Source organism: Neisseria sp. P0021.S006 (assembly GCF_051956895.1).
Genome location: NZ_JBQCWZ010000008.1, coordinates 1 through 57,671, shown reverse-complemented (window position 1 = coordinate 57,671; position 57,671 = coordinate 1). Strand labels below are relative to the sequence as shown.

53 protein-coding genes (1 of these 53 running past the window's edge) are annotated in these 57,671 nt (G+C 51.6%); 19 read left to right on the top strand and 34 right to left on the bottom strand.

Annotated features, from left to right (window positions below):
* From nuoL to truC, 15 genes are all read right to left on the bottom strand, one after another.
* Positions 1–37 carry the 5' portion of an NADH-quinone oxidoreductase subunit L gene (gene nuoL / locus ACTHUM_RS03255; RefSeq protein ID WP_070504145.1) on the bottom strand. It extends 1,988 nt beyond the left edge of the window, so 37 of the gene's 2,025 nt are visible here — the first part of the coding sequence; the start codon lies at positions 35–37; the stop codon falls past the left edge of the window.
* Between the two features lie 2 nt (positions 38–39).
* Positions 40–345, bottom strand: coding sequence for an NADH-quinone oxidoreductase subunit NuoK (gene nuoK, locus ACTHUM_RS03250; RefSeq protein WP_004519135.1), 306 nt, complete (start codon positions 343–345; stop codon positions 40–42).
* Positions 342–1,013 carry an NADH-quinone oxidoreductase subunit J gene (locus ACTHUM_RS03245; protein WP_004519136.1) on the bottom strand — a complete coding sequence of 224 codons (672 nt, stop codon included), beginning with the start codon at positions 1,011–1,013 and terminating at the stop codon, positions 342–344. Before ACTHUM_RS03245 ends, nuoK begins: the two co-directional genes overlap by 4 nt.
* 11 nt (positions 1,014–1,024) lie before the next feature.
* Positions 1,025–1,504, bottom strand: a complete 480-nt coding sequence (gene nuoI, locus ACTHUM_RS03240) for an NADH-quinone oxidoreductase subunit NuoI (protein ID WP_002218650.1) — start codon at positions 1,502–1,504, stop codon at positions 1,025–1,027.
* A gap of 80 nt (positions 1,505–1,584) precedes the next feature.
* On the bottom strand, positions 1,585–2,661 hold the full coding sequence (nuoH, locus tag ACTHUM_RS03235; protein WP_002216340.1) for an NADH-quinone oxidoreductase subunit NuoH: 1,077 nt from the start codon (positions 2,659–2,661) through the stop codon (positions 1,585–1,587).
* 2 nt (positions 2,662–2,663) lie between these two features.
* Positions 2,664–4,925, bottom strand: coding sequence for an NADH-quinone oxidoreductase subunit NuoG (nuoG, locus tag ACTHUM_RS03230; protein ID WP_150540565.1), 2,262 nt, complete (start codon positions 4,923–4,925; stop codon positions 2,664–2,666).
* 58 nt (positions 4,926–4,983) lie between these two features.
* Positions 4,984–6,279 (bottom strand): NADH-quinone oxidoreductase subunit NuoF, encoded by a 1,296-nt coding sequence (gene nuoF / locus ACTHUM_RS03225; RefSeq protein ID WP_003686543.1) that lies wholly within the window; start codon positions 6,277–6,279, stop codon positions 4,984–4,986.
* A gap of 57 nt (positions 6,280–6,336) precedes the next feature.
* Positions 6,337–6,810: an NADH-quinone oxidoreductase subunit NuoE gene (gene nuoE / locus ACTHUM_RS03220; RefSeq protein ID WP_004519138.1), complete on the bottom strand. Its 474-nt coding sequence runs from the start codon at positions 6,808–6,810 to the stop codon at positions 6,337–6,339.
* Complete coding sequence (nuoD, locus tag ACTHUM_RS03215; protein WP_004519139.1) at positions 6,810–8,066, bottom strand: NADH dehydrogenase (quinone) subunit D; 1,257 nt, start codon at positions 8,064–8,066, stop codon at positions 6,810–6,812. The genes nuoE and nuoD overlap by 1 nt, the downstream gene beginning before the upstream one ends.
* A complete protein-coding gene (locus tag ACTHUM_RS03210) occupies positions 8,056–8,649 on the bottom strand; it encodes an NADH-quinone oxidoreductase subunit C (RefSeq protein ID WP_002216335.1) in 594 nt (197 codons plus the stop codon). Before ACTHUM_RS03210 ends, nuoD begins: the two co-directional genes overlap by 11 nt.
* Positions 8,650–8,661: 12 nt before the next feature.
* Positions 8,662–9,144 carry a NuoB/complex I 20 kDa subunit family protein gene (locus tag ACTHUM_RS03205; protein ID WP_002215610.1) on the bottom strand — a complete coding sequence of 161 codons (483 nt, stop codon included), beginning with the start codon at positions 9,142–9,144 and terminating at the stop codon, positions 8,662–8,664.
* Positions 9,135–9,491 (bottom strand): NADH-quinone oxidoreductase subunit A, encoded by a 357-nt coding sequence (locus ACTHUM_RS03200; RefSeq protein WP_003686600.1) that lies wholly within the window; start codon positions 9,489–9,491, stop codon positions 9,135–9,137. The genes ACTHUM_RS03205 and ACTHUM_RS03200 overlap by 10 nt, the downstream gene beginning before the upstream one ends.
* Before the next feature lie 325 nt (positions 9,492–9,816).
* Complete coding sequence (locus tag ACTHUM_RS03195) at positions 9,817–11,274, bottom strand: oligopeptide:H+ symporter (protein ID WP_004519140.1); 1,458 nt, start codon at positions 11,272–11,274, stop codon at positions 9,817–9,819.
* A gap of 199 nt (positions 11,275–11,473) precedes the next feature.
* Entirely contained in the window at positions 11,474–12,577 is a 1,104-nt protein-coding gene (prfB, locus tag ACTHUM_RS03190; protein WP_003681666.1) for a peptide chain release factor 2, read from the bottom strand.
* 97 nt (positions 12,578–12,674) lie between these two features.
* A complete protein-coding gene (gene truC / locus ACTHUM_RS03185; RefSeq protein WP_004519141.1) occupies positions 12,675–13,391 on the bottom strand; it encodes a tRNA pseudouridine(65) synthase TruC in 717 nt (238 codons plus the stop codon).
* 140 nt (positions 13,392–13,531) lie between these two features.
* Here truC and ACTHUM_RS03180 point away from each other — a divergent pair, with 140 nt between their 5' ends.
* Positions 13,532–14,260, top strand: coding sequence for a TIGR00730 family Rossman fold protein (locus ACTHUM_RS03180; RefSeq protein WP_039861893.1), 729 nt, complete (start codon positions 13,532–13,534; stop codon positions 14,258–14,260).
* Between the two features lie 111 nt (positions 14,261–14,371).
* On the opposite strand, the gene ACTHUM_RS03175 is transcribed toward ACTHUM_RS03180, so the two are convergent.
* Positions 14,372–16,228 carry an ABC transporter ATP-binding protein gene (locus ACTHUM_RS03175; RefSeq protein ID WP_004519144.1) on the bottom strand — a complete coding sequence of 619 codons (1,857 nt, stop codon included), beginning with the start codon at positions 16,226–16,228 and terminating at the stop codon, positions 14,372–14,374.
* 227 nt (positions 16,229–16,455) lie between these two features.
* Complete coding sequence (gene sstT, locus ACTHUM_RS03170) at positions 16,456–17,679, bottom strand: serine/threonine transporter SstT (protein ID WP_004519145.1); 1,224 nt, start codon at positions 17,677–17,679, stop codon at positions 16,456–16,458.
* 448 nt (positions 17,680–18,127) lie between these two features.
* On the opposite strand from sstT, the gene ACTHUM_RS03165 reads away from it, so the two are divergent.
* Both ACTHUM_RS03165 and ACTHUM_RS03160 read left to right on the top strand, forming a co-directional pair.
* Entirely contained in the window at positions 18,128–19,969 is a 1,842-nt protein-coding gene (locus ACTHUM_RS03165) for an autotransporter assembly complex protein TamA (RefSeq protein ID WP_108699912.1), read from the top strand.
* An 81-nt stretch (positions 19,970–20,050) separates the two neighbouring features.
* Entirely contained in the window at positions 20,051–24,199 is a 4,149-nt protein-coding gene (locus ACTHUM_RS03160; protein ID WP_108699913.1) for a translocation/assembly module TamB domain-containing protein, read from the top strand.
* 238 nt (positions 24,200–24,437) lie between these two features.
* On the opposite strand, the gene ACTHUM_RS03155 is transcribed toward ACTHUM_RS03160, so the two are convergent.
* The 9 genes from ACTHUM_RS03155 to ACTHUM_RS03115 form a co-directional block, all read right to left on the bottom strand.
* Positions 24,438–24,611, bottom strand: coding sequence for a hypothetical protein (locus ACTHUM_RS03155; RefSeq protein WP_004519151.1), 174 nt, complete (start codon positions 24,609–24,611; stop codon positions 24,438–24,440).
* Positions 24,612–24,623: 12 nt separating this feature from the next.
* On the bottom strand, positions 24,624–25,202 hold the full coding sequence (locus tag ACTHUM_RS03150) for a sigma-70 family RNA polymerase sigma factor (protein ID WP_004519152.1): 579 nt from the start codon (positions 25,200–25,202) through the stop codon (positions 24,624–24,626).
* A gap of 142 nt (positions 25,203–25,344) precedes the next feature.
* Positions 25,345–26,031, bottom strand: a complete 687-nt coding sequence (locus tag ACTHUM_RS03145) for an HvfC family RiPP maturation protein (RefSeq protein WP_004519153.1) — start codon at positions 26,029–26,031, stop codon at positions 25,345–25,347.
* Complete coding sequence (locus tag ACTHUM_RS03140) at positions 26,021–26,863, bottom strand: HvfB family MNIO-type RiPP peptide maturase (protein WP_004519154.1); 843 nt, start codon at positions 26,861–26,863, stop codon at positions 26,021–26,023. The genes ACTHUM_RS03145 and ACTHUM_RS03140 overlap by 11 nt, the downstream gene beginning before the upstream one ends.
* Positions 26,864–26,949: 86 nt before the next feature.
* Positions 26,950–27,267 carry an HvfA family oxazolone/thioamide-modified RiPP metallophore gene (locus tag ACTHUM_RS03135; protein ID WP_003686668.1) on the bottom strand — a complete coding sequence of 106 codons (318 nt, stop codon included), beginning with the start codon at positions 27,265–27,267 and terminating at the stop codon, positions 26,950–26,952.
* A gap of 83 nt (positions 27,268–27,350) precedes the next feature.
* Complete coding sequence (locus tag ACTHUM_RS03130; protein WP_004519155.1) at positions 27,351–27,800, bottom strand: HvfX family Cu-binding RiPP maturation protein; 450 nt, start codon at positions 27,798–27,800, stop codon at positions 27,351–27,353.
* A gap of 222 nt (positions 27,801–28,022) precedes the next feature.
* Complete coding sequence (recQ, locus tag ACTHUM_RS03125) at positions 28,023–30,332, bottom strand: DNA helicase RecQ (RefSeq protein WP_004519156.1); 2,310 nt, start codon at positions 30,330–30,332, stop codon at positions 28,023–28,025.
* Between the two features lie 216 nt (positions 30,333–30,548).
* Positions 30,549–30,884: a zinc ribbon domain-containing protein YjdM gene (locus tag ACTHUM_RS03120; protein WP_004519157.1), complete on the bottom strand. Its 336-nt coding sequence runs from the start codon at positions 30,882–30,884 to the stop codon at positions 30,549–30,551.
* A gap of 59 nt (positions 30,885–30,943) precedes the next feature.
* Complete coding sequence (locus ACTHUM_RS03115; RefSeq protein ID WP_004519158.1) at positions 30,944–31,282, bottom strand: hypothetical protein; 339 nt, start codon at positions 31,280–31,282, stop codon at positions 30,944–30,946.
* A gap of 444 nt (positions 31,283–31,726) precedes the next feature.
* Between ACTHUM_RS03115 and ACTHUM_RS03110 the strand changes: the two genes are divergently transcribed.
* Entirely contained in the window at positions 31,727–32,683 is a 957-nt protein-coding gene (locus tag ACTHUM_RS03110) for a DUF2167 domain-containing protein (RefSeq protein ID WP_004519160.1), read from the top strand.
* Between the two features lie 79 nt (positions 32,684–32,762).
* On the opposite strand, the gene gltX is transcribed toward ACTHUM_RS03110, so the two are convergent.
* The gene (gene gltX / locus ACTHUM_RS03105; protein WP_004519161.1) at positions 32,763–34,157 is read right to left on the bottom strand and encodes a glutamate--tRNA ligase; all 1,395 of its coding nucleotides are present in this window, start codon (positions 34,155–34,157) and stop codon (positions 32,763–32,765) included.
* A gap of 159 nt (positions 34,158–34,316) precedes the next feature.
* Between gltX and ACTHUM_RS03100 the strand changes: the two genes are divergently transcribed.
* Positions 34,317–35,411: an ABC transporter substrate-binding protein gene (locus tag ACTHUM_RS03100; RefSeq protein ID WP_070461002.1), complete on the top strand. Its 1,095-nt coding sequence runs from the start codon at positions 34,317–34,319 to the stop codon at positions 35,409–35,411.
* A 118-nt stretch (positions 35,412–35,529) separates the two neighbouring features.
* Positions 35,530–35,787, top strand: coding sequence for a hypothetical protein (locus ACTHUM_RS03095; RefSeq protein WP_070837238.1), 258 nt, complete (start codon positions 35,530–35,532; stop codon positions 35,785–35,787).
* 70 nt (positions 35,788–35,857) lie between these two features.
* On the opposite strand, the gene ACTHUM_RS03090 is transcribed toward ACTHUM_RS03095, so the two are convergent.
* Both ACTHUM_RS03090 and arsC read right to left on the bottom strand, forming a co-directional pair.
* Positions 35,858–36,514 carry a YdcF family protein gene (locus ACTHUM_RS03090; RefSeq protein ID WP_070837240.1) on the bottom strand — a complete coding sequence of 219 codons (657 nt, stop codon included), beginning with the start codon at positions 36,512–36,514 and terminating at the stop codon, positions 35,858–35,860.
* Positions 36,515–36,539: 25 nt separating this feature from the next.
* The gene (gene arsC, locus ACTHUM_RS03085) at positions 36,540–36,899 is read right to left on the bottom strand and encodes an arsenate reductase (glutaredoxin) (RefSeq protein WP_004519164.1); all 360 of its coding nucleotides are present in this window, start codon (positions 36,897–36,899) and stop codon (positions 36,540–36,542) included.
* 169 nt (positions 36,900–37,068) lie between these two features.
* Here arsC and ACTHUM_RS03080 point away from each other — a divergent pair, with 169 nt between their 5' ends.
* The 6 genes from ACTHUM_RS03080 (at position 37,069) to ACTHUM_RS03055 (ending at position 43,222) form a co-directional block, all read left to right on the top strand.
* Positions 37,069–37,551, top strand: coding sequence for a TlpA disulfide reductase family protein (locus ACTHUM_RS03080; protein ID WP_070837242.1), 483 nt, complete (start codon positions 37,069–37,071; stop codon positions 37,549–37,551).
* 249 nt (positions 37,552–37,800) lie between these two features.
* Positions 37,801–38,451: a cell division ATP-binding protein FtsE gene (gene ftsE / locus ACTHUM_RS03075; RefSeq protein WP_004519169.1), complete on the top strand. Its 651-nt coding sequence runs from the start codon at positions 37,801–37,803 to the stop codon at positions 38,449–38,451.
* A complete protein-coding gene (ftsX, locus tag ACTHUM_RS03070) occupies positions 38,448–39,365 on the top strand; it encodes a permease-like cell division protein FtsX (protein ID WP_003747810.1) in 918 nt (305 codons plus the stop codon). Before ftsE ends, ftsX begins: the two co-directional genes overlap by 4 nt.
* A gap of 196 nt (positions 39,366–39,561) precedes the next feature.
* Complete coding sequence (murA, locus tag ACTHUM_RS03065) at positions 39,562–40,815, top strand: UDP-N-acetylglucosamine 1-carboxyvinyltransferase (RefSeq protein WP_049335701.1); 1,254 nt, start codon at positions 39,562–39,564, stop codon at positions 40,813–40,815.
* 127 nt (positions 40,816–40,942) lie between these two features.
* Complete coding sequence (gene metG / locus ACTHUM_RS03060; RefSeq protein ID WP_440361248.1) at positions 40,943–43,000, top strand: methionine--tRNA ligase; 2,058 nt, start codon at positions 40,943–40,945, stop codon at positions 42,998–43,000.
* A 27-nt stretch (positions 43,001–43,027) separates the two neighbouring features.
* Positions 43,028–43,222, top strand: coding sequence for a virulence regulator (locus ACTHUM_RS03055; RefSeq protein WP_371508841.1), 195 nt, complete (start codon positions 43,028–43,030; stop codon positions 43,220–43,222).
* A 108-nt stretch (positions 43,223–43,330) separates the two neighbouring features.
* Here the strand turns inward: ACTHUM_RS03055 and rsgA are convergent, their stop codons facing one another.
* Positions 43,331–44,197, bottom strand: coding sequence for a ribosome small subunit-dependent GTPase A (gene rsgA / locus ACTHUM_RS03050; protein ID WP_440361247.1), 867 nt, complete (start codon positions 44,195–44,197; stop codon positions 43,331–43,333).
* A 151-nt stretch (positions 44,198–44,348) separates the two neighbouring features.
* Here rsgA and ACTHUM_RS03045 point away from each other — a divergent pair, with 151 nt between their 5' ends.
* From ACTHUM_RS03045 to ACTHUM_RS03025, 5 genes are all read left to right on the top strand, one after another.
* Positions 44,349–44,966 (top strand): tellurite resistance TerB family protein, encoded by a 618-nt coding sequence (locus tag ACTHUM_RS03045; RefSeq protein ID WP_049349212.1) that lies wholly within the window; start codon positions 44,349–44,351, stop codon positions 44,964–44,966.
* A gap of 99 nt (positions 44,967–45,065) precedes the next feature.
* Entirely contained in the window at positions 45,066–45,986 is a 921-nt protein-coding gene (locus ACTHUM_RS03040) for a patatin-like phospholipase family protein (RefSeq protein WP_440361246.1), read from the top strand.
* A gap of 108 nt (positions 45,987–46,094) precedes the next feature.
* On the top strand, positions 46,095–47,951 hold the full coding sequence (locus tag ACTHUM_RS03035; RefSeq protein ID WP_440361245.1) for a ribonuclease catalytic domain-containing protein: 1,857 nt from the start codon (positions 46,095–46,097) through the stop codon (positions 47,949–47,951).
* A gap of 135 nt (positions 47,952–48,086) precedes the next feature.
* Complete coding sequence (locus ACTHUM_RS03030; RefSeq protein WP_003681131.1) at positions 48,087–48,314, top strand: exodeoxyribonuclease VII small subunit; 228 nt, start codon at positions 48,087–48,089, stop codon at positions 48,312–48,314.
* Complete coding sequence (locus ACTHUM_RS03025; RefSeq protein WP_004519176.1) at positions 48,298–49,194, top strand: polyprenyl synthetase family protein; 897 nt, start codon at positions 48,298–48,300, stop codon at positions 49,192–49,194. The genes ACTHUM_RS03030 and ACTHUM_RS03025 overlap by 17 nt, the downstream gene beginning before the upstream one ends.
* Before the next feature lie 158 nt (positions 49,195–49,352).
* On the opposite strand, the gene ftsY is transcribed toward ACTHUM_RS03025, so the two are convergent.
* On the bottom strand, positions 49,353–50,885 hold the full coding sequence (gene ftsY / locus ACTHUM_RS03020; protein WP_191620588.1) for a signal recognition particle-docking protein FtsY: 1,533 nt from the start codon (positions 50,883–50,885) through the stop codon (positions 49,353–49,355).
* A gap of 144 nt (positions 50,886–51,029) precedes the next feature.
* Between ftsY and msrAB the strand changes: the two genes are divergently transcribed.
* Complete coding sequence (gene msrAB / locus ACTHUM_RS03015; protein ID WP_150540556.1) at positions 51,030–52,598, top strand: bifunctional peptide-methionine (S)-S-oxide reductase MsrA/peptide-methionine (R)-S-oxide reductase MsrB; 1,569 nt, start codon at positions 51,030–51,032, stop codon at positions 52,596–52,598.
* Between the two features lie 622 nt (positions 52,599–53,220).
* On the opposite strand, the gene purB is transcribed toward msrAB, so the two are convergent.
* Entirely contained in the window at positions 53,221–54,591 is a 1,371-nt protein-coding gene (gene purB, locus ACTHUM_RS03010) for an adenylosuccinate lyase (protein ID WP_150540555.1), read from the bottom strand.
* A 210-nt stretch (positions 54,592–54,801) separates the two neighbouring features.
* Here purB and ACTHUM_RS03005 point away from each other — a divergent pair, with 210 nt between their 5' ends.
* A complete protein-coding gene (locus ACTHUM_RS03005) occupies positions 54,802–55,242 on the top strand; it encodes a surface-adhesin E family protein (protein ID WP_004519182.1) in 441 nt (146 codons plus the stop codon).
* A 385-nt stretch (positions 55,243–55,627) separates the two neighbouring features.
* Here ACTHUM_RS03005 and ACTHUM_RS03000 read toward each other — a convergent pair whose 3' ends face one another.
* Complete coding sequence (locus tag ACTHUM_RS03000) at positions 55,628–56,197, bottom strand: L-threonylcarbamoyladenylate synthase (protein WP_440361265.1); 570 nt, start codon at positions 56,195–56,197, stop codon at positions 55,628–55,630.
* A gap of 71 nt (positions 56,198–56,268) precedes the next feature.
* Positions 56,269–57,540: a phosphoribosylamine--glycine ligase gene (purD, locus tag ACTHUM_RS02995; protein ID WP_440361244.1), complete on the bottom strand. Its 1,272-nt coding sequence runs from the start codon at positions 57,538–57,540 to the stop codon at positions 56,269–56,271.
* Positions 57,541–57,671 lie beyond the last annotated feature (131 nt).

The following is a 57,671-nucleotide window of genomic DNA, read 5'->3' as shown; positions in this document are numbered from 1 at the left end:
CAAGGGCAATTATCAAATATAAAGTCATATCGTTCATGATTACCCTTTCAACTCATCCAAATCGGCAACGTTGATTGTTTGTCGGTTGCGGTACACCAATACCATAATCGCCAAACCGATGGCAGATTCGGCAGCGGCAACGGTCAGTACGAAGAATACGAAAATCTGTCCGGCAGTATCGCCCAAATATTGCGAGAAGGCGATAAAGTTGAAGTTCACCGCCAAAAGCATCAGCTCGATGGACATCAGCAATACCAGCACGTTTTTGCGGTTCATGAAGATACCCATTGCGCTGATACCGAACAGGAGCGCACCCAATACCAGATAATGCGTCAAGGTAATCATGCTTTGCCCTCCCCTTCCGGCTTAAGGCCGTCTGAAACTTCGCTTTCTTCGGCAGATTCGACTTGCGGTTTGACCGCTTCCATTTTCACCAGACGCATACGGCCTTGGTCGGCGCGTACTTTAACTTGGTCGGCAGGATCCATACGTTTCGGATTGGTGGTTTTACGGTGAACCAGCGCAATCGCGGCCACCATACCCAACAGCAGCAATACCGCCGCCAATTCAAACGGCAACAGGTAGTCAGTATAAATACGGCTGCCCAAATCACGGATATTGTTGTAATCGGCCGGAATGTCTTTCATTAGACCAAATGCGTCAAGGTCGGTTTTCGGGTTGACCAGAATCAGAATCAGCGCAACCGCCAACAATGTGCCGACCACACCGGCAACAGGCGCATGACGCCAGAAACCGGCGCGCATTTCTTCAATGTCGATGTTCAACATCATCACGACGAACAGGAACAACACCATCACGGCGCCGACGTAAACCACCACCAGCGTAACGCCCAAAAACTCAGCCTGCATCAGCATCCAAATCATCGCGCTCACGCAGAAGGTCAGCACCAGATGCAAAGCGGCGTGAACAGGGTTTTTAGCGGTAACGGTACGAACCGCACCGTACAAAACGATGGCGGCAAGAATATAGAACAGAATCGCGGAAAAAGTCATTCGTCTGCTCCTTAACGATACGGCGCGTCAGCGGCTTTGCGTTTGGCGATTTCAGCTTCGTATTTGTCGCCAATGGCCAAAAGAATCGGCTTGGTCATGTGCAAGTCGCCTTTTTTCTCGCCGTGGTATTCAAAAATATGGGTTTCCACAATCGCATCGGTCGGGCAAGCCTCTTCGCAGAAACCGCAGAAGATGCACTTGGTCAGGTCGATGTCGTAACGCTTGGTGCGGCGGGTGCCGTCTTCGCGTTCTTCCGATTCGATGTTAATCGCCATTGCCGGACAAACTGCCTCGCACAATTTACACGCAATACAGCGCTCTTCGCCGTTCGGATAACGGCGTTGCGCGTGCAGGCCGCGGAAACGCACGGATTGCGGCGTTTTCTCTTCTGGGAAATAAATTGTGTCTTTGCGGGCAAAAAAGTTTTTGAGCGTTACGCCCAAGCCTTTTACCAATTCGCCAAGCAGAAAGGTTTTTACTAAGTTAGCCATATTATGTTCCCTCAAAACAGGGATTTCGTTAGGTATTCAAAATCGCTTTGTTCAGACGGCCTCAAGATGCCGTCTGAAACTTATTTCCACAAATTCAGCGGTGAAATCATCCACACGCCCAAAATCACGATGTAGGCGAAGCCGATCGGAATCAGCACTTTCCAGCCCAAACGCATGATTTGGTCGTAACGGTAGCGTGGGAAAGTTGCACGGATCCACAGGTACCAGTACAGCACCGCCGCCATTTTCACGAACATCCAAAATGCGGAAGGCGTACCGATAAAGCCCCAGCTTTGCGGGAACGGAGACAACCAGCCGCCGAGGAACATCAGCGATGTCAGCGCGGCAATCAGAATCATGAAAATGTATTCGGCAAGGAAGAACAGCGCGAATGCGAAGCCGGAATATTCAACGTGGTGACCGGCAACGATTTCGGATTCGCCCTCTGCTACGTCAAACGGTGCGCGGTTGGTTTCGGCAACGGCGGAAATCAGATAGACGATGAAGATGGGGAAGAGCGGCAGCCAGTTCCAAGAGAATACCGAACCGCCGGCAATACCTTTGGCTTGCGCGGCAACGATATCGGAGAAGTTCATGCTGCCCGATACCATCACGACGCACACCAACGCGGCACTCATGGCAATCTCGTAGGAAATGCTTTGCGCGGAAGCACGCATTGCGCCCAAGAACGAATATTTGGAGTTGGAAGCCCAGCCCGCGATGATCACGCCGTAAACCGACAGCGAGGTAATCATCAGGATATACAAAAGGCCGATATTGATGTTGGTCAGCACCCATTCTTCGTTGAACGGAATCACTGCCCATGCCGCAAAAGACGGGGCTAGCGACATAATCGGACCAATATAGAACAGGGCTTTATTTGACAGCTTCGGACGGGTTACCTCTTTAAACAAGAGTTTGAACACGTCGGCAAACGGCTGAATCAGACCCCACGGGCCGGTTACGTTTGGGCCAACGCGAAGCTGCATAAAGCCGATGACTTTACGTTCGAAATACGTCAGGTAGGCAACGGTCAGAATCAGCGGAATCAGGATAATCACGATTTTGACGATGACGGATACCACCAAGCCTACGGTAATACCCAAATCGCCCAGACCGAGCGTTGCGGCAAAGAGGTTTTGGAACCATTCTTGCATGATCAAGCTCCCGCCAGTTCAATAGTGTCCATCAACGCACCCAGCGCGGCATTTTCGGTATGCAGCGGCAGATGCACCACGTTTTCAGGCAAACCGGCATCAGCTTTGACGGCAACCGATACGCTTGCGCCGTTTTGTTTGGCAACAACAGTTTGTCCGTCTTGCAGGCCCAAGCGTGCCAATGTGTTTGGATTTACACGCGCGGCAGGCACGGCGGCATGGCTGGTTTCTTGCAACGGTGCGGAACGGCGCACGATAGGATCAGTGTGATAAATACCGACGCCGCCGACACGGACGAGACGGTCTGAGGCCGTCTGAACGCCCTCCCCTGTCCATGTGCTGCAGTTATCCAGTTTGGACGGCAGACTTTCTGCATCCAGCGCATCTTTCAGAATCGCAGCGGTATCGTGATATTCAAAACCTTTCAGGTCAAACAGGTTGCCCAATACGCGCAACACTTTCCACATCGGACGCGAATCGCCGAAGCCTTGTACCACGCCGTGGAAAGATTGCAGACGGCCTTCCATATTGATGAAGCTGCCTGATGTTTCGGTAAACGGCGCAATCGGCAACAATACGTCGCACACGTCCAACAGCATTTCGCTGACAAACGGTGTAAACGCCATCACACTTTTCGCCTGTTTCAACGCGGCTACGGCTTTTGCGCCGTCCGCCGTATCGATTTCAGGCTCGACGTTGAGCAACAAGACTGCCTGTTTCGGCGCATTTGCCATTTCGGCAACGCTCTCGCCGGAGTTCACGCCCAAAACATCCGCACCAACGCTGTTGGCAGCTTGCGGCAAAATACCCAGCACTGCGCCGGTCGCGTCTGCCAGCTCTTGCGCGGCAGCATAAATGGCGGCGTAATCGGGATGGTTTTGCACTTCCGCACCCAAAATCACCGCTGCTTTTTCAGCATTTTTCAGGCTGGCGGTAACGGCGTGTTCCGCATTGGCAGACAGGTTTTTCAGACGGCCTGCCCACTCATCGGGATGTGCAGCTTCTTGAGACAGAAGCGGCATAAACAATTCTTCTTTACTGCTGGCCAATACGCTCAAGGCCATACGGTCTTTGGCGGCGCGGCGCAGGCGGGCGGTCAGGAGCGGCTGTTCTTTGCGCAAGTTCGCGCCGACTACCAATACGGCATCGTTGTCAGCCAAAGATTCAATGCTTTGTCCCAACCATTGCGCACCTTTAAGGCCGTCTGAAAGACGTTTGTCTTGTTGGCGCAAACGGGTGGCAAAGTTTTTAACACCCAAGCCGTCGGCAAGTTTTTTGGCCAGATACAGCTCTTCAACCGTATTCATCGGGTTCGCCCAAATGCCGACTTGGTTTTGGTTGCCGTCTTTGGCGATACATTCAATCGCGCTGCGGACATATTCCAACGCGGTTTTCCAATCCACGTCCATCCACTCGCCGCCCTGTTTGATTTTCGGGTTTTTCAGACGGCTTTCGTGATACAGGCCTTCGTAGGCGAAACGGTCGCGGTCAGACAGCCAGCATTCGTTGATGGCTTCGTTTTCCAGCGGCAACACGCGGCGGACGGTATGGTCTTTGGTTTGTACAATCAGATTGCTGCCCAAAGCGTCATGGGCGGAAACGGATTTGCGGCGGTTCAATTCCCAAGTACGCGCGTTGAAGCGGAACGGTTTGCTGGTCAATGCGCCGACAGGACACAAATCGATGACGTTGCCTGACAATTCGGTTTCCACTGCTTTGCCGATAAAAGGCATAATTTCGGAGTATTCGCCGCGGTTGGCCATAGCGATTTCTTGCACGCCGGCGATTTCTTCAGTGAAACGAACGCAACGGGTACAGTGGATACAACGGCTCATTTCCTCGGCGGAAACCAAAGGACCCATATCCTTGCCGACGACGGAACGTTTTTCTTCGGTATAACGGCTGGTGGTTTTGCCGTAGCCCATCGCCAAATCCTGCAACTGGCATTCGCCGCCTTGGTCGCAGGTCGGACAATCAAGCGGATGGTTGATGAGCAGGAACTCCATCACGCCTTCTTGCGCCTCTCGGGCTTTTGCCGAATGCGTACGCACAATCATGCCGTCTGTAACCGGCGTGGCACAGGCGGGCAGGGGTTTGGGGGCTTTTTCCACGTCCACCAAACACATACGGCAGTTGGCGGCGATGGAAAGTTTTTTGTGGTAACAGAAATGCGGGATATAAGTACCGAGCTTGTGCGCGGCTTCAATCACCGTCGCGCCCTGCTCCACAGATACCTGTTTGCCGTCGATTTCGATTTGTAACATGGTTCGTTCCTAGTTACGGGTATTTAATAAATAATTCTTTTAGAGGCCGTCTGAAAACTTAGCACCACTTATTCGGTTTCATCGGTCCGCCGTGTTCGATGTAATGCACAAACTCATCACGGAAATGCTTGGTAAAGCTGCGGACAGGGAAGACGGCGGCATCGGCAAGGGCGCAGATAGTGCGGCCTGCCATTTGGTTGCCGACGGAATCCAGCAAATCCAAGTCTTCCATGCGGCCTTTGCCTTCTACGATGCGGTGGACGATGCGGTAAAGCCAGCCAGTACCTTCACGACAAGGCGTACATTGGCCGCAAGACTCGTCGTAGTAGAAGTAGCTCAGGCGTTCAAGGGCTTTCACCATGCACACGTCTTCGTCCATGACGATAATCGCGCCGGAACCCAACATCGAGCCTGCTTTGGAAATCGAGTCATAGTCCATATTGGTCTGCATCATGATATCGGCAGGCAACACGGGCGCGGACGAACCGCCGGGAATGACGGCTTTAAGTTTTTTACCGCCGCGCATACCGCCCGCCATTTTCAGGACTTCGGCAAACGGCGTGCCCAACGGCACTTCATAGTTGCCTGGACGCTCGACATGACCGGAAATACAGAACAATTTGGTACCGCCTGCATTCGGAATACCTTTATCGGCAAATGCCTGTCCGCCGTCACGGATAATGAAGGGGACGGAGGAGAACGTTTCGGTATTGTTGATGGTAGTCGGTTTGCCGTACAGGCCGAACGAAGCAGGGAATGGTGGTTTAAAGCGAGGCTGGCCTTTTTTGCCTTCCAGCGATTCGAGCAATGCGGTTTCTTCGCCGCAAATATATGCGCCGTAGCCGTGGTGGGCGAAGAGTTCAAATTCAAAATCCGAACCCAAAATATTTTTACCCAAAAAGCCTGCGGCACGCGCCTGCTCCAAAGCGGCTTCAAAACGTTGGTAGCCTTCGAAAATTTCGCCGTGGATGTAGTTGTAGCCGGCTTTCGCACCCATCGCGTAACCGGCGATAATCATGCCTTCAATCAGGGCATGAGGATTGAACATGATGATGTCGCGGTCTTTAAATGTACCCGGCTCGCCTTCGTCGGTGTTACAAACCACATATTTTTCGCCCGGGAAGGAACGGGGCATAAAGCTCCATTTTAAACCGGTCGGGAAGCCCGCACCGCCACGACCGCGCAAGCCAGAGGTTTTGACTTCGTCAATCACATCGGTTTGCGAGATGTTTTCGGACAGGATTTTACGCAGGGCGGTATAACCGCCACGTTTGACGTATTCGTCCAATGTCCAGCAATCGGGATTGGCGGTATCCACTTGGTCAAAAATCACGCCTGATTGGTAAATAGCCATTTTTGGTGTGCCTGTTCGTTTTCGTATCGGTTGCAGCCGTTGTTTTCAGACGGCCTTTTATTTCAGTTCGGCAAGTTTCTTGTCAATCGCTTCTGCGGTCATAAAGCTGCACATGCTGTGGTTGTTGACCAGCATGACCGGAGCGTCGCCACATGCGCCCATGCATTCGCCTTCGACAAGGGTAAATTTGCCGTCGGGCGTGGTTTCGCCGTAGCCGATACCGAGTTTTTGTTTGAGGTATTCGCCGGTTGCCATACCGCCGCGCAGGGCGCAGGGCAGGTTGGTACAAACGGTCAGTTTGTATTTGCCGACAGGCTCAAGGTCGTACATATTGTAGAAAGTAGCGACTTCGTAGGCTTGTGCAGGCGAGATGCCGATATAGTCTGCGACAAAAGCGATGGTCTCAGGAGCAAGCCAGCCTTTTTCGGTTTGGGCAATACGCAATGCGCCCATGATGGCGGAGCGACGTTGGTCGGCAGGATATTTTGCCAACTCGATGTCAATTTGTTTTAAAGATTCTGCGGATAACATTATCGGTCAACCTCCCCGAATACGATGTCCTGCGTACCGATGATGGCAACAACGTCGGCCAGCATGTGGCCTTTTGCCATTTCGTCCATGCCTTGCAGGTGGGCGAAGCCGGGTGCGCGGATTTTCAGGCGGTAGGGTTTGTTTGCGCCGTCTGAAATGATGTAAACGCCGAACTCGCCTTTCGGATGTTCGACAGCGGTGTAGGTCTCGCCCTCGGGAACGTGCATACCCTCGGTAAAGAGTTTGAAATGGTGAATCAGGTCTTCTATACCTGTTTTCATTTCGGTACGTTTGGGCGGAGCGAATTTGTGGTTTGTGGTAATGACCGGACCCGGATTGACACGCAACCACTCGGAACATTGTTTGATGATGCGTACGGATTGACGCATTTCTTCCATACGGCAGAGGTAACGGTCGTAGCAGTCGCCGTTGACGCCGACGGGGATGTCGAAATCCATTTTGTCGTACACTTCGTAAGGTTGTGTCTTACGCACGTCCCATTCCACGCCGGAACCGCGCAACATAACGCCGGTAAAGCCTTTTTGCATGGCGCGCTCAGGAGTGACAACACCGATGCCGACGGTACGCTGTTTCCAAATACGGTTGTCGGTCAGGAGGGTTTCGAGTGTGTCGATGTTTTTCGGGAAACGCTCGCAGAAGGCGTCGATAAAGTCGAGCATGGTACCTTCGCGGGATTCGTTGAGCTGCTTCAATACTTTGGCGTTGCGGAATTTGCTGCTCTCGTATTTAGGCATGAAGTCGGGCAGGTCGCGGTAAACGCCGCCGGGACGGAAGTAGGCCGCGTGCATACGCGCGCCGGAAACGGCTTCGTACAAGTCCATCAGCTCTTCGCGGTCGCGGAAGGCGTAAAGAATGGCGGTCATCGCGCCGATGTCGAAAGCGTGCGAACCGATGCCCATTAAGTGATTGAGGATGCGCGTTACTTCGGCAAACATCACGCGAATATACTGGGCGCGGATAGGTACATCGATACCGGCAAGTTTTTCTACCGCCAAGCAATACGCCTGCTCGTTGACCATCATGGAAACGTAGTCCAAACGGTCCATATAGGGCAGGGCTTGCAGATAGGTTTTGGTTTCAGCCAGTTTTTCAGTACCGCGGTGCAGGAGGCCGATGTGCGGATCGGCACGGACGATGGTTTCGCCCTCCAACTCCAAAATCATACGCAATACGCCGTGCGCCGCAGGGTGTTGCGGGCCGAAGTTGATGGTGTAGTTTCTTAATTTATTGGCCACCGTAGTTCTCCTCACGGACGATACGCGGCGTGATCTCGCGCGGCTCAATGGTAACAGGTTGGTAAATCACGCGTTTTTGCTCTTCATCGTAACGCATTTCCACATAGCCGGAAATCGGGAAGTCTTTGCGGAACGGATGTCCGACAAAACCGTAATCGGTCAGGATGCGGCGCAAGTCCGGGTGGTTGTTGAACATGATGCCGTACATATCGAAGGCTTCGCGTTCGTACCAATCCGCGCTGTTGTAAATATCGACGACGGATTCGACTACTGGGAAGTCGTCGTCTGAAACCCAGACGCGTACGCGGATGCGTTGATTGTTTTTAACGGAAAGCAGCTGACTGACGACGGCAAAGCGTTTGCCCTGCCATACTTCGTTTTTGTAAGTGCTGTAATCGACACCGCACAAGTCAACCAGAAGCTCGAAATGCAGCTCTTCATGGTCGCGCAATGCGGTCATGACTGAAATATAGTGTTCGGGCAGACACTCGACGGTAATCTCGCCCAAAGCTGAAATGACTTTGCTTGCCTGATCGCCAAGCACGCCGACGACGGTCTCGTATAAGTTTTGAATGCTTGCCATATCGTCCTCTCCTTACTCGTCACGCGCAATGGTGGAAGTGCGCTTGATTTTTTGTTGGAGCTGAATCAGGCCGTAAATCAGGGCTTCCGCAGTCGGCGGACAACCCGGCACATAAACGTCTACCGGCACGACGCGGTCGGCACCGCGCACAACGGAATAAGAATAGTGGTAATAGCCGCCGCCGTTGGCACACGAGCCCATAGACAATACCCAGCGCGGCTCGGCGAGCTGGTCATACACGCGGCGCAGTGCAGGTGCCATTTTGTTGGTCAACGTACCTGCCACAATCATCAGGTCGGCCTGACGTGGGGACGGACGGAAAATGATGCCGAAACGGTCAAGGTCATAACGCGCCATACCCGCATGCATCATTTCCACGGCGCAGCAGGCCAAGCCGAAAGTAACCGGCCACAATGAACCGGTACGCATATAGTTCAACACCGTATCCGCGCTGGTGGTGATGAAACCTTTTTTCAAAACGCCTTCTATTCCCATTCCAGCGCACCTTTTTTCCATTCGTAAATAAAGCCTACCGTCAGAACGACGATAAACACTAGCATAGACCAAAAGCCGTACGCGCCCAAATCTTTGAACACAACTGCCCATGGCAACATGAACGCGACCTCCAAATCAAACAGGATGAAGAGGATGGCGACGAGGTAATAGCGCACGTCGAACTTCATCCTTGCGTTCTCAAAGGCTTCAAAACCGCATTCGTAAGCCGCGTCTTTTTCGGCATAGTGACGTTTCGGGCCTAAAATTGTGCCGAGCAAAATAAACAGCACGCCGGCCGCAAGGCCGACGAGGATGAATACGAGGACGGGAAAGTAACTGGCCAACATGGTCGTACCTAACTGGTTGACAGACAAATCTTAAAAATAGATTACCATTTTATCGAATTTCAAAAGCCATTTAAAGGTAAATATCAGCAAATCAGCAAAAAAACCTCAATAAATTCAATAAAGTTATGAGAACAATTCTTATTTGTATTTAATATTTCCAAATTTTAATTTCGGTTTAATTATGTATCATTTAATTTAAATTTTCCGCCTATTCAATTTATGCCCCGAATCCTCCCTCTTTCCGATTCCCAATAAAACATGAGGCCGTCTGAAATAGATTATTTTCAGACGGCCTGCGTACATCACATCCATTTAAATGGAAAAATCAATCGACACCTTTGAGCATGCGGTTCAATACCGGGGCGAGTACCAACAGGATACCGCAGGTTACCGCGCCGATGGTGGCCAGCATCCAGTAGAAATCCAATGGCGACTGAGCATTGTAGTAGTCTTTAAACAACACTCCGCCCAAGGTAAAGCCGATGGACAATGCCAAGAAATTCAAAGCAACCATTTGTGTTTTGAACATGCTCGGTGCGATTTTGGTAGAAAACGACAGCGAAATCGGCGACAGCATCAGCTCGCCTATCGTAATCGCCAGCAACACCAGCATAAACACGATAATCGGCATCGGGGTTCCGGATGAAATATACGGAATAAAACTCAAATAAGAGACGCCGGTTACCAACATGGCCAGTGCAAACTTCAACGGCGTTTTAGGTTGGCGTTTGCCCATTTTCGTCCACACCGCCGCCATCACGCCGGAAAAGAGGACCACCCACATGGCCTGTATCGAATCTTTCCATGAAACAGGCACGGTAAAGCCGAAGAAAGTACGGTCCACCGTTTCGTCAAAATAAACCGTTGCAACGGTGTACACCTGAAACCAAACCGCCCAGAACATACAAATGGTCAAAAACAGCGGAATATAGGCCACAATATAGCGTTTATTGGCCGCTTCAACCTGGCTGCTGCCCAGCAGGCGTGCAAAATAAGCGATAACGGTAATAATGACCACGCCTAAAAGCCAGCGTGAAAAGTTCTCAAGATTGAGCGCGCCGGAAGCAATCACGCTGCTCAACACCAAAACCAGCAACACACCGACAGCTATTGCAGTCTGTACCTTTTCAGGGCGCAACGGATTGGGAGCCGGCGTATGCGGCAGGTTTTTACGGCCGCGCGAATACCACAGCAGGCCAAATGCCATACCGACGGCCGCCGCGGCGAAACCGTAATGGAATCCCATTCTGTCTTGCAAAATACCGGTCAACAAAGGGCCTAAGAAACCGCCGATATTGATGGAAATATAGAAAATAGAGAAACCGGCATCGCGCAATTCGCGCAGGTCGTCCCGTTCATACAAAGAGCCGACCATCGAACCGGCAGACGATTTCACGCCGCCGCTGCCCAGCGCGATAAACACCAAGCCCAGCAGCAATCCCATCAAACCCGGCACAATCGCCAATAAAATATGGCCGGTCATCACGACGATGCCGGCGATAAACAGGGTACGCTCCGCGCCCCAAATGCGGTCGGCCAACCATGCGCCGAGAATCGTGGACAGGTAAACGCTGCCGCCGTACGCGCCGACAATGCCACCGGCCAAGGCTTTATCCATACCCAAACCGCCTTGATTCGCGGCGTAATATAGATAAATCAGCAGGATGCCCTGCATACCGTAGAAGGAAAAACGCTCCCACAGCTCAATATGGAATAGGGTGGATAATTGCAAAGGATGGCCGAAGAAAGTTTTCTCGGCAGAAGACAGCTTTTGACCGGACATTTAATAAGTTCTCCTAATATATCGGACAGGATCAGGCTTCAGACGGCCTATTGCACCTACCAATCATTTTTATAGAAACTATATATTACCGCCAATCTTTGCATTTGCAAAACATGTTTTAATATTTGCAAAATAATGTTTCTTTCAAACTGAAAAATGCCGTCTGAAATCTTTCAGACGGCATTTTATGTTTTACGGTTTATACGCCTTGTTTCAGGCTGGCTTCGATGAAGCCGTCCAAGTCGCCGTCCAATACGGCTTTGGTGTTGCCGACTTCGTAGCCTGTACGCAAGTCTTTGATGCGTGAGGAGTCCAAAACGTATGATCGGATTTGGCTGCCCCAACCCACATCGGATTTGCCTTCTTCCAACGCCTGTTTCTCTTCGTTGCGTTTGCGCATTTCCAATTCGTACAGTTTGGATTTCAACATTTCCATCGCAGCAGCTTTGTTGGCGTGTTGCGAGCGGTCGTTTTGACATTGCACTACAATCCCTGTCGGCTCGTGGGTAATACGCACGGCGGAGTCGGTTTTGTTAATGTGCTGACCGCCGGCACCCGATGCGCGGTAAGTGTCGATGCGCAAATCGGCAGGGTTGATTTCGATTTCGATGGAATCGTCGATTTCGGGGTAAACAAACACGGATGAAAAAGACGTATGGCGTTTGTTGTTGGAGTCAAACGGTGAGTAACGAACCAAGCGGTGAACGCCGGTTTCGGTACGCAGTAGGCCGTAGGCGTATTCGCCTTCCACGCGGATGGTGGCGCGGTTGATGCCTGCGATTTCGCCGTCGTCTTCTTCAAGGATTTCGATTTTGAAGCCTTTGCGCTCGGCGTAGCGGCTGTACATGCGGAACAGCATGCCCGCCCAGTCTTCGGCTTCAGTACCGCCTGCGCCTGCGGTGATGTCGATAAAGCAGTTGTTCGGGTCGGCAGGCTGGTTGAACATTCGTTTGAATTCGAGGTCGGCCATTTGTTTTTCCAAACCGGCCACATCTTCCTGTACGGCGGCGAAACCTTCTTCGTCATTTTCTTCGACGGCCATTTCAATCAGCATGCGGTTGTCTTCGATGCCTGTGGCGATGTTGTCGAGGGTTACCACGATGCCTTCGAGGATCTTGCGCTCTTTGCCGATTTCTTGGGCGCGTTTGGGGTCGTTCCAAAGTTCCGGATCTTCGGAGAGGCCGACGACTTCTTCAAGGCGGTCTTTTTTGCCTTGATAGTCCATATAGACGCGGATGTCTTCGCTGCGCTTCTCCAAGTCGTTTAGGGTGTTGTTAAGCTGGTTGATTACTTCGGCTTCCATGATTCTTGTGTTCTTTCAAAATTTTAGGGGCGTATTGTAAGGGATTTGCCTGTTTTTTTCCATGACCGGGCCGTCTGAAAATGTACGGTTCGGGTTTTCAGACGGCCTCGGTTTTAAATTTTTCCATCCAAAGCTGCCAGTCGTTGTCTATCGGCGCTTGTACGGTCATCCGACTACCGTCTTCTATGCTTTGAAAACTGAGGCTCTGCGCGTGCAACATTAAGCGTTGCGTGCCGATATGTTCGGCAACGGCATGGTTTTGGCGCAAATCGCCGTAGTTGGTGTCGCCGACGATGGGGTGGAAAATGTGTTTCATATGGCGGCGGAGTTGGTGTTTGCGGCCGGTGTGCGGCGTGAGTTCGGCCCACGAATAACGCGAAGTCGGATAACGCAGGGCGGATTGGAACGGCAACTCGGTTTGTGCCAGACAACGGTAGGTGGTTTGCGCTTCCTGCAATGTGGCTTCGGTCTGCGCTTCGGCGATTTTGTCGGGCATATATTTGAGGGCGTAATCAATCAGGCCGTCTGAAGGTAGATGACCGCGAACAATCGCCCAATAGGTTTTTTCGATGGTTTTGTTTTCAAACTGCTGCGTCAGTAACCGTGCGGCTTCCGTATCGAGGGCAAACAGCAAGACGCCGGAAGTCGGGCGGTCGAGGCGGTGGACGGGATAGACGTGCTGCCCGATTTGGTCGCGCAGGGTTTGCACGGCAAAACGGGTTTCGTGTTTGTCTAACCAGCTTCGGTGCACCAGCATTCCGGCAGGTTTGTTGACGGCAACGGTGCGGCTGTCGCGGTGGATAATATCGAGCATGGCGGAGCAGTTGAATAAAAGCAGATATTGTAACGGGCTTTTGAAGATGTGGCAGGCACACTTGCCGCCGAAACCCAACTTTCAGACGGCCCGCCTCTTTCGGGTTACAATACTGCACATAAAAACACGAAGGAAAAGCTGTGAGCCTGCTCAAAAAACTGCCCAAACCCATGCTGCCCGACGAAACACGCCGCGATATTCAGGCGCGCGAGTCGTATCATGTATTGAAGATTATTTCCGAATTTGTCGAAGCCGGCGAAGAATTGCGCGCCATTCAGCCAGCCGTCAGCATTTACGGCAGCGCGCGCACGCCCGAAAACCATCCCGACTACGCGTTCACATTGCGCTTGGCGCGCAAACTGTCGGATGCCGGATTCTCCGTCATTTCCGGCGGCGGTCCGGGCATTATGGAAGCGGCCAACAAAGGCGCGTTTGCAGGCGCAAGTCCGGCGGTGGGGCTGAATATCGTGTTGCCGCACGAACAAAAAGCCAATCCGTATCAGGATTTGTCTATTAAATTCCAACACTTCTTCCCGCGCAAAGTCATGTTCGTCAAACACGCCGTGGCGTATGTCGTCATGCCCGGCGGTTTCGGCACATTGGACGAATTGTTTGAAAGCCTGACTTTGGTGCAAACCGGCAAAACGCCCGACCGCCCGATTATCTTAGTGGGCAAAGCATTTTGGGCAGGGCTGTTGGACTGGATACGCGAGCAGTTGCTGGGCAGAAACCTGATTTTGGAAGAGGATTTGAACTTGATCCGCACCATCGACGACGAAGACGAAATCATCGAAGAAATCTTCGCCCATTACGAAAACCGCTTGGAAGACTTGTTCGAACACCAAAATGCTTGGTCGCTGGGACTGTAAACAACTAAGGTTTCAACTGAAAAAAGGCGGTTATCCCACCTGCCCTTTGCTTCATTAATAAAGGCCGTCTGAAAATGTTTTCAGACGGCCTTTTATCTTCTTTCAAAGCGTTTAATTGTTTTCCCACTCGACATGCTCACTCAAGAAGCCGCCGCTTTGGTGCGCCCAAAGTTTGGCATACAGGCCTTGTTTCTCGAGCAACTCGGTGTGGCTGCCTTCTTCGATGATGCGGCCTTTGTCCAAGACGATGAGGCGGTCCATCGCGGCGATGGTGGAGAGGCGGTGGGCGATGGCAATCACGGTTTTGCCTTCCATCATTTTGTCGAGGCTTTCTTGGATGGCGGCTTCGACTTCGGAGTCAAGCGCGCTGGTGGCTTCGTCAAGCAATAGAATCGGCGCGTCTTTAAGCATAACGCGGGCGATGGCGATGCGTTGGCGTTGGCCGCCGGAAAGTTTCACGCCGCGTTCGCCAACGTGCGCATCATAGCCGCGTCGGCCTTTGGCATCGCTTAAGTTAGGAATAAAACCGGTGGCCTCGGCGCGTTCGGCGGCAGAAATCATTTCGGCTTCGGTCGCATCGGGACGACCGTAGATAATGTTGTCGCGCACGGAGCGGTGCAGCAGGGAGGTATCTTGCGTCACCAAACCGATTTGGGCGCGCAGACTTTCTTGGGTAACGCTGTCCACGTTTTGGCCGTCGATCGAAATCGTGCCGCTTTGCGGTTCGTAAAAGCGCAGGAGCAGGTTGACGATGGTGGATTTGCCCGCGCCGCTGCGGCCGATCAAGCCGACTTTTTCGCCGGGTTTGATGTTCAGATTAAAGCCGTTGAGGAGCGGTTTGCCTGCTTCGTAGGAGAAATCGACGTGATCAAACTTGATTTCGCCTCGGGTGACTTTAAGCGGCAGGGCTTGCGGTTTGTCGAGGATGGTGTGGGGTTTGGACAGGGTAGCCATGCCGTCGTTGACGGTACCGATGTTTTCAAACAATCGGGCGGATTCCCACATGATGTATTGCGACAAACCGTTCACACGCAATGCCATGGCCGTGGCGGTGGCTACCGCGCCTACGCCGACTTGGCCGTGATACCAAAGCCAAATACCCAAGGCGGTCGTACCGACGGTCAGCGAGCTGTTGACGATAAAACTGCAGGTATGCAGCAGCGTTGCCAAACGCATTTGGGCATGGACGGTTACCATAAACTCTTCCATCGACTGCTTGGCATAAGCGGCCTCGCGTGCGCCGTGGGAGAAGAGTTTGACAGTAGCGATATTGGAATAGGCGTCTGTAATGCGGCCGGTCATCAACGAGCGCGCATCGGCCTGACGCGCAGCGGTTTTGCCGAGTTTGGGAATCAGGAAGCGCATAATCATCGCGAATCCAATCATCCAGCAGATAAACGGCACGATAAGCCAGGCATCGAATGAGGACAGAATCACGCCGGAAGTGATGAAGTACACCAGCACATACACAACCATATCGGCGACGGTCATCACGACATCGCGCAGCGCCAGCGCGGTTTGCATCACTTTGGCGGACACGCGTCCTGCAAATTCGTCCTGATAAAAGCCCAGGCTTTGACCCAGCATCAGGCGGTGGAAATTCCAGCGCAGGCGCATGGGGAACACGCCTTGCAGGGTTTGCAGGCGCACACTGGACGCGAAAAAGGTCCAAACGGCAAAAAATGCCACCATGGCCATCATGCCGATTAAAGCATGGCCTTTTTCAACAAAAAGCGTTTGCGGCGTATAAGTGCCGAGCCAGTCGACCACCTTGCCCATAAATTGGAACATCAAGGCTTCCATGATGCCGACACCGACCGTAAATACGGCCAACACGGCAATCCATTTGCGCACGCCTTCAATGTTGCTCCAAATAAACCGCCACAACCCTTTTTCTGGCGTTTTCGGCGCGGCTTCTGGATAAGGGTCGATGCGGGACTCGAACCATGAGAATATTTTTTTAATCATTGTTTTTACAAATGTGATAAGACGGTCAGGCCGTCTGAAAAGAGGTGTTCAAATACATTCAAGACTGTATTTTACGGGAAAAATCCGACTGATGACAGCGGATACCGTCAGTCCGATCAAACCAATCTATCGGCTTGACCATCTAAAAATCCATTTTCTTTGCATAAAACAAAGGCCGTCTGAAAGTTTTCAGACGGCCTTTGCTGAATTTAGGTTGCCCTTAAAAATCACTCTTTACGTTGACGGCCCAAATCGGCAGCGGCAGTAAACAAAACGTCGGTGGAAGAGTTCAACGCAGTTTCTGCAGAGTCTTGAATCACGCCGATGATGAAGCCGACGGCAACCACCTGCATGGCCACATCGTTATCGATACCGAACAGGCTGCACGCCAAAGGAATCAGCAGCAACGAGCCACCGGCCACACCGGATGCACCGCACGCGCTGACAGTTGCCACCAGGCTCAGCAGCAGGGCAGTGGCGAAGTCAACCGTAATGCCTTGCGTGTACGCCGCAGCCATCGCCAAAACGGTAATGGTGATTGCCGCACCGGCCATATTGATGGTCGCACCCAATGGAATGGAGATGGAGTAAGTGTCTTCGTGCAAACCCAGTTTTTTCGCCAATGCCATATTCACAGGGATATTGGCGGCGGAAGAACGGGTAAAGAAGGCATACACGCCACTTTCACGCAGGCAGGTAAACACCAGCGGGAAAGGGTTGCGGCGGATTTGCGTCCACACAATAATCGGGTTGACCACCAAAGCGATAAACAGCATACAGCCGAGCAATACGGCCAACAGCTGCATATAACCGGCAAGCGCTTCAAAACCGGTTTCCGCAATGGTAGAAGACACCAAGCCGAAAATACCCAGCGGCGCAAAACGGATAATCCATTTCACAACGGTCGAAACGGTATCGGCCAAATCGGCCGCCACTTGGCGGGTCGTATCCGAACCGTGATGGCGCAAAGCCGCGCCCAATACCAAAGCCCAAGCCAAAATGCCGATATAGTTGGCATTGGCCAGCGCGTTAATCGGGTTGGCCACCAAATTCATCAGCAGCGTTTTCAACACTTCGATAATGCCGGAAGGCGGCGCAACGGACACATCGCCGGCCGTACGCAGAATCAGCGTGGTCGGGAATGCCATGCTGGCGACAACCGCCACCACAGCGGCTGCAAACGTACCAAAAATATACAAAATCAAAATCGGTTTGATGTGGGCCTGATTGCCTTTTTGGTGTTGCGCAATGGCGGCAGTCACCAAAACGAATACCAAAATCGGCGCGATAGCCTTAAGCGCACCGACAAACAGGCTGCCCAGCAGTCCTGCGCTGATACCGACTTGCGGCGCAACTGCGCCCACAAGAATACCTAAAACCAAGCCGATGGCGATTTGTACCACCAGGCTGACGCTGTTGATCGCGTTTAAAAGCGGATTGCCACTTGCCATATCCGTTCCTTCAATTTAAAGATATGTTAAAAAAGTCTTACATTCTAAAATAAAAAATCATTTGTCGGCGAGGTTTTCATGCACACCTCACAAAAACAGCATTAAAGTTTAGCATTTATGACACAGTTGGCACTTTATGCCAAAAATATGGTCAAACCCGCTCAAACCCTACTTTCAAAGTATGCCCATACCGTTGCCTTATCCCTCTGTATCTTGATTTCAGACGGCCTGAAATCTGCGCCATAAGGCCGAATATAAAGGCAACTTCATCAGTCAAAACACAAAAACATAAATATTACAATCAGATAGAAACAAACCAAAATCCGCCCTTAAGCCGCATTTTGCAACGTTATCGCGCTAAATTTCCGTTTATATCCATAGCCTGAAAGCTTGCAGAAATAATGTTAAAATCCCCAAACTGAAGAATTGTCGCTGTCGAACACACATCATGACCAAACTGACCTACCCTGTTTTATTTGCATCATTGGCGCTCGCCTACGGACACGCGTTGGCAGTAGATACTTCCGTTCCCAAAGCGGAAGACTACGAGGCCGTTCCCGAATCCGAAATGCCCAAGCAGCCCAAAGACGACCAAACAGGCAAACTCAAGCCCAAATTCCCCGTCAAAATCGACACCCAAGACAGCGAAGTCAAAGAAATGCTTGAAGAATACCTGCCGCTGATTACCCAGCAGCAGGAAGAAGAGCTGGACAAAGAGCAGGTCGGCTTCCTCGCCGAAGAGGCACCCGACAACGTCAAAACCATGCTCCGAACCAAAGGCTACTTCAACAGCAACGTCAATATTCAAGACCATGGCGAGAGCTATACCGTCAACGTCACCCCCGGCCCGCGCACCAAAGTCGACAACGTCAGCGTGGCCATCCTCGGCGACGTATTGAATGACGACAACTTGGCCGAATACTACCAAAATGCAATGGAAAACTGGCAACAGCCCGTTGGCGAAAACTTCGACCAAGACGGCTGGAGTGCGAGTAAAACCTCCGTCCTCAGCGCGGTAACACGCAAAAAATATCCTTTGGCGAAACTCACCACCACCCAAGCCACCATCAATCCCAATACCCAAAAAGCCGACTTGAACGTCATCGTGGAGAGCAACCGCCCCATTTACTTCGGCGATTTCCAAATCACCGGCACACGCCGCTACCCTGAGAGCGTGGTTTCCGGCATGGCGCGTTTCCAACCCGGTTCGCCTTACGACTTGGACAAAATCCTCGATCTGCAACAGGCGCTCGAGCAAAACGGCCACTACTCCGGCGCGTCCGTACAGGCTGACTTCGATCAACTGCAAGGCGACCGCGTTCCCGTCAAAATCAACGTGACCGAAGTCAAACGCCACAAACTGGAAACCGGTATCCGCTACGACTCCGAATACGGAATCGGCGGCCGCATCGCCTACGACTATTACAACCTCTTTAACAAGGGCTACATCGGCTCGGTCGTTTGGGACATGGACAAATACGAGACCACGCTGGCCGCCGGTATCAGCCAACCGCGCAACAACCGCGGCAACTACTGGACAAGCAACGTTTCCTACAACCGCTCGACCACGCAAAACCTTGAAAAACGCGCCCTGACCAGCGGCATTTGGTATGTCCGCGACCGCAACAATATCGATGCCCGCTTCGGCCTAGAATTTATTACCGAAGACCGCAAAGTCCCCGACACCAGCTACGATTTGGGCCGAAGCCATGCCACCATGCTGACCGCCTCATGGAAACGGCAAAGCATCGAAACCGAGCTGCATCCTCAAAACGGCTACTACCTCGACGGCAAAATCGGTACAACTTTGGGCAAACTCCTCTCCTCCACCCAAATGGCACGCGCCACGGCACGGGCAGGCTATTTCTTCACGCCTGAAAACAAAAAACTCGGTACGTTCATCGTACGCGGACAGGCAGGCTACGTTTATGCCCGCGAAGGCGAAGAAGTGCCGTCCAGCCTGATGTTCCGCACCGGCGGCGCGACTTCTGTACGTGGTTACGAACTCGACAGCATCGGCTTGGCCGGCCCCAACGGCTCCGTCCTGCCGCAACGCGCCTTGGTGGTCGGCAGCCTCGAATATCAATTCCCGGTTACCAAAAGCTTCTCCGGCGCCATCTTCCACGATGTCGGCGATGCAGCAAGCAACTTCAAACACATGACCTTAAAACACGGTACCGGCTTGGGCGTGCGCTGGTTCAGCCCGGTTGCGCCGTTCTCCTTCGATATTGCCTACGGCCATCACGACAAAAAAATCCGCTGGCACATCAGCTTAGGCACAAGGTTTTAAAAAAACATACTCACCATCCATTCTTTCAGACGGCCTCAGCCATTTCAGGCCGTCTGAACAACAGACAAACAGAAAAATATCATGACCGATACTGCAAACACTTCCACGCCGTCTGAACAACAGCCCGCCCCGCCAAAGCGCAAAAAACGCCTGTTGCGCGGCTTTGTCCTGTCCGCCTTGGGCGTATTGACCGTTTCCGCCGGCGCGATCGGCTGGCTGGTCGGTACGGAATCGGGTTTGCGTTTCGGTTTGTACAAAATCCCGTCATGGTTCGGCGTCAAAATCTCGTCGGATACGCTGAAAGGCACGCTGATTGAAGGCTTTGAAGGCGACAAATGGTTGATTGAAACAGAAGGTGCGGACATTAAAATCAGCAGCTTCCGCTTTGATTGGAAACCGTCCGAGCTGACCCGTCCTTCCTTGCACATCACCGAAGTCGTGGCCGGCGACATCGCCATCGTGACCAAACGCACGCCGCCTAAAGAAGAAGAGCCATCAAAAGGCCTGCCCGACAGCATAGACCTGCCCGTTACCGCCTATCTCGACCGTTTGGAAACCGGCAAAATCAGCGTGGGCAAGCGTTTTGACAAGCAGACCGTCTATCTCGACCATCTGCACGCGGCCTATCATTACGACAAAAAAGAACACCGCCTCTACATCAAAACCGCCGATACGCCATGGAGCAGCTCGACAGGTGCGGTGGTGATCGGTTTGGACAAACCCTACGTTCTCAATACCGCCATCTACACCAAAGGCCAGCTTGAGGGCGAAACCCTACATGGTACGGTGCGCCTGTGGGGCAGCCTGCAAGACGTATCCACCGACCTGCTGCTCGATAGCGACAACGTTCATTTGTCGGCAAAATCCACCATTCACCCATTCGCCGACAGCCTCAATGAAACCATCGGCGAAATCCTGATTAAAGGTTCCAACATCAATCCGCAGGCCTTCCTGCCCAGCCTGCCCAAAGCGCGCCTGAATTTCGACGCTACCACCATTCCGTCGTTTACCGACGGCGTTGCGTTGGAAGGCTCGATTGACTTGGAAAACGACCAAGCCGGTTTTGCCGATGAAAATCATATCCCCGTCAAACGCATCCTCGGCGAATTCATCGTCGACGACAAAGGTACGGTCAAAATCGAAGACATCGGCGTCGGCCTGCTCAAAGACGGCAGCATCGATGTATCCGGTTCTATCGATACCGCCCAAGACCAGCTCAAACTCGCACTGGGCATCAACAATACCGGCGCAGACGACTTTGTCCGTCAAAACATCGCAGGCCGTCTGAACGGCAGTATCGATGTCAAAGGCGAAACCTCCTCCCCCGTCGTCAACTGGAATCTCGACAGCGGATTTGCACGTACAGACGGCATGCTGTTTTTCCAAACCGACAAACAGCTCGGCCAGCGCACGCTCAAGCTCGACAAAGTCCGTCTGGTTCCGCAAAACGGCGGCGAACTCAACGCCAAAGGCTCGCTCGAACTCTTCAAAGACCGCAAACTACAACTGGACATCGTCAGCAAAGCCTTCAACCCTGCGCGTATCGATCCGCAGCTTCCGCAAGGCAGCGTCAACGGCAACATCAACTTGACCGGCATACTGGCGCAAGAAAAATTCGCCGGCAAAATGCAGTTTGCACCGAGTACGCTCAACGGCGTTCCGCTCAGCGGCAAAGCCGACGTCGCCTATGAAAACAAACACCTCGCGCGCGCCCTGACCGACCTGACCCTCGGCAGCAACATCGTCAAAACCAACGGCAGCTTTGGTAAAAAAGGCGACCGCCTCAGCCTCAACATTACCGCCCCCGATTTGTCGCGTTTCGGCTTCGGCTTGGGCGGCCTGCTCAACGCGCGCGGCTACATCTCCGGCAGTTTTTCAGACGGCCTCAAAACCCTTGAAGCCGATTTGAACGGCGAAGCACGCAACTTCAAAGTCGCCGATGCCGTCAATATCCGCACCCTCGACTTCAAGCTTAAGGGTTCGCCCGACACCAACCGTCCGTTGAGTGCCGATATTAAAGGCGAACACATCGCCATATCCGGCGGCGCGGCCCTGATCGACAACGTCAACCTGCTCATCAGCGGCACAGGCTCGCGCCACCACATCCGCGGCAACAGCAGCATGGCGGTGGACAGCAAACGCTACAAGCTCGACCTCGATGCCACCGGCGGCCTCAACAAAGACCAAACCCAATGGAAAGGCACGGTTGATACGCTCGACATCAACGGTGCGTTCAACCTCAAACTGCAAAACCGCCTCAACCTCGAAGCCGGCAGCGAACGCGTTTCCCTCAGCAGCGCGCGTTGGGCGGCTATGGGCGGCAGCCTCAACCTGCAAAATTTCGTTTGGGACAAGAAAGCCGGCATTACCAGTAAAGGCAGCGCACAAAATCTGCACATTACCGAATTGCACAACTTCTACACTCCGCCTATCGAACACAACCTCGTCTTGGGTGGCGACTGGGATTTGGCGTACAGTCAAAACGCGCGCGGCTTCCTCAACATCAGCCGTCAAAGCGGCGACATCATCCTGCCGGGCAAAGACCCGAAAAACAAACAGCCTTTGGGACTTTCCGCGCTTGCCCTGCGCACCCGTTTCCAAAACGGCCGCATCGACAGCACGCTGGACGGCAACACCCGCTTCGGCAAAGTTAACGGCACGCTCGGCATCGCGCAACAGTTCGGCAACAACATCAACAACGCCCCTGTTAGCGGCAAGGTCAATATCAGCGTTCCCGATTTGGGCTCGCTCAAATCCTTTATGCCGGCGACAGCCCAAGGCATTGCAGGCCGTCTGAACGCGACCGCCACCATCGGCGGCCGACTCGGTTCGCCTACTATCAACAGCAACCTCGACCTCCAAACCAATTACGGCCGTGCCGACGGTACCGTCAACATCGGTCAAGGCACCAGCTTCGATACCGCCCCTCTGAGCGGCAAGCTTAACCTGAACGTTGCCAACCTCGAAGTCTTCCGCAACTTCCTGCCCGTCGGCCAAACCCTCAAAGGCCGTCTGAACGCCGCCGTCAACTTGGCAGGCCGTCTGAACGATCCGCAACTGAGCGGCCTGATTAATGGCGACAACCTCTATTACCGCCATCAAACCCAAGGCCTGATTCTCGACAACGGCGTATTGCGTTCGCGCCTGCAGGGTCAAAAATGGGTCATCGACAGCCTTAAATTCCACCGTGGCGGCACGATTGAGCTCAAAGGTGCGGTCAACCTTGCCAACGCCAACCCCGATGTCGACGTGGACATCGTCTTCGACAAATACCGCACCCTCTCGCGTCCAAACCGCCAACTGCAGCTCTCCGGCGCGGCCAAAGTCCTCTACAATCCGGAAAAAGGCGTATCGCTCAACGGCACGCTCAACACCGACTACGGCAGGTTTGGTTCGCAAAAATCCTCCATGCCGACCCTCGACGACGACGTGGTCGTACTGGGCGAAACCAAAAAAGAAGCAACGGCCACCACGCCGATTAATATGAACCTTGTCTTGAACATCAACGACAATGTCCGTTTTGTCGGCTACGGCGCAGACGTTACCATCGGCGGCAAACTGTCCATCACATCACGTCCGGGCGAAGCCGTCCAAGGCGTCGGCACCGTGCGCGTTGTCAAAGGCCGCTACAAAGCCTACGGCCAAGACCTCGACATCACCAAAGGATCGGTTTCCTTTGTCGGCCCGCTGACCAATCCAAATCTTAACATCCGTGCCGAACGCCGCCTCTCCCCGGTCGGCGCTGGCGTCGAAGTCCTCGGCAGCCTCAACAATCCGCGCGTGACCTTGGTTGCCAAGGAAGCCATGAGCGAAAAAGACAAACTCTCCTGGCTCATCCTCAACCGTGCCAGCAGCGGCAGCGACGGCGATAACGCCACGCTCTCCGCGGCCGCCAGCGCACTGCTTGCCGGCCAAGTCAACGACCGCATCGGCCTTGTGGATGATTTGGGCTTTACCAGCAAACGCAGCCGCAACGCCCAAACAGGCGAGCTCAACCCTGCCGAACAAGTCCTGACCGTCGGCAAACAGCTCACCAACAACCTCTACGCAGGTTACGAATATGGCATTTCCAGCGCCGAACAATCCGTCAAACTCGTGTACCAACTGACCCGCGCCATCCAAGCCGTTGCCCGCATCGGCACGCGCTCCTCCGGCGGCGAGTTGAAATACACCATCCGCTTTGACAACTGGTTCGGCAAAGACGAACCCGAGCCGGAAGAACAACACTAAAAGCCGTGAAAAAGGCCGTCTGAAATTCATCTTTCAGACGGCCTTTATCTTGTTCTACCGTATTAGAATCTTCAGCCATGCCTCAAAAAACAAAGGCCAACGGCGCAAGTTTAAAAATAAATGCAGCTAAAAAAGTGAACGGCAAACCATGGCTTATTCCAAGTTAGCAATAAATAAAGCAGATGCAAAAAGGCCGTCTGAAACTGACAGGGGTAGGTTTCAGACGGCTTTTTTTGAATCATCGAAACAACTTATGCATGGCATTGCTAATTAATTCGAGCTGTTTCTTATATTCGCGGCAACGGGGGCAGAGCGACAGGTGGACGGCAAGGGCAATGCGGTTAAAAAGACTGAGATGCACTTGGTCTTGCTGTTTGGAAATCAGATCGGTTATTTTGCGGCATTTTTTCATGGCGTTTTCCTGTCAGGCATGGGAGAACCATTTGATTTGCAGGCACTGGCGCAAGGTTTCGCGCGCACGGTGCATGATGGTGTAATAGTTGGCATGGCTGATGCCGCATTGTTCGCGGATTTCATCGCTTGAAAAGCCGAGAATCTCTTTCATGGTAAACACGCGGGCGGTGTTTTCCGGCAGATGGTAGAGGCAGGTCTGCAAAACTTGGTAGAACTCTTTATTGTTCAAACTGGCTTCGGGCGAGTCCCAACCCTGAGGCTGTCCTTCGTCCGTCCAATGCCCGTCGGCGGCAAAATGTCCTTCAAAGGCTTCATCCAAGGCTTCCTCGTCGCGCGTGATGAAAACTTGGCGTTGCCGTCCGATTTGGCGCAGGCAGTCGGTAATTTTGTTTTTTAAGATTGCAAACAGCCAGCTGCTCACTTGGGCGTCGCCTTTGAAACCCTCGGCCGCACGGTAGGCAGAAAGCATGGTTTCCTGTACGAGGTCTTCCGCCAAATCGGGGCGGTCGGGCAGCTGGATATGGGCAAAGCGCAGCAGCAGTTTGCGGGATTCGGCAAGCTCGGCATCGGTCAGTTCGGGTAGGGCCATAATGTATCAGTATGAAATGAATGATCAATATACTTTTGATTTTACGCTGATACGGCAAGAGCATGCGATTGAATCTATAAACGATTTCAGTAGTATTTTTGTTTCGCCGAAACCGACTGCACCCGTTTCAGACGGCCTTGATTTATGCCGCAACCAAAATGCCCTGTTCCAACCATTCCGTCCATTTTTGCCTTAATGCGTCCTGCCAAGCGTTTTCAGACGGCATGAACTCTGCCAGCATGGTCTGCAGGCCGTTTAGGGAAGTGGGCGTTTCTGCCAGCGTTTCCAGCAATAAGGCATCGAAATCGTCGAGCGTTTGGTACATCACGTCATCTTCCTTATCGCGCCACACCAAAACAGCAGTTTCCGCCTCCTGCAATTCGTCCGTCACGTCATACTGATAACGGCGCACAAAGGCGGCGGGAGAAAGGGTGTAAGCCAAATCGTCTGAATCGGCATGGGTTGTTTGGCTATCGGTCTGAGCGGTTTCGGCGAGCAGCTGGGTGTGTTCAAAGTCCATCAATGCCAAGAGGTCATCTGAAAGCGGCAGGCTTTGGCAATATTGGAGGAACTCGCCGGGGATTTCTTGAAAATAGGGCGTTTGAGCGCGCGCGTTGCGGACGAAACCTTCTTTCAGACGGCCCCATTCTTCGCTGTCAAAGTATTGCAGCGTTTCGGTATAGCAGCGGTCGATAAAGCTGTGAATATTGTTGCGTATCAGGCGGATATAGACATTCAACCGCTCTTGCGGCAATCCGTCTGCGGCTTTGCCTTCGCGTATGGCTTGGGCAAAGCGGTGTTGGTATTGGGCGGAGGTTTCAGGCTGCATGACGGTATTCCTTTCCGGCACGCATTTGATAGTCGGCGATTTTAGCGACTTCGGCTTCGAGTTCGGCAAAAGGCGGAAAATTGAAATCGCGTTCCAACAGGGTGGGCGGAATCGTCGGCAGTTTGGCATAGGCCAGTTCGAGCAAATCCCAAACAGTCGGCAATACTGCGGCGCCGTGGGTATCAATCAACAATTCGGGCGTTTCCACGTCATGTCCGGCAATATGGATATAGCACACGCGCTCTGCGTCCACATTTTCTAAAAAGGCTTCAGGCGACAACAGGCCGTGATTGACGGCGTTAACGTAAATATTGTTCACGTCCAAATGAATGCCGCAGTCGGCTTCACGGGCAACCGCGTTGAGGAACTCGACTTCGTTCATCTCGGCAAGCGGAGAATGCAGGTAGTAGGAGGTGTTTTCCACGGCAATACGGCAGCCCAACCGATCCTGCACTTCGCGGATACGGCGCGCGGTATGTTGTACCATTTCTTCAGTGAAAGGCAGCGGCAACAAATCGTAAAGATGACCGCCGTCGTGGCAGTAGCTCAAATGGTCGGAGAAAAACGTGCAATCGTAACGGCGCATCATTTCTTTGATTCCGTCTATCAAATCGGTATCCAACGGGGCTTGTCCGCCCAACGACATGGATAATCCGTGCAACGCCAGCGGCAGCCGTTCCGCCACGCGGTCAAACTGTTTGCGCGCCCTGCCACCCATTTTCAGCCAGTTTTCGGGAGCGGCTTCGATAAAGCGTATCGGGCTGTCGTCTGAAAGCGAGAGGAAGTCTTCCGCCAAGTCGCGGCGGTAGCCCAAGCCTGCGTGTTGAATCATGGTGATGTCCTGTTATGGTGCCGTATGAACGACAAAGTCGCATTTTCGTTTATAAAATGCGACTTTGTTAAAGGTATGTTGCAGGATTATTTAGAACCGCATTTACCTTCGCCGCATTTGCCTTCTACTACTTTGGCAGCTTTGGCTTTAGATGCTTTGCCTTTTTTAGCGTGAGTTTTTTCCACGGTTGAACCGCATTTGCCTTCGCCACATTTGCCTTCGCTTGCTTTAGAAACAGCGCTTGCACCGCATGAACCTTCACCGGCTTTAACCGCACCGCAAGAGCCTTGAGCAGATTTCTGAACACCTGCTTTGCTGCTTAACGGTTTATCAGCGGCAACAACGCCGGCAGCCAGAGACAGGGACAGCGCACCGGCCAAAGCAGCAGCTACATTTTTTTTCATTTTAACTTCCTTTTTAGAATACGAGTTTAAATAAATCAAGGGATAATATCGGGCATTTAAAGTCGGCCCGCGACCGTTAATCCTTAAAGAAAATGCTTGATACGACAACAGCGTTTCTTCAGCAGGGCATCCAAAGACAGACGGCCTGCGCCCTGCAATAGGACAGGAAATAAAACCACCAAATAAATCAGTGCTATTTTATAACCGTTGTCGCACACATTGTAACCCAAGCCGGCATGTACCGCAGACCATGCGACAGCCGTTACGACCATCAATCCCAGCGCGGACAGCCGCGTTGCCAAGCCGACGATGAGCAGCGCAGGCAAAACCAGTTCCGCCCACATGGCCAAATTCCAGTTGACCGTATCCGACAACAAATTGAACGGAAAGGGAAATTGACTGTTTATTTCTGCAAACCAGTTTTCCCCGTTCCATTTTTCCAAACCGGACTCAAGAAATTCATACGCGGCAAAAAGCCTGAGCGTCAACAAACCGAAAGCAGCCTGCCAAGAGGGGTTGGATGAGGTGTTCATTTATTTTCCTAATCAATGTGTGTTGAATGGGATGGGACGAAAAATCAATCGGCACCATCCCATATTTCATGCCTGTTTAGACGCGGCAGCTTTAAAAAACTGACGAAATAAATAAAGTTATTTTCTTATTCATTGTTTTATAAAGATTAAAAATTCAAAAGGCCGTCTGAAACACCATGCTTGATTGGGTTTCAGACGGCCTTTAATGATGAACGCGGTCAATCAATCCGCTTGTTTACACAATTCGACAATTTCTGCGCCGTATTTGTCGATTTTCTCCTCATTCATGCCGTGGATTTCCGCCAACTCCGCCAAATCTTGCGGCCGTCGGGCGGCAATCGCGCGCAGGGTAACTTTGCTGCATATCTGATAGGCTTCGAGGCCTTCATGGCGGGCAGTATCGATGTTCCACTGAAGCAGACGGCGCATCAAACGGCGTTTGCGTTTATCCTCTTCGCTCAGGCCGTCTGAAAACGGGCGGCAGATGTTTAAAATGCCCTCGCCGTATTGCTCGATACGTTTTTCGCCGAGTTTATACACGCCTAAAAGGTCGATGGGTTCGGCAGGCGTATTGGTCAGCAAATCGTCCATGCTTTCGTTGGAGAATACCGTTCCCAGCGTCACTTGATCGGCACTTGCCTGCTGCTCGCGCCAAGTTTCCAAAACCTGTTTTAAGGCCTGTTCGCGCTCGCCCAAGCTGTGGATAACTTGTATATTATCTGTGGAAACTGTACCGGCTTCGGCCGTTTCGCAAACGTCGAGTATCTCCAAACCGAATTTATTGATTTTCGCCTCACCCAGGCCGTAGATTTGATGTAAATCTTCCAAACTTCGGGGCATTTTTTCGACAATATCGCGCAGGGTTTTGTCGCCGCAAACCACATAGGCCGGTACTTCCTCCGCCTGGGCGCGTTGTTGACGCCATTGGCGCAATGCCTGCCACAAACGCTCTTCGCGCTCGGTGCGCAACCAATCGTCTTTCGGCTTTTGGGTGGCCGTTTTTTCGCGGCGCAGGGGACGCAACATGACTTCGGTTTCGCCCTTGAGGACTTTTTTGGCCGCTTCGGTCAGCTGCAAGGCTTGATGCTGCTCGACGTTGACGGTGAGATAGCCCAAGCTGATGCACTGGCGGATGACACTGCGCCATTCCTTGTCAGTCTGTTCGCTGCCGATGCCGAATGTGGATAACTTGTCATGGCCGTTGCGCAGTATCCAATCGTCGCTTTTACCGCGTAAAAGGTTGGTGATGTAACCGGCGGCAAAGCGTTGTCCGGCGCGGTACACGCAGCTGAGTAATTTTTGCACCAACACCGTGCCGTCAAACCGCACGGGCGGATGCAGGCAGTTGTCGCAATGGCCGCAGGGTTCGGATTCTTCGCCGAAATGTTTGAGCAGCAGTACGCGGCGGCAGGCGGCGGTTTCGCAGACGGAAAGCATGGCATCGAGTTTTTGCATTTCGATTTGCTTTTGCACCTCGTCGCTGTTGCCTTCGGCAATCCGTTCGCGCAGCAACACCCAATCGTTCAAGCCGTAACACAGCCAGCTCACGGCAGGCAGACCGTCCCGGCCGGCGCGCCCCGATTCCTGATAGAAATGTTCGACACTTTGGGGCATATCGAGATGGGCGACAAAGCGCACGTCGGGTTTGTCTATGCCCATGCCGAACGCCACGGTCGCCACCACGATAATATTGTCTTCATGCGTAAAGCGGCGTTGGTTTTCCTCGCGCACGTCCATGCTCAAACCGGCATGATACGGAATCGCCTCCAAGCCATTTTCACACAAAAACTGCGCCACATCCTCGACTTTTTTGCGACTTAAACAATACACAATGCCGCTTTGCCCATGCATCTGCTTGCGGATGAAATCCAGTAATTGTTTTTTACCATTATTTTTTTCGATAACCTGATAATAAATATTCGGGCGGTCAAAGCTGGAAATAAATTCGGGCGCATTGTCCAAGTGTAGATAATGCTTGATGTCGGCGCGCGTGGCCGCATCGGCGGTAGCGGTCAGGGCGATGCGCGGGACGTTCGGATAGCGTTCGGCAAGCATGCCGAGCTGTTGATATTCGGGGCGGAAATCGTGTCCCCATTGGCTGACGCAATGCGCCTCATCAATGGCAAACAGGCTGACGGTTTGTTGGTCGAGAAAACGCAAAAAGCGGTCGGTAACCAAGCGTTCTGGTGCGACATAAAGCAGTTTCAGACGGCCTTGGGCAAGCTTGTCGGCAATCTCGCGCGCCTCATCTGCCGATGTGCTGCTGTTGACTGCCGCCGCTTCAATCCCGGCCACATGCAGGCTGGCTACTTGGTCGTTCATCAGCGCAATCAGCGGCGATACGACAACCGCCACGCCTTCGCGCATCAGCGCCGGAATCTGGTAACACAAAGACTTGCCCCCGCCCGTCGGCATCAGCACCATCAAACTCTCGCCGCCGGCCAAAGCATTGACGATAGCCTCCTGCTTGCCACGAAATTCGGGATAACCGAATACTTCGTGCAAAATCTGTTTGGAGGTCGGCTGAAGCATAATGGTTCCGTAGAATAGGGGAAAGCGTTATTTTAACGGTTTTACACCCGCGTATGTGCGGAACATTTTGCCGCCGCTTTTTCAGACGGCCTGAAATTCAACTCTATTAAAGTTATTTAATTTTAAATAAAGATTTATTTTGTTTTAAATGAAATGCACAAAGGCCGTCTGAATCCTAATCTTCGGATTTCAGACGGCCTTTCAAAAATAAAATCTTTAGGCTTTTTTGACGAACTCAGATTTCAAGTTCATCGCGCTGCCATCGATTTTGCAACCGATATTGTGGTCGCCCTCTTGCAGGCGGATGCCTTTGACTTTGGTGCCTTGCTTGATGACCATAGAGCTGCCTTTGACTTTCAGATCTTTAATCAAGACAACCGTATCACCATCTTGCAATACCGCGCCGTTGGCATCTTTGACTTCCAAGGCATCATCGCTTGCAGCCGCAGCATCGGCCTCGTTCCACTCATGGGCGCACTCAGGGCAAACGTATTGGGCACCGTCTTCGTAAGTGTATTCGGAGTGGCATTTCGGGCAGGAAGGTAGGGACATGAGGTTTCCTTATAAATATGATAAAAGAAGCGTAAAACGCAAATAATACAATGTCTAAATTATTGATTCGCCTTGCTGCCGCCTACGCCGTAAACGGCATTCCAAGCCGCGTCCAACATTTGGCCGGCTTGTTGCAGCTTGGCATTTTGCTGCTCTTTCTGAGCCAAAGCCGTCTGAATTTCGCCTTTCAAACGGTCAATATCGGATTGTGCGGCCTGCAAACGGCGCTGCGCGCTTTCCAAATCACTTTGCAGGGAAATGATTTTGCTGTCGTTGCTGTTTTGCTCATGCAAAGCGGCACGGTAAACCGATTGGACGGACAGCAAACGGTCTTCCGCCTCACCGGCATACGCGGCAGCGGCGGATAACATCATCAGGGCAAGTAAGGTTTTTTTCATGGGTTTTCCTTTAAAGTTGTTTGATTTGTAAAGTAAAGCGCAGAGCCGATTTTTCCGCCGCCAAGTTTACATAATATGCTTGTTGGTCTTTGTTCTTGATGGCTTATTTTATCCAATCCGGACATTCAGGCTGCCGATAAAAGTTAATTCAATCGGCAGTTGTAACAGGCAGGCGGCTATTATTTTCTCATATTCTCCGCCTTATTCCATTATTTTCTGGTTTTATTATAAAAGGCCGTCTGAAAAATTTTCAGACGGCCTTTTTGAGTTTCACAATGATGGCTCTGCCTCTCGTCAAAAAGCTTTCCTGTATTTTTAAATTACAGTCATATTTAAATATGTAAATATGATTTATTTATTGTAAAATTTATCCTTTAGTCATGCCGGAGCATATGGTGTTGCGGCTGTCTGCATCTTTTTTAATTCTTCTTCCATGAGAACCCTATGATGAAAAGCAACCATCTCGCCTATGCCGTTTTGGCAGCCCTACTATCTATCCAAACCCTGCCGGCTTCTGCAGCCAAATCTGATACTGCTTCTGCCGTCGAGGCATCCGGGCAAGAAGCGCAACAAGCCTCAGACTCTATCGCAAACTACGTTGACGACCAGATCGTCCAAGGCCCAGCAACCGTTGATTTGGGCAATCAGGCCAAACTGAAACTACCTGCAAAAATGGTCTTTGTGAAAAAAAATCGCGCCAATGCCATGATGAGAGAAGCAGGCAACGCTACAGATCCCAACCGCTACGGCCTGATTCTCCCCGAGTCGGAAAACGAGGACGGTGATACTAATTGGATGGTAGACCTAACCTTTACCGATTCCGGCTATATCAAAGACGATGATGCCAAAGAATGGGATGTTGAGGCCATGCTCGAGCAGCTGAAAGAAGGTACCGAGGAACAAAATAAAGAGCGTGCCTCCCGCAACCTGCCGGAATTGGAAACACGCGGCTGGGTAGAAAAACCGCAATATGATGCAAAGACCCATCGTCTGATTTGGTCGATTGACGTTCTGAATAAAAACGAACCCGATCCCAATCCTGCCATCAACTACAATACTTTCCAGCTGGGACGCGAAGGCTATATTGAATTGACTATGATCACCGATTTGAAAAGCATAGATCAATACAAACCTATTGTGCAAGAATTGTTGGGCAATATCGAATTCAATGAAGGCAAGCGCTACAGCGATTTCAATGCGGCAACCGACAAAGTGGCCGAATACGGACTGGCTGCCTTGGTTGGCGGTATCGCTGCAAAAAAACTGGGATTATTAGCTTTGGCCGGCGCATTACTGGCTAAATTCGGCAAACTGATTATTTTTGGTGCTGTTGCAGCAGGTGCATTGTTTAAAGGCCTATGGCGCAAAAAAGATAAAAACAAACCGAGCGAAGAAGAATAAATAAATCCTGTTCAAAATAAAAAGGCCGTCTGAAAACTTGGCATTCCCAGTTTTCAGACGGCCTTTTATCATTCATGCCTTACGAACGGATCCGTTTCAACACTTCTTCTTTGCCGATCAAAGCCAATACGGCATCGACGCTTGGGGTTTTCGCCGTACCACAGACTGCGAGGCGCAAAGGCATACCGAGTTTGCCCATTTTGATGCCTTCTTCGTCGCAGAAAGGTTTGAAGAGGTCGTGGATGGCTTCGGCGGTCCAGTCTTCCAGCCCTTCGAGGCGTTCAGCAAAGCGCAGCATACGGGCGGCGGCTTCGTCGTCCCAGTGTTTCTGCATGTCTGCTTCGGCCGGCGTTTGTTTGACGTAGAAGTAGAGGCACTCGTCGGCAAGCGTGTTCAGGTCTTGGGCACGGTCTTTGACCAATGCCAACACGTCTTCCAAAGCAGGCTTGCTTGTTTCATGGATATCGCGCAGGGCGAGGCGCGGTTTCACCATTTCGGCCAGTTTTTCGTTGGCGGTGATTTTGATGTGTTCGCCGTTGATCCAGTAGAGTTTTTTCAAGTCCATACGGCTTGGAGACGGGGAAACGTCTTTCAAATCAAACCATTCGATGAATTGTTCCATTGTGAAGAATTCATCGTCGCCATGCGCCCAGCCTAAACGTGCCAGATAGTTGAGCATGGCTTCGGGCAGGATACCCATCGCGCCGAAATCGGTAATGGCAACGGTATCGCCGCTGCGTTTGGAGATTTTTTTGCCTTGTTCGTTAAGAATCATGGGCAGGTGGCCGTATTCGGGCAGATTTGCACCGATGGCTTTTAAGATGTTGATTTGTTTCGGGGTGTTGTTCACATGGTCGTCACCACGGATAACGTGGGTAATGCCCATGTCGTAGTCGTCCACGACAACGCAGAAATTGTAGGTCGGCGTGCCGTCGGCGCGGGCGATAATCAGGTCGTCGAGTGCTTCGTTGGGGATGGAGATTTCGCCTTTGACCAAATCCGTCCATTTCGTAACGCCGTCCAAAGGCGTTTTGAAGCGGACGACGGGTTGAACGTCGGCAGGGATTTCGGGCAGAGTTTTGCCTTCTTCCGGACGCCAACGGCGATCGTACGTCGCCGTGCCTTCTTTTTCTGCTTTCTCGCGCATGGCTTCCAGCTCTTCTTTGCTGCAATAGCAGTAGTAGGCATGGCCTTTTTCTAAAAGTTCGGCGATGACTTCTTTATAGCGGTCGAAACGGCGGGTTTGGTACACGACGTTGTCGGCGTTGTCGTAGTTCAGGCCGACCCATTTCATGCCGTCGAGGATGATGTTGACGGATTCGGCAGTAGAGCGCGCCAAGTCGGTATCTTCGATACGCAATAGGAACTCGCCTTTATGATGGCGGGCAAACGCCCATGAAAACAAGGCGGTGCGTACGCCGCCGATGTGCAGGTAGCCGGTGGGGCTGGGGGCGAAACGGGTTTTGACGGTCATGATGGCTCCAAAGTCTTTTAAAACAGGTATTTTACTTTTTCGGCAAAGTTTAAACAATGTACGGCCGTCTGAAAATAATGTCAGCGCAGAAGGACCGTCTGGGAACTTTTCTACTGAAAACAAGACAAATGATAATTATTTCTTTGAAAGTATCCGCTCATGAACAAACGCGCTTTATTTACCGCCCTCGCCCTCCTGCCCCTTTTTGCCCAAGCCGAAATCAAAACTATCAAAGACGTATTGGGACGCGAAGTCAAAGTCGATGTCCCTGTCAAACGCGCGGTTTTGGCGTTTTACTATCCCGACTATATCGCGGTAACGGGCGCGGACAAATTTAAAAACGTCATCGGCATTTCGCGTGAGTTTTGGGAGAAATTCAATCCCGGCAGCTGGGCGATGTTCAAACAGAAGCTGCCTACGCTGCAAAACATTGCGGACATCGGCAACATCAGCACCGGCACGTTTTCACTGGAGAAAACGCTCGCGCTCAAGCCGGACGTATTGATTCTGGCCGACTGGCAGTATAAGGCCATCGCCACCCATCTGCCGCGCATTAAAGCGGCAGGCATACCCGTCGTCGTGGTCGATTTCAACGCCGAAACCGTCGCGCGGCACACGCGCAGTGCGGAAATTTTCGGCGAACTCAACGGTACGCAGGCGCGCGCCCAAAAAATTGCCGCCGAATACGCCCGAGGCATTGCCGATATCCAAAAACGCGTCGCGCGCGCCAAGCAGTCCAAACCGAAAATCTATATCGAGTTCGGCGACAAAGGCCCGTCCGAATACAGCTACACCTTCGGCAAAGATATGTGGGGCGCGATTGCCGACACAGCAGGCGGCAACAATATCGCCGCGCCTTACGTTAAAAACTGGGGACCGGTAAACCCTGAAAAATTCCTGACGGCCAAACCCGACGTCATCGTCATTTCGGGGACGGAAAACGGCCATAAAGACAAGCCTGACATTATGGCGATGGGCATAGGCATCAGCCAGGCCGATGCGCAACGCCGACTGGCCGGATTTGTCAAACGCAAAGGCTGGGCAGACATTCCTGCCGTCAAAAACAAACGCGTTTACGGCATCTACCACACCGCCTCCCGCTCGCTCACCGATTTGGCCAGCGCGCAATTTATCGCCAAAACCCTGTATCCGCAGCAGTTTGCCGACATAGACCCAAACAAGACCTATCTGGACTTCTACCGCAAATACCTGCCCGTCGTGCCGGACGGTACGTTTTACATCCGATTGAAATAGCGGCTGCAAAAATCATAGGCTCAGGCCGTCTGAAGATTCAGACGGCCTGAGCATGCTATGCCGATAAAGATTTAATGAGTATAATTACTGTTCTTTCAACAAAATTACTGAGTACATAATGAACGGACAAAACCAAATCGGCCATCAACAGGCTCCAATTGTAAGCGTCAAAGAATGGTTGATAACAAACTTGATTATGATGATTCCGCTGGTCAATATAGTTATGATGCTTGTATGGGCATTCGGCTCAAACACCAATCCAAATAAAGCTAATTATTTCAAGGCTACCTTGATTCTGTTTGCCATCGTAATGGTAATTTATCTGGTACTGGCTGTAGTCTTTTTTGGCAGTGTAGCTGCAAATCAATATCAATAAGTAAGAATACATTTAGGCCGTCTGAAACCTAAAAGGCTTCAGACGGCCTTTTACATGGATTACCGAAAGCTCAAGCACCTATCCAATTCCAAACTGCATCGCTCCATTTGCCGATACGGTAGAGAAACAAAGAATAGCTCTCCTGCATCAGGAACTTGGCTTTCTTGTTGCGCTCGTCAAAGCGCGTGGTCGGGGTGGCGGAGAACTGTGCGTCTGACAAGCCCAAATCGGCGGCCATTTCTTCGGCGCGCGCCAAATGATACGGGTCGCTGACAACGATAATGCTACCGATGCCGTTGGCGTGCATGATGGGGACGATATTGCGCAGGTTTTCGTAAGTGTTGCGCGATGTGTTTTCAAACAGGATATTGTGCGCCGGTATGCCCTGCTTGAGCGCGTATCGGCGCCCCACTTCGGCTTCGGTCATAAATCCTTTTTTGGGCGTGCCGCCGGTGAAAATGATTTTGCCGACACGATGGCTTTGGTAGAGCGTGATGGCGTGGTTGATGCGCTCACGGAATACCGGCGACGGGCGTTTGTCCCACGCTGCCGCACCCAATACCACCGCCGCATCGGCATGAACGTCCTTCGGCAAGGTGTGCGAACCTGTCCGGTAAATCTGCCATGTGCCGCTCAAAAAAATACCGCACACCAGCAAAACGCTCAAAGCAAGGCCGCGAAACAGGTAATATCGCAGGCCATTGCGGCTTTTAAGCAGGGAAATCATCTTCAGACGGCCTTATCCAACCCTATCAGCCGAGTAGGGCGGCAATGTTTTCCAACGGACGGCCGATGGCTGCACGCGTAGGCGTTACCAAAACGGGGCGCTCAAGCAGGGCAGGGTGTTCGGCGATTGCCTGAAGCAGGGCGGCATTGTCCAAATCGGGATTGTCCAAACCCAATTCTTTGTACAAATCGTCTTTCGTGCGCATCATGCCGCGCACCGATTCGATGCCGAGTTTGGCAAACATATCCTGCAAAGTCGCCAAATCAGGCGCGGTATCCAGATATTTGACCACGTCGGCGGCAACGCCTTTTTCTTCGAGCAAAGCCAGCGCGGCACGCGATTTGCTGCAACGCGGGTTGTGATAAAGTGTGAATTCAGACGGCATGAAAGTCTCCGTATTATTGCAAAATCATTCAATGATGGCGGTTATTATCGTCTGCAACTGATTTTTACTCAAACTTTTTACTTGATATCTTGATACGAATCGGTAGGCATACCCACCAAACCGTTTTACAATAAACACAATTTCGATTGGCAACCTCAAGGATACAACCATGAAAGCCTTAACCGCCCTTCTCTTGTCCGCCACCGTTTTTACCGCTGTACCGGCCTTTGCCGCCGATGAAACAGCTGGTTGGCAGGACAACAAACCGCAAAGCCTGGAATCGCTCAAAGCCCCCGTGCGCGTGGTCAACCTGTGGGCAACCTGGTGCGGCCCCTGCCGTAAAGAAATGCCCGCCATGTCCGCATGGTACAAAGCGCAGAAAAAAGGCAGCGTCGATATGGTCGGCATCGCGCTGGATACCACTGACAACATTGGCAAGTTCCTGAAACAAACACCGGTCAGTTATCCGATTTGGCGTTACACCGGCGCCAACAGCCGCAACTTCATGAAAGCCCACGGCAACAACGTCGGCGTATTGCCTTTCACTGTCGTCGAAGCGCCGAAATGCGGTTACAAACAAACCATCACCGGCGAAGTCAACGAAAAAAGCCTGACCGCCGCCGTGAATTTGGCCAAAACCAAATGTAAATAAAACAGCGGATAGGGTGCTTAACCTACGCTGATACCGAGGCCGTCTGAAACCCAATCGTTCAGACGGCCTTTTTTTCAAATCATACTGCTTTGTGTTGCAAACCGGCAGTGTATCCGCCTGCAGAACCGGGGTTTCACTATCAAAAAGCAGCCGAAATATTTATAATCTGTGAATATCCCCATTTTTTCAGACGGCATGTTGCCCTATCGATGACGCCTGCCGTCTGAATCCCTATTTTCAGGAAAACCCATGATCCGTTTCGAACAAGTTTCCAAAACCTATCCCGGCGGTTTCGAAGCCCTGAAAAATGTCAGTTTCCAGATTAACAAAGGTGAGATGATTTTTATCGCCGGCCATTCGGGCTCGGGCAAATCTACCATTTTGAAGCTGATTTCAGGCATTACCAAGCCTACCAAAGGTAAGGTTTGGTTCAACAATCAAGACCTCGGCACCTTGAGCGACAATCAGATCGGCTTTATGCGCCAACATATCGGCATTGTCTTCCAAGACCACAAAATCCTCTACGACCGCAATGTCTTGCAAAACGTTATCCTGCCTTTGCGGATTGGCGGCTACCAGCCGCGCAAAGCGGAAGAGCGCGCGCGTATTGCGATTGAGAAAGTCGGCTTGAAAGGCCGCGAAAACGATATGCCCATCACTTTGTCCGGCGGCGAACAGCAGCGTTTGTGCATTGCACGCGCAGTGGTTCACCAACCCAGCCTGCTGATTGCCGACGAGCCGTCCGCCAGCCTCGACCGCGCCTACGCGCTGGATATTATGGAATTGTTTAAAACCTTCCATGAAGCAGGCACGACCGTGATCGTTGCGGCGCACGATGAAACGCTGATGGCGGATTACGGCCACCGCGTCTTGCGCCTGCAGAAAGGACGCCTCGCATGAGCATGATTCACTACATCTCGTTACACGTCGAATCGGCACGCGCCGCGCTCAAAGAGCTTCTGCGCCAACCCATCGGCACACTGCTGACCCTGCTCATGCTTGCCGTTGCCATGACCTTGCCGCTGTTTATGTATTTGGGTATCCAAAGCGGACAAAGCGTGTTGGGCAAACTCAACGAGTCGCCGCAGATTACGGTTTATATGGACACCGATGCGGCAAGTTCTGATGCCGATACGGTGAAAAACCTGCTCCAACGCGACAGCCGTATCGATAAAGTCCGCTTTATCAGCAAGCAGGAAGGTTTGGAAGAATTGCAGACCAATCTCGACCAAAACCTTGTTTCCATGCTCGATGGCAACCCGTTGCCCGACGTCTTTATCGTTACGCCCGACCCTGCCACTTCTCCGGATCAGATGCAGGCCATCTATAAAGACATTACCAAACTGCCGCGCGTCGAATCGGCAACCATGGATACCGAATGGGTACAAACTCTTTATCGTATTAACGAATTTATCCGCAAGATTTTGTGGTTCCTCTCGCTGACATTGGGCATGGCCTTTGTCTTGGTGGCACACAACACCATCCGCCTGCAAATCCTCAGCCGTAAGGAAGAGCTGGAAATCACCAAGCTATTGGGGGCGCCTGCTTCCTTCATCCGCCGCCCTTTCCTTTATCAGGCAATGTGGCAGAGTATTTTCTCCGCCGCCGTCAGCTTGGGCTTGTCGGCTTGGCTGCTGGCAGAAGTACGGCCGCTGGTGGACGCGATTTTCAAACCCTACGGCCTGAACATCGGCTGGCGTTTCTTCACATTTAGCGAAGTGTCGCTGGTATTCGGCTTCGTCATCGCGCTGGGCGTATTCGGCGCATGGCTGGCCACCACACAACACCTCTTGGGCTTCAAAGCCAAAAAATAAGCCTTGGCAAACAGGCCGTCTGAACCATTCAGACGGCCTGAAATCTTATCCTTTCGCAACGTAAACAAACCTTGTGAAAATTTAATACTGCCAAATCTAACAGCAAGGGCATAATCCCTTATAATTGATGGTTTATTATCCATCTCATTTCATTTGTGCGGCATAAGCCGTGCGGACAAATAACGAAAGACATCCTGTGGACAAACTCAAAATCTCTGCCAACGGCCCCCTCAACGGCGAAATCATCGTATCCGGCGCGAAAAATGCCGCCCTGCCGCTGATGTGTGCCGGTCTGCTGACTTCCGGCACTTTACGCTTGAAAAACGTACCCATGCTCGCCGACGTCAAAACCACCCAAAAACTGCTGCAAGGCATGGGCGCACGTGTTTTGACCGACAACATCTCCGAATTTGAAATCAACGGCGGCACCGTCAACAACACCTGCGCACCTTACGAACTGGTGAAAACCATGCGCGCATCCATCTTGGTTTTGGGCCCGACCCTCGCCCGCTTCGGCGAAGCCCAAGTCAGCCTGCCCGGCGGCTGCGCCATCGGTTCGCGCCCGGTTGACCAACACCTCAAAGGCCTAGAAACCATGGGTGCGGAAATTACCATCGAACACGGTTACGTCAAAGCCAAAGGCCGTCTGAAAGGCACGCGCGTCACCATGGACGTCGTGACCGTAGGCGGTACCGAAAACCTGCTGATGGCGGCCACGCTTGCCGAAGGCACCACCATCCTCGAAAACTGCGCCATCGAGCCCGAAGTCGTCGATTTGGCCGAATGCCTCGTCAAAATGGGCGCAAAAATCAGCGGCATCGGTACAGCAACCATGACCATCGAAGGCGTAAAAGAGCTGCACGGCTGCGAACACAGCGTCGTTCCCGACCGCATCGAAGCCGGCACCTTCCTCTGCGCCGTCGCCATGACCGGCGGCAAAGTCGTCCTGCGCAATGCCGCTCCCAAAACCATGGAAGTCGTGTTAAACAAATTGACCGAAGCCGGCGCCATCATCGAAGCCGGCGACAACTGGATTTCCATCGACATGCAACAACGTCCGAAAGCCGTGGACATCCGTACCGTCGTCCACCCGGGCTTCCCAACCGACATGCAGGCGCAGTTTATGGCCATGAACGCCATTGCCGAAGGCAGCAGCCGCGTGGTGGAAACCATTTTTGAAAACCGCTTCATGCACGTTCCTGAACTCAACCGCATGGGCGCAGACATCACCACCGAAGGCAACACCGCCTACATCAAAGGAGTAGAAAAACTCTCCGGCGCCGTCGTGATGGCAACCGACCTGCGCGCCTCTGCCAGCCTCGTCATGGCAGGCTTGGTCGCAGAAGGCGAAACCATCGTCGAACGCATCTACCACCTCGACCGCGGCTATGAATACATCGAGAAAAAACTTGGCGGCGTAGGCGCAAAAATCGAACGCGTACACGGTTGATCCCATACGCAGCCGATAAATAAAAGGCCGTCTGAAACACCGGCAATCGGGTTTCAGACGGCCTTTGCGTATTGTTTTGCGGTATAATTCCCGACATCTTTATCCATTGTTTTTAAAAGCACAAACCATGACACGCAAAATCCTTGTCACTTCCGCGCTGCCGTATGCCAACGGCAGCATCCACCTCGGCCACATGGTCGAACACATCCAAACCGACGTTTGGGTACGTTTCCAAAAACTGCGCGGCCACGAATGCTACTACTGCTGCGCCGACGACACCCACGGCACGCCCGTGATGCTTGCCGCGCAAAAACAAGGCATTGCGCCTGAAGATATGATCGCCAAAGTGCGCGAAGAGCACCTCGCCGACTTTACCGGCTTCAACATCGGCTACGACAATTATTACAGCACCCATTCCCCTGAAAACAAACAGTTTTCCCAAGACATTTACCGCGCGCTGAAAGCCAACGGCAAGATTGAGAGCCGCGTCATCGAGCAGCTTTTCGACCCCGAAAAACAAATGTTCCTGCCCGACCGCTTTGTCAAAGGCGAATGCCCGAAATGCCACGCCCAAGACCAATACGGCGACAACTGCGAAGTCTGCGGCACGACCTATTCCCCGACCGAACTGATCAACCCGTATTCCGCCGTATCCGGTGCCAAACCCGAATTGCGCGAATCCGAACACTTCTTCTTCAAACTGGGCGAATGCGCCGACTTCCTCAAAGCATGGACTTCCGGCAACAACCCGCACGACGGCAAGCCCCATCTGCAAGCCGAAGCCCTCAACAAAATGAAAGAATGGCTGGGCGAAGGCGAAGAAACCACCCTGTCCGACTGGGACATCTCCCGCGACGCGCCGTATTTCGGTTTCGAAATCCCCGACGCGCCGGGCAAATATTTCTACGTCTGGCTGGACGCGCCCGTCGGCTACATGGCGTCGTTTAAAAACCTGTGCGACCGCATCGGCGTCGATTTCGACGAATACTTCAAAGCCGACAGCCAAACCGAGATGTACCACTTCATCGGCAAAGACATCCTCTATTTCCACGCCCTGTTCTGGCCTGCCATGCTGCATTTCTCCGGCCACCGCGCCCCGACCGGAGTGTACGCACACGGCTTTTTGACTGTGGACGGACAAAAAATGTCCAAATCGCGCGGCACCTTCATCACCGCCAAATCCTATCTGGAACAAGGCCTGAACCCTGAGTGGATGCGCTACTACATCGCCGCCAAGCTCAACAGCAAAATCGAAGACATCGATTTGAACCTACAAGACTTTATCAGCCGCGTCAACAGCGACCTCGTCGGCAAATACGTCAACATCGCCGCCCGCGCTTCAGGTTTCATCGCCAAACGCTTTGAAGGCCGTCTGAAAGACGTTGCCGACAGCGAATTGCTGGCAAAACTGACTGCGCAAAGCGAAGCCATTGCCGAATGCTACGAAAGCCGCGAATACGCCAAAGCCCTGCGCGATATCATGGCCTTGGCAGACATTGTCAACGAATACGTTGATGCCAACAAACCTTGGGAACTGGCGAAACAAGAAGACCAAGACGCACGCCTGCACGAAGTATGCAGCGAGCTCATCAACGCCTTTACCATGTTGACCGCCTACCTCGCCCCCGTATTGCCGAAAGTGGCCGAAAACGCCGCCAAATTCCTGAATTTGGAAGCCATCACCTGGGCAAATACATGCGAAACCTTGGGCGAACATGCCATCAACAAATACGAACATTTAATGCAACGAGTGGAGCAAAAACAAGTGGACGATTTAATCGAAGCCAACAAACAAAGCATCGCCGCAGCAGCCGCGCCTGCCACCGAAGAGAGCAAATACGAAAAAGTCGCCGAACAGGCCAGCTTTGACGACTTCATGAAAATCGATATGCGCGTCGCCAAAGTATTGAACTGCGAAGCCGTCGAAGGCAGCACCAAACTCCTGAAATTCGACCTCGATTTCGGTTTTGAAAAACGCATCATCTTCTCCGGCATCGCCGCGTCTTACCCAAATCCTGCTGAATTGAACGGCCGCATGGTCATCGCCGTCGCCAACTTCGCCCCGCGCAAAATGGCAAAATTCGGCGTATCCGAAGGCATGATCCTCTCCGCCGCCACAGCCGAGGGCAAACTGAAGCTCCTCGACGTTGACGCAGGCGCACAGCCCGGGGATAAAGTGGGCTAAGGCTTATCCAAACCATAAGGAGAAACCATGTTAAACCTTTCCGCACCGATACTTAAAGAAATTGAGTTGCTTCATGATGCAGGCTTATCGGTTGGCGCTATTGTTACAGTGTTGCGTCTGAAGTTTCCGGTAGAGCTCCATGATCGGGAGGACAAACAAATTGAAGAAGCCGTGCTTCTCATGATCAATCCGCCACGAAAAGCACCTTCTCTTTCCCGCTAAGGTAGCGATACCGGTTGAAAGGTAAATTTGGTTATGCTTCAACAAAAGGCCGTCTGAAAATTTCAGACGGCCTTTTTATTTATCCAAACGCTTATTTCCGTTAAAACTTTATCTCAACAATTCATCGGTAACGCGTTGCAGAAATTCGATGCGCTCGGGTTTGGCTTCGCCTGATTCGGCAGCGGCTTTGACGGCGCAGCCGGGTTCGGCTCGGTGGGTGCAGTTGTGGAAACGGCACTGGCCGATAAGGTGGCGCAGGTCGGGGAAGTATTGCAATAAATCGGCGGCTTGGAGATGGTGCAGGCCGAATTCTTGTAGGCCGGGGGAATCGATGAGTCGGGTTTCTGCGTTTAAATCATAGAGTTGGGCGTGGGTGGTGGTGTGTTTGCCGGAGTCGAGCGCGGTGGAAATGTCGCCGGTTCGGGCGGCTTGGTTGCCGAGTAGGGCGTTGGTCAGGGTGGACTTGCCCATGCCACTTTGTCCGAGCAGGATGTTGGTTTGCCCTTCTAAAATGGGACGCAGGATGTCGGCGTTTTCCAATGCGTTGGTTTCGACCACGGAGTAGCCGAGGGTTTCGTAGAATTTAAGTTTCTCGCGCCATTGGGCGGTTTCGGGGAGGTCGGCTTTGTTGAGGATGATGACGGCGTTAATGCCGGCCGCTTCGGCTGCGAGGAGGGCGCGTTGCAACAGGGCTTCGCTGGGTGAGGGGCTGGCGGCGGTTACGATAAGGAGTTGGGTAACGTTGGCGGCAATCAGTTTGGTTTTCCACGCGTCTTGGCGGTAGAGCAGGCTTTCGCGCGGGAGGTAGTCTTCAATCACGACTTGTTCGCCGTTGATGGGGCTGATACGGACTTGGTCGCCGCAGGCGAAATCGACGCGTTTTTTGCGGGTGGTGGCGTCATATGTTTGGCCGTCGGGAGTGCGGACAATATAGCGGCGGCCATAGCTGGTAATGATTTGGGCGGTATCGGTCATGATGGGGTTTATTGTTTGGAATGGTGTGATTGTACCGAAAGTCGGCTATGGCCGTCTGAAAACTTGTTTGCACCTTTTAACTTTCTTTGGCTTGGTTTTTAGGTGTTTCTGCCCTATATTTGCAATGTATTTGTTTTCAGGAGATTTTTTTATGGATTTCAGTCAGTTGCTCAATCAGGTTTTGGGTGCGGCTCAAAAAGGCGGCAAAGCGGTAGCGGACAGCCCGCTCAATTCTTTCGGCGGCGGCGCGCTGACGGGTGCTTTGGCATCGATGCTGTTGAAAAAGAAAAACACGAAGAAGCTGGTAAAGGCCGGCTCGGTCGCTGCTTTGGGTTTTCTGGCTTATAAAGGCTATCAAAACTGGAAACAAAACCGCCAGCAGGACGAATTGCCGCAAAGTGCGTTCCAACCTGCCGGTCTGATTGGTGAAAACCACAGCCGTGTGATTTTGCAAACGATGATTGCGGCGGCGGCTTCAGACGGCCTGATTGACGATGCGGAACGCGCGGCCATCGAGCGTGAAAGCGGCAGCGATGCGGAAACTGCGGCATGGTTGCAGGCGGAATATGCGCAACCGGCCTCCATCGAGCAAATTGCCGCTTCGGTCGGCAGCGACGAGGCTTTGGCAGCCGAAACTTATCTGGCGGCCCGATTGGTCTGCGCGGACTTGTCGCGCAAGGAAATCGTGTTCCTGAGCCGTTTGTCCCAAGCTTTGAATTTGGACGACCAGCTGGTCGAAAGTTTGGAAAAACAGCTCGAATTGGCTTAAGCCGGATTTACAAGGCCGTCTGAAACCTGATTTCAGACGGCCTTTCGACTTAATTTCAGAGTAAAATAACCCTTTCGACATATTAAAGGCTGTCTGAACATGAATAAACTTTTTTCCACATTCAAAACGTTTTTAGCCGCTTCGTCCGTCTTGGTATTGGCTGCCTGTCCGAGCGGCAACGCGCCGCAATCCAAACCTTCTACGCAGGGTCAAAATACGGTTTCGCATACTGCACCCAAACCGAAAGCCACGGTTGCGCTGGCTTTGGGCGGCGGCGCGTCCAAAGGTTTTGCCCATATCGGGATTATTAAGGTTTTGAAAGAAAACAATATTCCGGTCAAAATCGTTACCGGCACATCCGCAGGCTCGATTGTCGGCAGTATGTACGCTTCGGGAATGTCGCCCGACCGCCTCGAATTGGAAGCGGAAATTTTGGGTAAAACCGATTTAGTGGATTTAACCTTGTCCACCAGCGGCTTCATCAAAGGCGAAAAACTGCAAAACTACATCAACCGCAAAGTCGGCAACCGCCCGATGCAGCAGTTTCCCATCAAATTTGCCGCCGTTGCGACCGATTTTGAAAGCGGCAAACCGGTGGTGTTCAACGTAGGCAATGCCGGACAGGCCGTCCGCGCTTCTGCTTCGATTCCGAACGTGTTCCAACCTGTCGTTATCGGCAGCCGCAAATATGTGGACGGCGGCCTGTCTCAGCCCGTACCGGTCAGCGCGGCGAAAAAAATGGGCGCAAACTTCATCATTGCCGTCGATATTTCCGCCCGTCCGGCCAAAAACGTCAGCCAAGGCATGTTCTCCTATCTTGACCAAACCTTCAACGTGATGAGCCAAACCGCCTTACACCAAGAATTGGGCCAAGCCAATGTGGTCATCAAACCGCAGGTTTTGGAGCTGGGTTCGGTTGGCGGTTTCGACCAAAAACAACGCGCCATCCAATTGGGCGAACAAGCCGCACGCGCCGCCCTGCCTGAAATCAAACGCAAACTGGCGGCATATCAGTATTAATCATCCGCCGTTTGAACAGGCCGTCTGAAAGTATGTTTTTCAGACGGCCTTTCTTGTGCAAATCTGCTAAAATCACGCGTTTCCTACAAATCATAAAATCCTAAAAAAATGAATATCTTTTACGAAGAGTCCGGCCAATTCAAAGTCGCCACCATCGTCCAAAAAAACGACGCCACCTACCAAGTCGATACCCAACACGGCAAACGCACCAAAGTGAAGGCAAACAATGTCTTTGCCGAGTTTGACGGCGATATGGCGGCATTTTTGGAGAACGCGCAGGCACAGGCAGCGGACATCGACACCGATTTATTGTGGGAAGTATGCGGCGAAGAGGAGTTTACCGCCGAAGCCATCGCCGAAGAATATTACGGCCACGCGCCGACCAAAACCGAGCTGGCGGCAACTTTGATTGCGCTGTACGCCGCGCCGATGTATTTCTACAAAAAAGCCAAAGGCGTGTTCAAAGCCGCGCCTGAAGAAACTTTGAAACAAGCGCTTGCCGCCATCGAACGCAAAAAACAGCAAGACGCGCAAATCGACGCTTGGGCGGAAGCCTTGAAACGCGGCGAGATGCCGTCTGAAATCGCGGCGGATTTGAAAACCATCTTACACGCGCCCGACAAGCAGTCACTGACCTACAAAGCCTTTACCAAAGCCGCCGATGCATTGAAAACCTCGGCCTACGAACTGGCGAAAAAAACGGGCGGTATTACGTCCATTCCCCAATACCTGCAAGACGGGTTTGAAATCAAATATTTCCCAAAAGGAACAGGCTTCCCCGACCTTCCGCTTCCTGAAATGCCTGACTTGCCTAAGGCTGACGTTACCGCCTTTTCCATTGATGACGAATCGACCACCGAAGTCGATGACGCCTTGAGCCTGACCGACTTGGGCAATGGCATGAAACACGTCGGTATCCACATCGCTGCGCCGTCGCTTGCCATTAAACAAGGCGACAAAATGGAAAAAAACATCATGGAACGCTTAAGCACGGTTTATTTCCCCGGCGGCAAAATCACTATGTTGCCCGAAAACTGGATTGCCGCGTTCAGCCTTGATGCAGGCGCATACCGCCCTTCCATCAGCATTTATTTCGATGTAGATAGCGAGTTCAACGTCGGCGAGCCGACCTGCAAAATCGAAGCGGTCAACATCGCCGAAAACCTGCGCATTCAAACCATCGAGCCGCATTTCAACGCCGAAACTGGCTTGGACGAAGCAGGCGAAATGATGTTTGCCCACCATCAAGACCTGATTTGGTTCTATCAATTTGCCATCGCCTTACAAAAAGCGCGCGGCAAATACGAGCCCGACCGTGCGCCGCAATACGATTACAGCATCGAATTGGATGAGGAAGGCAACGTATCCGTTGTCCGCCGCGAACGCGGTTCGCCCATTGATACGCTGGTCAGCGAGATGATGATTCTTGCCAACAGCACTTGGGCACAAATGCTGGATGAAAACGAGCTGCCCGGCCTTTTCCGCGTCCAACCGGCAGGCAAAGTGCGCATGAGCACCAAATCCGAGCCGCACATCGGCATGGGCGTGCAGCATTACGGCTGGTTTACCTCGCCTCTGCGCCGCGCCGCCGACTACATCAACCAAAAGCAGCTGATCAGCCTGATCGACGACTCTGCCGAGCCACTGTATCAAAACAGCGATGCCGAGCTTTTCGCCGCGCTGCGCGACTTTGATGCCGCCTATACAGCCTACGCCGACTTCCAACGCCAAATGGAAGCCTACTGGAGCCTCGTCTATCTGCAGCAGCAAGGCACGAGCGAGCTGACGGCCACCATCCTCAAAGAAGACCTCGTCCGCATTGAAGGCCTGCCGCTGGTAACGCGCGCGACCGGTATTCCGTTTGACGCGCTGCCCAAATCGCAGGCATTGTTCAAAATCACTGAATTGGATGCCGAGAAGCAGTTTATCGCGCTCAACTATCAAAAAGCCGTTTTACCGGGTTGATAACGTTATTTCGTTTGAAAAAAGGCCGTCTGAACAAAGAAACAGAAATCTTTGATTTCGTTTTCATCCCTGTTCAGACGGCCTTCATCATCTAAAAATGCTACAATTCCCCCTTTCTGCCCATCATTTCAAACCATGAAAAAAAACGCCCCCCAATCCTTTGAAGAAGCCTTATCCCGCCTCGAAACCCTGACCCAGGCCATGCAAAGCAGCGAAATGCCGCTGGAAGACGCCCTGGCTGCCTATCAGGAAGGCAACGAATTGGTCAGATACTGCCAAACCAAATTGGCGGAAGTCGAGCAGAAACTGCAAGTCTTGGATGCCGGCGAACTGAAGGAGTTGAACCTTGAACCCGGCGAATGAACTCAAAACATGGCAACAAAAAGCCCAAGCGCAAACCGAATTGCTGCTGGCGCATTTCTTGCCGTCTGAAAGCCAAGTTCCGCACACGCTGCACGAAGCCATGCGTTACGTTACCCTCGGCGGCGGCAAACGGCTGCGTCCACTCTTGGTGCTTGCCGCGTCCGAATTGGGCGAAGCAAACCAAAATGCCGTCGAGCAGGCGATGGCGGCCATCGAAATGGTACACGTCTATTCGTTGGTTCACGACGATATGCCGGCGATGGACAACGACAGTCTGCGCCGCGGCAAACCGACCTGCCATGTGCAATACGATGAAGCAACCGCCCTTTTGGTCGGCGATGCGTTGCAAACCCAAGCCTTTGATGTACTGAGCCGTCCGACAGGCCTGCCTGCCGAACGTCAGCTTGCCATGTTGTCCACGCTGGCCCAGGCATCCGGCAGCCTCGGCATGGCGGGCGGACAAGCTATCGACCTTGCCAATGTCGGCAAAGCCATGAATCAGGCCGAATTGGAACAGATGCACAGCCTCAAAACCGGCGCACTCATCCGCGCGGCCGTGGCCTTAGGCGCACTTTCCTGCCCAGACTTAACACCGGCTCAAATCCAAACCTTAGACCGCTACGCCGCCAAATTAGGTTTGGCTTTCCAAGTGATCGACGATGTATTGGACTGCGAAGCCGATACCGCCACCTTGGGCAAAACCGCCGGCAAAGACTCGGACAACGACAAACCGACCTACGTCAAACTGATGGGCCTGCAGGCCGCGCGCACTTACGCAGAAACGCTGATTGCAGAAGCCGTTGCCCTGATCGAGCCATTCGGCGACAAAGCCCTGCGCCTGCGCCAACTGGCAAAGTTTGTTACCGCACGGAAAAACTAAACCCGTAAATAAATAAAGGCCGTCTGAAACCTGATTTTAGGTTTCAGACGGCCTTTTTAACAGCCTGTTTGGCTTTTGTACCAACCGAATGCGAAGCCTTTCAAAATACGGCTCAGAAATCCCCCGCAAACTGCGTTTACAAACCTCAACCTGTCTGTTTAATCCAATAGGGCATCTACGAACGCTTTGGCATTAAACGGACGCAAATCGTCGATGCCTTCGCCTACGCCGATGTAGCGGACAGGAACTGGGCGGTCTGAGGCAAGGGCGGCAAGGATGCCGCCTTTGGCCGTACCGTCGAGCTTGGTCACGATAAGGCCGGTCAGACCCAGAGCTTCGTCAAAGGCTTTTACTTGGTTGACGGCGTTTTGACCGATGTTCGCATCCAAAACAACGATGATTTCATGTGGCGCATCAGGCATGGCTTTTTGCAGCACGCGTTTCACTTTTTTGATTTCTTCCATCAAATGAAGCTGCGTTGGCAGGCGTCCGGCGGTGTCGGCCAGCACGATGTCAATCCCGCGCGCTTTCGCAGCTTGGACGGCATCGAAGCAAACTGCTGCGGAATCGCCCGTAGTTTGCGAAATCACAGTCACATTATTGCGCTCGCCCCAAGCTTGAAGCTGCTCACGCGCGGCGGCACGGAAAGTATCGCCTGCCGCCAGCAATACAGATTTGCCCTGCGCTTGGAAGTATTTGGCCAATTTGCCGATAGATGTGGTTTTACCTGCGCCGTTGATACCGGCAAGCATAATCACGAAAGGCTCCTTGGTTTCCGGCAAGACCAAAGGTTTTTCCAAAGGCTTAATCAAGTCGTACAGCGCATCTTTCAGCGCGCCGCGCAATTCGTTGCCGTCTTTGAGGCCTTTGAGGCTGACACGGTCGCGCACGTCTTTCATCAAGTATTCGGTGGCTTCCATGCCCATATCGCTGGTAATCAGCACGGTTTCCAGCTCTTCGTACAAATCCTCGTCAATTTGTCCGCCGCCGAATACGCCGGCCAGCGATTTCGCCATTTTATCGCGTGATTTGGTCAAGCCTTGTTTCAAACGCGCAGCCCAACTGAGCTTGGGTTCTTCTACCGGAGCAGGGGCTTCAGCCGGTGTTTCCGTAACGGCTTCTTGAGCTTGCTCGACAGTCTCGCTAACTGCTTCAACAGCTTCTTCTTTGACTGCTTCGGCCTGTCCTGCTGCTTCTTCAGCAGCCTCAGCTACTTCAGACGGCATCTCGGCAACGGTTTCTTGAACCTGTTCAACAGCCTCGCTGACGGTTTCAACGGCTGCTTCTTTTGCCGCCTCAGCCTGTTCCGCTGCTTCTTCAGTAGCCTCGGCCACTTCAGACGGCATCTCGGCAACGGTTTCCTTTACCTGTTCAACAGTCTCGCTGACGGTTTCAACGGCTGCTTCTTTTGCCGCTTCAAGGTGTTCTTCTACTTTTTCGACTGTTTCAGACGGCGTTTCGGTCAAAGCTTCCCGAACCTGCTCGACAGTTTCGCTGACAGTTTCAACAGCCGATTCGACAACTGATTCAACATGCCCTTTGATGCTTTCTGCTAAAGATTCGGCATTTTCTTTAATATTTTCAACTACTTGAGTAACTTCAGATTCTACTTTTGCTGCGGTTTCCTGAACTTGAGCCTCCTCGGGAGCCGGAGTTTCCTGTTTTTTCTTGCGACGGAAGAAGCTGAACATTAAATTTTCCTTTTAATTTTAGAAACTTGAAATAGGGAGTATTGTAGCGTATTTTACGTGGCAAGGTCGTCTGAAAATCAAGTTGTCAGGTTTTGGCATTTCCAACGTCTAACGAGACAAACCATCCACACAGGAAACATAGAGATGAATCCCCGCACATTATTTTCACTTTGCACCAAGTTCGGCTGCCTGCTTGCGCTTGGCGCTTGCTCATCCAAAATAATGGATACCGAAGCCGCAACCGTACCGCAGGCATTGTCCTCATTGAAAACCCCTGACAACCGCCCTGCCAGTGTTTTCCTGAAAAAAGACAAACCCACCCTGATTAAATTTTGGGCAAGTTGGTGTCCTTTATGTTTGTCCGAATTGGGACAAACCGAAAAATGGGCGCAAGATGCAAAATTCGGTTCTGCCAACCTGATTACCGTTGCCTCGCCCGGTTTTCTGCACGAGAAAAAAGACGGCGACTTCCAAAAATGGTATGCCGGTTTAAACTATCCTAAGCTGCCCGTTGTGACCGACAACGGCGGCTCCATCGCCCAAAGCCTGAATATCAGTGTTTACCCTTCATGGGCATTAATCGGCAAAGACGGCGGCGTGCAGCGCATCGTCAAGGGCAGTATCAACGAAGCGCAGGCATTGGCTTTAATCCGCGACCCGAATGCCGATATAGGCCGTCTGAAAAACACATTTTACAAACCCGACACACAGAAAAAGGATTCAGCAATCATGAATACGCGCACCATCTACCTCGCCGGTGGCTGCTTTTGGGGCTTGGAAGCCTATTTCCAACGCATAGACGGCGTGATTGACGCCGTATCCGGCTACGCCAACGGCAAAACGGAAAACCCAAGCTACGAAGACGTGTCCTACCGCGATACGGGCCATGCCGAGACCGTCAAAGTCACCTACGATGCCGACAAACTCAGCCTAGACGACATCCTGCAATACTATTTCCGCGTCGTTGACCCGACCAGCCTCAACAAACAAGGCAACGACACCGGCACGCAATACCGCAGTGGCGTGTACTACACCGACCCCGCCGAAAAAGCCGTCATCGCCGCCGCACTCAAACGCGAGCAGCAAAAATACAAACTTCCCCTCGTCGTCGAAAACGAGCCGCTGAAAAACTTCTACGACGCCGAGGAATACCATCAGGACTATCTGATTAAAAACCCCAACGGCTACTGCCACATCGATATCCGCAAAGCCGACGAACCGCTGCCGGGCAAAACCAAAGCCGCTCCGCAAGGCAAAGGCTTTGACGCGGCAACGTATAAAAAACCCAGCGCTGCCGAACTCAAACGCCTCCTGACCGAAGAGCAATACCAAGTTACCCAAAAAAGCGCGACCGAATACGCCTTCAGCCACGAATACGACCATCTGTTCAAACCCGGCATTTATGTGGACGTCGTCAGCGGCGAACCCCTGTTCAGCTCTGCCGACAAATTTGATTCCGGCTGCGGCTGGCCGAGTTTTACCCATCCAATTAATGCCTCCGCCGTTACCGAACACGACGATTTCAGCTATAACATGCGCCGCACCGAAGTGCGCAGCCACGCCGCCGACTCACACTTGGGACACGTCTTCCCCGACGGCCCGAAAGACAAAGGCGGCCTGCGCTATTGCATCAACGGCGCAAGTTTGAAATTCATTCCTTTGGAAGAAATGGACGCAGCCGGCTACGGTGCATTGAAAGACAAAGTGAAATAACGGATTGAATCGAAAAAGGCCGTCTGAAAAAGATTTCAGACGGCCTTAAATTTATAATTTATTTGGTCATGTCATAAAATGATGCAACAGAAAGTATTAAATACATTACTGATATCAAAATATATTTAATTTTTTTATCTCTAATTTCTTTCCATAAATGCAAGCATATAGGAAGCATCGTAAACACTAGAACCGCAATATTAAAACATAAAAGAAAGAGATATCCTTTAGAACTTTCTTTCCAAAAGGGTATAAAAAAACTTGTACATATCGAAAATCCAATTAGAAAAGAGACAATACTATTTAAAACATCAATAATTCTTGCCTCTATTTGAATAGAAACAAGATACGGAAAATTACATAATTGTAGAAACCTAAGAAAATGAAGATATGCCAATAATACATATATTGGAGTCAAACCCATAAAAGTATCAAATATATTTTTAAAAGGAATTTTTCCATGAAAATGTAATATACTGACTAACAAGCCGATTGGTAACCATATAATCAAATTTTCCTTACTTGGAAAATATTTAAACATCTAAAACTTTCTTCATTATTTTCATACTATATATTTAATTCAAAAAAAGCCATTTGAAGATTCAAATGGCTTTTTTATAAATCAAATTCGTTTTGCCAACTCTTCGGCCTTACCCACATACAACGCAGGGGTCAGCTCAAGCAATTTGGCTTTGGCTTCTGCCGGAATTTCCAACGATTCGATAAAGAGTTTCAACACTTCAGGCGTAATGCCGTCTTTACCGCGTGTCAGGTCTTTCAGCTTCTCGTAAGGATTGGCTACGCCGTAACGACGCATTACGGTTTGAATCGGCTCGGCCAGCAGCTCCCAAGTAGCGTCCAAATCGGCAGCAAGGGCGGCAGGATTCGGCTCAAGCTTGTTCAGACCGCGCAGATGGGAGGCAAAGCCCAATATGGTATAGCCCACGCCTACGCCCATATTGCGCAATACGGTGCTGTCGGTCAGGTCGCGCTGCCAACGGGAAATCGGCAGTTTTTCAGACAAAAAGCCCAATACGGCATTGGCCATACCGAGGTTGCCTTCGGAGTTTTCAAAGTCAATCGGATTGACTTTGTGCGGCATGGTGGAAGAACCGACTTCGCCTGCTTTAACTTTTTGTTTGAAGTAACCCAAAGAAATATAGCCCCAAACATCGCGGTTGAAGTCGATCAGAATCGTGTTGACACGGCTGATGGCTTGGAAGAATTCCGCCATATAGTCATGCGGCTCGATTTGAATGGTGTAGGGGTTGAAGGTCAGGCCGAGGCTGATTTCAACGAAGTTGCGGCAATGGGTTTCCCAATCCACATCGGGATAAGCGACCATATGGGCATTGTAGTTGCCGACTGCGCCGTTGATTTTGCCGAGGAACTCTTGCGCTTGCAGGTTTTTGAACTGGCGTTGCAGGCGGTACACGACATTGGCGATTTCTTTACCCAATGTGCTTGGTGTCGCAGGCTGGCCATGCGTGCGGCTCATCATAGGGACGGCAGCCAACTCATGCGCCATGCCGGTCAGTTTTTTGATGATTTCGGCCAGTTTCGGCAGCAAAACAGTCTCACGCGCTTCTTGCAGCATTAAAGCGTGGGACAGGTTATTGATGTCTTCGCTGGTGCAGGCAAAGTGGATGAACTCGCTGGCAGCAGCCACTTCAGGCACGCCGGAGAAGCGTTCTTTAAGCCAATATTCGATGGCTTTGACATCATGATTGGTGGTCGCCTCAATAGCTTTGACGGCGGCAGCATCTTCAAGCGAGAAGTTTTCGATCACTTTGTCGATTTCGGCAAGCGTAAAATCGCTGAAAGCAGGAACTTCTACAATCTTAGGTTCGGCGGCAAGGACTTTGAGCCAGTTTAATTCAACTTTGACACGCGCACGCATCAGGCCGTATTCGGAGAAAATCGGACGCAATGCTTCAACGGATTTGGCGTAGCGGCCATCTAATGGGGAAAGTGCAGCGATAGGGTTAATCATGTCGGATCTTCCTATGGGATGAAAACCAAATTGTTTGCAATTATACATGATTTTACACTCCAAGGCCGTCTGAAAGACAGGTTTCAGACGGCCTTTTCAGCGTATTTTTCATAAAATTCTTTTCAGAGGTTCAACTTTGCAAAATCGATTTACGATATATGCCATCTTCACGGATAATATCGGCTGACTTTCTGTAAATAATGAGGTTTTATGAATATCAAACGTTTTTCCCTAGCTGCAACCGTATTTGCGGCTTTGATGTTGAGTGCCTGTGAAACAACCACCACATCGAGCGGCGGCGGCAGCTGGACCAACATCGGCACCATCTCTGAAGGCAATATCAAAGTGGCTATTGATAGAAGCAGCATTAAAAGAAATGGCGCACTGGTTACTTTCCGCGATAAAAAAACCGTTTCCAAACTGAAAGAGGAACGTTTCGTCAACACGCCGGCCTATAAAACAGCCATCGGCAGCTGGGAAATTCATTGCTCAAACAAAACCTATCGCCTGGCAGCGCTGCAACTGATGGACGAACACGGCCGGGTAATTTCCAACCAAAGCTATACTCCGACCAGCATCCGCCCAATGAGCGTCATGAGCGGCACGATTACTGAAAAACAATACGAAACAGTGTGCGGACATAAGCTTTAATCCACACTTATTCACAAAGTTATCCACACTTTAAATATTTAAAAGGCCGTCTGAATGCTTTAAATATCAAGTTTCAGACGGCCTTTTTATGTTTTGATGGAAATTTATCTTCAAATTTATCCACAAAATTTGTTTATTCAAAAATAATTTATTACAGCGATTCATTCACGCTCAAAATTTGCTTCATTCTTTGCAAGGGCATTTCACAAAATACTGCTTTTTACTCTATTTACTGACTTACTATCTACTTAATCGAGCTGTATTTACAGACTACCATGCATCAAACTGGATCTGCGCTAAATGCTTTTCACACAGGTATTCCAATCTTTTGGAAAAAATTTTCTTCTCCAAATAAACACCTTTCCTTTGATGATACAGCCCATCTTTAACGCAGCCTTGCCCCTGTTTCTCCGTCAATAATCTGGCTGGGCGTTTTCTGCTTACCTATCAATCCGCCTACAATCCAAACTTTCCTGCCAAACTGTCTTCTGACTTCTCTTTCTGTTTTGCACGCCCGTTTTCCTGCACGATTGCATGAAGTAGAGACTAAAGGCATTTCCAAAACCTGACACAAACGCCTTGCACCTGCGTGCGCTGGAACCCTGACAGCCAATTTACTGCGTCCTTTTCCTCGTAACGAAGGCAATACTTTTTTGCCGGCCGGCAATAAAAAAGTTTTCGGAGCCGGCCATGCTTCATGCAGCATGGTTTGGATATTTTCAGACGGCCTTTGCAGCAAAGGTTGCAACTGTTCCAAGCTATGGCCAATGACAATCATACCTTTGTGTTGAGGTCGTTTTTTCAGATGAATCAATTGGTTGAGTGCTTTGAGCAAAGTAGGGACACAGCCCAAGCCATAGCAAGACTCGGTAGGATAGGCGACCAAACCGCCTTTTTTAAGATGCGCCTGCAGCTTGCGTTGGGCTGCAGCCGATAAAATTCTGGGGAACATCATCATATACCAAGGTCGTCTGAAACTGCGATTGTCGGACAATCTGTGTTCAGACGGCCTATTTCTATTCATTATTAATGGTTGATGGCTTTATCGGCAATATCTTTACGGTATTGCATACCGTCAAAACGGATGGTTTCCAATGCCTCATAAGCCTTGCTCTTAGCTTGTGCAACATCATCGCCCAAACCGACTACACACAACACACGGCCGCCGTTAGTTACCACTTCGCCTTTTTCATTCGTTGCAGTACCGGCATGGAAAACTTTACCAGTTTGATTGGCCTTATCCAAGCCGAAGATCACATCGCCTTTTTTCGGAGAGCCAGGATAGTTTTGTGCGGCCAACACCACACCTACTGCAGTCTGCGGGTTCCATTCGGCAGCAACACTATCCAGTTTGCCGTCGATTGCCGCTTCAACCAAATCCACCAAATCGCTATCCAAACGGCTCATAATCGGCTGGGTTTCAGGGTCGCCGAAACGGCAGTTGAATTCGATGGTATAAGGCGCACCGGTTTTATTAATCATCAAGCCCGCGTATAAAAAGCCGGTAAACTCATGACCTTCTGCTTTCATACCTGCCACAGTCGGCAAAATAATTTCATTCATCGTGCGCTCGTACACATCAGGCGTTACCACCGGAGCAGGGCTGTATGCGCCCATACCGCCGGTATTAGGGCCTTTGTCGTCATCCAGCAGGCGTTTATGGTCTTGGCTGGTTGCCATCGGTAAAACATGATTGCCGTCCACCATAACGATAAAGCTCGCTTCCTCGCCTTGCAGGAAATCTTCAATCACGACGCGCGCGCCTGCATTGCCCATTTTATTGCCCAACAACATATCGTCGATAGCGGCATGGGCTTCATCCAAAGTCATGGCGACAATCACGCCTTTACCGGCAGCCAAGCCATCCGCCTTAATAACAATTGGCGCACCTTTTTGGTTGACGTAATCATGTGCCGCATCGGCATTTTCAAAGGTTTGGTATTGCGCGGTTGGAATCTTATATTTTGCCATAAATGCTTTAGCAAAATCTTTTGAGCTCTCCAGCTGGGCCGCGTATTGAGTCGGGCCAAAAATCTTCAACCCGGCAGCACGGAAATCATTCACCACACCGGCAGCCAAAGGCGCTTCAGGGCCGACTACGGTAAAGGCAATATTTTCATTACGGCAAAAATCAATCAAATCTTGATGTGCTGTCAACGCTATATTCTGTAGTTTAGGCTCAATTGCCGTTCCGGCATTACCAGGTGCAACAAAGACAGTTTTTACCTTAGACGACTGCGCCAATTTCCAAGCCAGTGCGTGTTCACGTCCACCATTACCAATAACGAGCAATTTCATACCGTCTCCTTGAAGAATAGATGTTGTAAATAAAATTCAATCGATGGAATATTGTTCCATCTTGCATAGCTGTTTCAAATTAAGAATAATATTGCACCAAGACAACCATACTCTAATTTCAAACAACGAAA

Bases quoted from the DNA above. Each gene is read 5' to 3' on its own strand.
- nuoK (WP_004519135.1), bottom strand. From the start codon at position 345: ATGATTACCTTGACGCATTATCTGGTATTGGGTGCGCTCCTGTTCGGT.
- ACTHUM_RS03245 (WP_004519136.1), bottom strand. From the start codon at position 1,013: ATGACTTTTTCCGCGATTCTGTTCTATATTCTTGCCGCCATCGTTTTG.
- nuoI (WP_002218650.1), bottom strand. From the start codon at position 1,504: ATGGCTAACTTAGTAAAAACCTTTCTGCTTGGCGAATTGGTAAAAGGC.
- nuoH (WP_002216340.1), bottom strand. From the start codon at position 2,661: ATGCAAGAATGGTTCCAAAACCTCTTTGCCGCAACGCTCGGTCTGGGC.
- nuoG (WP_150540565.1), bottom strand. From the start codon at position 4,925: ATGTTACAAATCGAAATCGACGGCAAACAGGTATCTGTGGAGCAGGGC.
- nuoF (WP_003686543.1), bottom strand. From the start codon at position 6,279: ATGGCTATTTACCAATCAGGCGTGATTTTTGACCAAGTGGATACCGCC.
- nuoE (WP_004519138.1), bottom strand. From the start codon at position 6,810: ATGTTATCCGCAGAATCTTTAAAACAAATTGACATCGAGTTGGCAAAA.
- ACTHUM_RS03210 (WP_002216335.1), bottom strand. From the start codon at position 8,649: ATGGCAAGCATTCAAAACTTATACGAGACCGTCGTCGGCGTGCTTGGC.
- ACTHUM_RS03205 (WP_002215610.1), bottom strand. From the start codon at position 9,144: ATGGGAATAGAAGGCGTTTTGAAAAAAGGTTTCATCACCACCAGCGCG.
- ACTHUM_RS03200 (WP_003686600.1), bottom strand. From the start codon at position 9,491: ATGTTGGCCAGTTACTTTCCCGTCCTCGTATTCATCCTCGTCGGCCTT.
- ACTHUM_RS03195 (WP_004519140.1), bottom strand. From the start codon at position 11,274: ATGTCCGGTCAAAAGCTGTCTTCTGCCGAGAAAACTTTCTTCGGCCAT.
- prfB (WP_003681666.1), bottom strand. From the start codon at position 12,577: ATGGAAGCCGAAGTAATCAACCAGCTTAACAACACCCTAAACGACTTG.
- truC (WP_004519141.1), bottom strand. From the start codon at position 13,391: ATGCTCGATATTATCCACCGCGACAGCCGCACCGTTGCCGTCAACAAA.
- ACTHUM_RS03175 (WP_004519144.1), bottom strand. From the start codon at position 16,228: ATGATTAAAAAAATATTCTCATGGTTCGAGTCCCGCATCGACCCTTAT.
- sstT (WP_004519145.1), bottom strand. From the start codon at position 17,679: ATGGCAAGTGGCAATCCGCTTTTAAACGCGATCAACAGCGTCAGCCTG.
- ACTHUM_RS03165 (WP_108699912.1), top strand. From the start codon at position 18,128: ATGACCAAACTGACCTACCCTGTTTTATTTGCATCATTGGCGCTCGCC.
- ACTHUM_RS03160 (WP_108699913.1), top strand. From the start codon at position 20,051: ATGACCGATACTGCAAACACTTCCACGCCGTCTGAACAACAGCCCGCC.
- ACTHUM_RS03155 (WP_004519151.1), bottom strand. From the start codon at position 24,611: ATGAAAAAATGCCGCAAAATAACCGATCTGATTTCCAAACAGCAAGAC.
- ACTHUM_RS03150 (WP_004519152.1), bottom strand. From the start codon at position 25,202: ATGGCCCTACCCGAACTGACCGATGCCGAGCTTGCCGAATCCCGCAAA.
- ACTHUM_RS03145 (WP_004519153.1), bottom strand. From the start codon at position 26,031: ATGCAGCCTGAAACCTCCGCCCAATACCAACACCGCTTTGCCCAAGCC.
- ACTHUM_RS03140 (WP_004519154.1), bottom strand. From the start codon at position 26,863: ATGATTCAACACGCAGGCTTGGGCTACCGCCGCGACTTGGCGGAAGAC.
- ACTHUM_RS03135 (WP_003686668.1), bottom strand. From the start codon at position 27,267: ATGAAAAAAAATGTAGCTGCTGCTTTGGCCGGTGCGCTGTCCCTGTCT.
- ACTHUM_RS03130 (WP_004519155.1), bottom strand. From the start codon at position 27,800: ATGAACACCTCATCCAACCCCTCTTGGCAGGCTGCTTTCGGTTTGTTG.
- recQ (WP_004519156.1), bottom strand. From the start codon at position 30,332: ATGCTTCAGCCGACCTCCAAACAGATTTTGCACGAAGTATTCGGTTAT.
- ACTHUM_RS03120 (WP_004519157.1), bottom strand. From the start codon at position 30,884: ATGTCCCTACCTTCCTGCCCGAAATGCCACTCCGAATACACTTACGAA.
- ACTHUM_RS03115 (WP_004519158.1), bottom strand. From the start codon at position 31,282: ATGAAAAAAACCTTACTTGCCCTGATGATGTTATCCGCCGCTGCCGCG.
- ACTHUM_RS03110 (WP_004519160.1), top strand. From the start codon at position 31,727: ATGATGAAAAGCAACCATCTCGCCTATGCCGTTTTGGCAGCCCTACTA.
- gltX (WP_004519161.1), bottom strand. From the start codon at position 34,157: ATGACCGTCAAAACCCGTTTCGCCCCCAGCCCCACCGGCTACCTGCAC.
- ACTHUM_RS03100 (WP_070461002.1), top strand. From the start codon at position 34,317: ATGAACAAACGCGCTTTATTTACCGCCCTCGCCCTCCTGCCCCTTTTT.
- ACTHUM_RS03095 (WP_070837238.1), top strand. From the start codon at position 35,530: ATGAACGGACAAAACCAAATCGGCCATCAACAGGCTCCAATTGTAAGC.
- ACTHUM_RS03090 (WP_070837240.1), bottom strand. From the start codon at position 36,514: ATGATTTCCCTGCTTAAAAGCCGCAATGGCCTGCGATATTACCTGTTT.
- arsC (WP_004519164.1), bottom strand. From the start codon at position 36,899: ATGCCGTCTGAATTCACACTTTATCACAACCCGCGTTGCAGCAAATCG.
- ACTHUM_RS03080 (WP_070837242.1), top strand. From the start codon at position 37,069: ATGAAAGCCTTAACCGCCCTTCTCTTGTCCGCCACCGTTTTTACCGCT.
- ftsE (WP_004519169.1), top strand. From the start codon at position 37,801: ATGATCCGTTTCGAACAAGTTTCCAAAACCTATCCCGGCGGTTTCGAA.
- ftsX (WP_003747810.1), top strand. From the start codon at position 38,448: ATGAGCATGATTCACTACATCTCGTTACACGTCGAATCGGCACGCGCC.
- metG (WP_440361248.1), top strand. From the start codon at position 40,943: ATGACACGCAAAATCCTTGTCACTTCCGCGCTGCCGTATGCCAACGGC.
- ACTHUM_RS03055 (WP_371508841.1), top strand. From the start codon at position 43,028: ATGTTAAACCTTTCCGCACCGATACTTAAAGAAATTGAGTTGCTTCAT.
- rsgA (WP_440361247.1), bottom strand. From the start codon at position 44,197: ATGACCGATACCGCCCAAATCATTACCAGCTATGGCCGCCGCTATATT.
- ACTHUM_RS03045 (WP_049349212.1), top strand. From the start codon at position 44,349: ATGGATTTCAGTCAGTTGCTCAATCAGGTTTTGGGTGCGGCTCAAAAA.
- ACTHUM_RS03040 (WP_440361246.1), top strand. From the start codon at position 45,066: ATGAATAAACTTTTTTCCACATTCAAAACGTTTTTAGCCGCTTCGTCC.
- ACTHUM_RS03035 (WP_440361245.1), top strand. From the start codon at position 46,095: ATGAATATCTTTTACGAAGAGTCCGGCCAATTCAAAGTCGCCACCATC.
- ACTHUM_RS03030 (WP_003681131.1), top strand. From the start codon at position 48,087: ATGAAAAAAAACGCCCCCCAATCCTTTGAAGAAGCCTTATCCCGCCTC.
- ftsY (WP_191620588.1), bottom strand. From the start codon at position 50,885: ATGTTCAGCTTCTTCCGTCGCAAGAAAAAACAGGAAACTCCGGCTCCC.
- msrAB (WP_150540556.1), top strand. From the start codon at position 51,030: ATGAATCCCCGCACATTATTTTCACTTTGCACCAAGTTCGGCTGCCTG.
- purB (WP_150540555.1), bottom strand. From the start codon at position 54,591: ATGATTAACCCTATCGCTGCACTTTCCCCATTAGATGGCCGCTACGCC.
- ACTHUM_RS03005 (WP_004519182.1), top strand. From the start codon at position 54,802: ATGAATATCAAACGTTTTTCCCTAGCTGCAACCGTATTTGCGGCTTTG.
- ACTHUM_RS03000 (WP_440361265.1), bottom strand. From the start codon at position 56,197: ATGATGTTCCCCAGAATTTTATCGGCTGCAGCCCAACGCAAGCTGCAG.
- purD (WP_440361244.1), bottom strand. From the start codon at position 57,540: ATGAAATTGCTCGTTATTGGTAATGGTGGACGTGAACACGCACTGGCT.